The sequence below is a fragment of the Amaricoccus sp. W119 genome (assembly GCF_047275745.1).
GTDB lineage: Bacteria > Pseudomonadota > Alphaproteobacteria > Rhodobacterales > Rhodobacteraceae > Amaricoccus.
Genome location: NZ_JBKQWU010000032.1, coordinates 1 through 40,481, shown reverse-complemented (window position 1 = coordinate 40,481; position 40,481 = coordinate 1). Strand labels below are relative to the sequence as shown.

The 40,481-nt window shown below is 67.9% G+C and carries 33 protein-coding genes and 2 pseudogenes; 17 read left to right on the top strand and 18 right to left on the bottom strand.

The window, feature by feature from the left end; all coding sequences use genetic code 11:
* Positions 1–189 precede the first annotated feature (189 nt).
* The 3 genes and pseudogenes from ACLJK8_RS15075 to ACLJK8_RS15065 form a co-directional block, all read left to right on the top strand.
* Positions 190–1,150, top strand: a pseudogene (locus ACLJK8_RS15075) (transposase).
* 149 nt (positions 1,151–1,299) lie between these two features.
* Positions 1,300–1,719, top strand: coding sequence for a recombinase family protein (locus ACLJK8_RS15070; protein WP_413151154.1), 420 nt, complete (start codon positions 1,300–1,302; stop codon positions 1,717–1,719).
* Positions 1,720–1,938: 219 nt separating this feature from the next.
* A pseudogene (locus ACLJK8_RS15065) lies at positions 1,939–2,187 on the top strand (ATP-binding protein); the annotation flags it as partial.
* An 86-nt stretch (positions 2,188–2,273) separates the two neighbouring features.
* Here ACLJK8_RS15065 and ACLJK8_RS15060 read toward each other — a convergent pair.
* The 6 genes from ACLJK8_RS15060 to ACLJK8_RS15035 form a co-directional block, all read right to left on the bottom strand.
* Complete coding sequence (locus ACLJK8_RS15060) at positions 2,274–2,732, bottom strand: Gfo/Idh/MocA family protein (protein WP_413151153.1); 459 nt, start codon at positions 2,730–2,732, stop codon at positions 2,274–2,276.
* A 189-nt stretch (positions 2,733–2,921) separates the two neighbouring features.
* Complete coding sequence (gene iolE, locus ACLJK8_RS15055; RefSeq protein ID WP_413151152.1) at positions 2,922–3,833, bottom strand: myo-inosose-2 dehydratase; 912 nt, start codon at positions 3,831–3,833, stop codon at positions 2,922–2,924.
* Between the two features lie 67 nt (positions 3,834–3,900).
* On the bottom strand, positions 3,901–4,911 hold the full coding sequence (locus tag ACLJK8_RS15050; RefSeq protein ID WP_413151151.1) for a Gfo/Idh/MocA family protein: 1,011 nt from the start codon (positions 4,909–4,911) through the stop codon (positions 3,901–3,903).
* Positions 4,912–4,920: 9 nt separating this feature from the next.
* Positions 4,921–5,820 (bottom strand): sugar phosphate isomerase/epimerase family protein, encoded by a 900-nt coding sequence (locus tag ACLJK8_RS15045; protein WP_413151149.1) that lies wholly within the window; start codon positions 5,818–5,820, stop codon positions 4,921–4,923.
* Between the two features lie 357 nt (positions 5,821–6,177).
* The gene (locus tag ACLJK8_RS15040) at positions 6,178–7,206 is read right to left on the bottom strand and encodes a LacI family DNA-binding transcriptional regulator (protein WP_413151148.1); all 1,029 of its coding nucleotides are present in this window, start codon (positions 7,204–7,206) and stop codon (positions 6,178–6,180) included.
* Between the two features lie 112 nt (positions 7,207–7,318).
* A complete protein-coding gene (locus ACLJK8_RS15035; protein WP_413151147.1) occupies positions 7,319–7,957 on the bottom strand; it encodes a TetR/AcrR family transcriptional regulator in 639 nt (212 codons plus the stop codon).
* A 107-nt stretch (positions 7,958–8,064) separates the two neighbouring features.
* Between ACLJK8_RS15035 and ACLJK8_RS15030 the strand changes: the two genes are divergently transcribed.
* Together ACLJK8_RS15030 and ACLJK8_RS15025 are read left to right on the top strand one after the other, a co-directional pair.
* Positions 8,065–8,523 carry an ABA4-like family protein gene (locus ACLJK8_RS15030; protein ID WP_413151145.1) on the top strand — a complete coding sequence of 153 codons (459 nt, stop codon included), beginning with the start codon at positions 8,065–8,067 and terminating at the stop codon, positions 8,521–8,523.
* The gene (locus tag ACLJK8_RS15025) at positions 8,504–9,325 is read left to right on the top strand and encodes a hypothetical protein (protein ID WP_413151143.1); all 822 of its coding nucleotides are present in this window, start codon (positions 8,504–8,506) and stop codon (positions 9,323–9,325) included. The genes ACLJK8_RS15030 and ACLJK8_RS15025 overlap by 20 nt, the downstream gene beginning before the upstream one ends.
* 60 nt (positions 9,326–9,385) lie before the next feature.
* Here the strand turns inward: ACLJK8_RS15025 and ACLJK8_RS15020 are convergent, their stop codons facing one another.
* A complete protein-coding gene (locus tag ACLJK8_RS15020; RefSeq protein WP_413151141.1) occupies positions 9,386–11,107 on the bottom strand; it encodes a hypothetical protein in 1,722 nt (573 codons plus the stop codon).
* A 12-nt stretch (positions 11,108–11,119) separates the two neighbouring features.
* Positions 11,120–13,033, bottom strand: coding sequence for a hypothetical protein (locus ACLJK8_RS15015; protein WP_413151140.1), 1,914 nt, complete (start codon positions 13,031–13,033; stop codon positions 11,120–11,122).
* Between the two features lie 418 nt (positions 13,034–13,451).
* Between ACLJK8_RS15015 and ACLJK8_RS15010 the strand changes: the two genes are divergently transcribed.
* The 7 genes from ACLJK8_RS15010 (at position 13,452) to ACLJK8_RS14980 (ending at position 22,280) form a co-directional block, all read left to right on the top strand.
* Positions 13,452–14,105 carry a cysteine hydrolase family protein gene (locus ACLJK8_RS15010; protein WP_413151138.1) on the top strand — a complete coding sequence of 218 codons (654 nt, stop codon included), beginning with the start codon at positions 13,452–13,454 and terminating at the stop codon, positions 14,103–14,105.
* Positions 14,054–14,695 carry a MarC family protein gene (locus ACLJK8_RS15005; protein ID WP_413151136.1) on the top strand — a complete coding sequence of 214 codons (642 nt, stop codon included), beginning with the start codon at positions 14,054–14,056 and terminating at the stop codon, positions 14,693–14,695. Before ACLJK8_RS15010 ends, ACLJK8_RS15005 begins: the two co-directional genes overlap by 52 nt.
* A gap of 147 nt (positions 14,696–14,842) precedes the next feature.
* Positions 14,843–16,483, top strand: coding sequence for an acyl-CoA synthetase (locus ACLJK8_RS15000; protein WP_413151135.1), 1,641 nt, complete (start codon positions 14,843–14,845; stop codon positions 16,481–16,483).
* A 144-nt stretch (positions 16,484–16,627) separates the two neighbouring features.
* A complete protein-coding gene (locus ACLJK8_RS14995) occupies positions 16,628–18,388 on the top strand; it encodes an acyl-CoA dehydrogenase (protein WP_413151134.1) in 1,761 nt (586 codons plus the stop codon).
* A gap of 77 nt (positions 18,389–18,465) precedes the next feature.
* Complete coding sequence (locus tag ACLJK8_RS14990) at positions 18,466–18,915, top strand: MaoC family dehydratase (RefSeq protein ID WP_413151133.1); 450 nt, start codon at positions 18,466–18,468, stop codon at positions 18,913–18,915.
* 49 nt (positions 18,916–18,964) lie between these two features.
* Positions 18,965–20,716: a class I poly(R)-hydroxyalkanoic acid synthase gene (phaC, locus tag ACLJK8_RS14985; RefSeq protein ID WP_413151131.1), complete on the top strand. Its 1,752-nt coding sequence runs from the start codon at positions 18,965–18,967 to the stop codon at positions 20,714–20,716.
* A gap of 166 nt (positions 20,717–20,882) precedes the next feature.
* A complete protein-coding gene (locus ACLJK8_RS14980) occupies positions 20,883–22,280 on the top strand; it encodes a solute carrier family 23 protein (RefSeq protein WP_413151129.1) in 1,398 nt (465 codons plus the stop codon).
* A gap of 97 nt (positions 22,281–22,377) precedes the next feature.
* On the opposite strand, the gene ACLJK8_RS14975 is transcribed toward ACLJK8_RS14980, so the two are convergent.
* The 4 genes from ACLJK8_RS14975 to ACLJK8_RS14960 form a co-directional block, all read right to left on the bottom strand.
* Positions 22,378–23,316, bottom strand: coding sequence for a glycosyltransferase family 2 protein (locus ACLJK8_RS14975; RefSeq protein WP_413151127.1), 939 nt, complete (start codon positions 23,314–23,316; stop codon positions 22,378–22,380).
* 77 nt (positions 23,317–23,393) lie between these two features.
* The gene (locus ACLJK8_RS14970; protein WP_413151125.1) at positions 23,394–25,502 is read right to left on the bottom strand and encodes a GumC family protein; all 2,109 of its coding nucleotides are present in this window, start codon (positions 25,500–25,502) and stop codon (positions 23,394–23,396) included.
* A gap of 83 nt (positions 25,503–25,585) precedes the next feature.
* On the bottom strand, positions 25,586–26,677 hold the full coding sequence (locus ACLJK8_RS14965) for a glycosyltransferase (RefSeq protein WP_413151123.1): 1,092 nt from the start codon (positions 26,675–26,677) through the stop codon (positions 25,586–25,588).
* 146 nt (positions 26,678–26,823) lie between these two features.
* Positions 26,824–28,263, bottom strand: coding sequence for a mechanosensitive ion channel family protein (locus ACLJK8_RS14960; RefSeq protein ID WP_413151121.1), 1,440 nt, complete (start codon positions 28,261–28,263; stop codon positions 26,824–26,826).
* Positions 28,264–28,434: 171 nt separating this feature from the next.
* Here ACLJK8_RS14960 and ACLJK8_RS14955 point away from each other — a divergent pair, with 171 nt between their 5' ends.
* Positions 28,435–29,481 (top strand): TAXI family TRAP transporter solute-binding subunit, encoded by a 1,047-nt coding sequence (locus ACLJK8_RS14955; RefSeq protein ID WP_413151120.1) that lies wholly within the window; start codon positions 28,435–28,437, stop codon positions 29,479–29,481.
* 11 nt (positions 29,482–29,492) lie between these two features.
* On the opposite strand, the gene ACLJK8_RS14950 is transcribed toward ACLJK8_RS14955, so the two are convergent.
* From ACLJK8_RS14950 to ACLJK8_RS14930, 5 genes are read right to left on the bottom strand one after another with little or no spacing between them, the layout of a single operon-like run.
* Positions 29,493–30,215: an ABC transporter ATP-binding protein gene (locus ACLJK8_RS14950; RefSeq protein WP_413151118.1), complete on the bottom strand. Its 723-nt coding sequence runs from the start codon at positions 30,213–30,215 to the stop codon at positions 29,493–29,495.
* On the bottom strand, positions 30,212–31,090 hold the full coding sequence (locus tag ACLJK8_RS14945) for an ABC transporter ATP-binding protein (protein WP_413151116.1): 879 nt from the start codon (positions 31,088–31,090) through the stop codon (positions 30,212–30,214). The genes ACLJK8_RS14950 and ACLJK8_RS14945 overlap by 4 nt, the downstream gene beginning before the upstream one ends.
* A gap of 1 nt (position 31,091) precedes the next feature.
* Positions 31,092–32,924 (bottom strand): ABC transporter permease, encoded by a 1,833-nt coding sequence (locus ACLJK8_RS14940; protein WP_413151115.1) that lies wholly within the window; start codon positions 32,922–32,924, stop codon positions 31,092–31,094.
* A 49-nt stretch (positions 32,925–32,973) separates the two neighbouring features.
* A complete protein-coding gene (locus ACLJK8_RS14935) occupies positions 32,974–34,113 on the bottom strand; it encodes an ABC transporter substrate-binding protein (protein WP_413151114.1) in 1,140 nt (379 codons plus the stop codon).
* Positions 34,114–34,167: 54 nt separating this feature from the next.
* Positions 34,168–35,763 (bottom strand): NAD(P)-binding domain-containing protein, encoded by a 1,596-nt coding sequence (locus ACLJK8_RS14930; protein WP_413151113.1) that lies wholly within the window; start codon positions 35,761–35,763, stop codon positions 34,168–34,170.
* A gap of 271 nt (positions 35,764–36,034) precedes the next feature.
* On the opposite strand from ACLJK8_RS14930, the gene ACLJK8_RS14925 reads away from it, so the two are divergent.
* On the top strand, positions 36,035–36,994 hold the full coding sequence (locus ACLJK8_RS14925; RefSeq protein WP_413151112.1) for an aldo/keto reductase: 960 nt from the start codon (positions 36,035–36,037) through the stop codon (positions 36,992–36,994).
* 25 nt (positions 36,995–37,019) lie between these two features.
* Here ACLJK8_RS14925 and ACLJK8_RS14920 read toward each other — a convergent pair whose 3' ends face one another.
* Positions 37,020–37,493: an Lrp/AsnC family transcriptional regulator gene (locus ACLJK8_RS14920; protein WP_413151111.1), complete on the bottom strand. Its 474-nt coding sequence runs from the start codon at positions 37,491–37,493 to the stop codon at positions 37,020–37,022.
* A 122-nt stretch (positions 37,494–37,615) separates the two neighbouring features.
* Here ACLJK8_RS14920 and hppD point away from each other — a divergent pair, with 122 nt between their 5' ends.
* The 3 genes from hppD to ACLJK8_RS14905 all read left to right on the top strand — a co-directional run bounded on the left by hppD (position 37,616) and on the right by ACLJK8_RS14905 (position 40,281).
* Positions 37,616–38,728 carry a 4-hydroxyphenylpyruvate dioxygenase gene (gene hppD, locus ACLJK8_RS14915; protein WP_413151110.1) on the top strand — a complete coding sequence of 371 codons (1,113 nt, stop codon included), beginning with the start codon at positions 37,616–37,618 and terminating at the stop codon, positions 38,726–38,728.
* Between the two features lie 38 nt (positions 38,729–38,766).
* Positions 38,767–39,123 carry a Rieske (2Fe-2S) protein gene (locus ACLJK8_RS14910; protein WP_413151109.1) on the top strand — a complete coding sequence of 119 codons (357 nt, stop codon included), beginning with the start codon at positions 38,767–38,769 and terminating at the stop codon, positions 39,121–39,123.
* 183 nt (positions 39,124–39,306) lie between these two features.
* The gene (locus ACLJK8_RS14905; protein ID WP_413151108.1) at positions 39,307–40,281 is read left to right on the top strand and encodes an acyltransferase family protein; all 975 of its coding nucleotides are present in this window, start codon (positions 39,307–39,309) and stop codon (positions 40,279–40,281) included.
* Positions 40,282–40,481: the final 200 nt, after the last annotated feature.

Sequence of the window (40,481 nt, the reverse complement as noted above, 5' to 3'; positions counted from 1 at the left end):
CCCTGTCCCTCCTGCGTTCAATGCAGAAGGGAAATAGGTGGCCGGATTTTACTCCGCCCGCGGCCGGACTATCCCGCCGCTACCGTGGCCGGTTTTTGCACCGCCGCTCTCACGTACGGACGCCTCTAAAAACCTCGCGCCCTGAGCGGTTTGATGATTCACTGCTCCCCATGGGCAAGGGAGGCGTGGATGGCGGGGCAGCCGGGGCTTTTCGATCTTGATGAGCGGTACCGGGCGCTGTCGCGGAGCGGCGATCCGCTCGAGCGGCTGGGCGCGGTGGTGGACTTCGGTCTGACAGGGCGCGGGGTGGCCGCCCGCCGATGGACGCCGTGATGATGTTCAAGGTGCTGGTTCTTCAGGCCCTTTACGGCCTGGCGGACGAGCGCACGGAGTTCCAGATCCGCGACCGGCTCAGCTTCATGCGCTTTCGCGGTCTCGACCTGCATGGCCGGGTACCGGACGCGCGCAAGATCTGGCTGTTCCGGGAGCAGCTCACGAAGACCGGGGCGGTGGAGCGGCTGTTCGGACGCTTCGACGCGCATCTGCGTGAGGCCGGTTACCTCGCCATGGGCGGGCAAATGATCGACGTCGAGCCATTGGAACGCCATTGGTCCGAGAGACAATGGCGAGGGATCGTGGAGGCGCCGCGCCAGAGGAACACCGACGGCGAGAAGGACGATCTGAGGGCCGGGCGCATTCCCGAGGCCTGGGCCGCAAACCCGGCGAGGCTCCGCCAGAAGGATCGTGATGGGCGCTGGACGGTGAAGCGCGGCAGAAAGAAGCGTCGCCTCGACGGAAGTCTTTCGATGCAGATCGCGATAGCTGTCTACGGCTACAAATCCCACATCGGCGCGGATCGGCGGCACAGGCTGATCCGCACTTGGACCGTGACGGACGCGGCGCGACATCGAAGGTTCACTTCCGCCGCGCGCCGGGCAAGCCGCTGCCCGTGTCCCGCCAGAGCGCGAACGCAGCGCGATCGAAAGTCCGCTCGGCCGTCGAGCACGTCTTCGCCGACCAGAAGCACCGCATGGACCTGTTCATCAGGACCATCGGCATCGCGAGAGCGCGCACGAAGATCGGCATGGCCAACCTCGCCTACAACCTCAGACGGTTCGTCTGGCTCGAAGGGCAGGCAAGTTCGGCGTAGTGCGGGGCGACCAGGGACGCCCGTGGTCGAGCCCTGAGCAGATCGGAAGATGGACGGCCGACCCGGACCTCCCGCCAGAGCCCCCAACTCCCGCCCAGAACTGCCTCAGCCGGTGAAAATAGAAGCCTCCGCGTTCTTCGGAGAAATTTATGTACGGCATCAAGGTGCTGATGGCGAAAAACTACATCGACAACCTGTCGGAGGAAGCCCGCAAGGGCATGCAGGAGAAGGCCGAGCAAGGCATCTGGCCAACCGAGACGCCGCTCGGCTACCGCAACGTCTCCGGCCCGGACGGCAAGAAGATCATCGCCGTCGAACCGACGCTGGCGCCGATCGTCACCAAGCTTTTCGATTGGTATGCGCGGGGCGACTTCGCGCTGAAGGAAGCTACGCGGAAGGCGCATGCGGCGGGTCTCACCTATCCCAAGAGTGGCGCCAAGGTGCCCGTGAGCACGGTGCACACGATCCTCCGCAACCGGCTCTATACGGGCTGGTTCGAACGGAACGGCAAACTCATTCAGGGCAAGCATGTGTTTCGGCGTGCAATTGGTGCCCACCTGACCCTGTGATCGGCGCCTAATCGGGGACCACCCACCGGGTCATCTATGCTCGCCTGCGATCGGAGCTGGCGAAGAGGCGGAGGATGACGACGGTGGAAACGGTTGGGCGGATCAGGCGGGCGTATTTCGTGCAGAAGCAATCGGTGCGTGATATCGCGCGACGGCTTCATGTATCGCGGAAGACGGTCCGGAAGGCGATCGAAGCCCGAGGACGGCAAGTTCAGCTATGACCGCGCGGTCCTCGATGAACTCGGTTACCTGCCTTTTGCCCGTACCGGCGGCCAGCTCCTGTTCCATCTGATCAGTCGGCTCTACGAGCGCACCTCGGTCATTGTCACGACCAACCTTGCCTTCGGCGAATGGCCGGCCGCCTTCGGCGATGCCAAGATGACCACCGCGCTGCTCGACCGGCTGACCCATCACTGCGACATCATCGAAACCGGCAACGAGAGCTGGCGCTTCAAGCATCGCGGCTGAGCCCGGGTGGAGAGGGCGCTGATGGGGTGGTTCGGACGGTTCCGGGCTACGCCCTCCACCACCCGAACCACCCATCGAAATCCGCATCACCCCGGTCCCCCATTCCTCGCCGATCCCGGTCCCCGGTCCCGCGCCGATTGACAGACGCCCTTCGCGCGCGCGCGTTCGACCATCTCCGCCGCCTGCGCGCGGTTGAGGGCCATCGGCTTCTCGACCAGGACATGCTTGCCGGCGTCGAGCGCGAGCAGGACATGCTCGTGGTGCAGGTTGTGCGGCGTCGCGACATAGATCACGTCGAGATCCGGGTCGCTCACCAGCGCCTCGTAGCCGCCGTGCGCGGTCGCGATCTGCCACTCCCCGGCGAAGGCCTCCGCCTTCTCCCGCGAGCGCGAGCCCACGGCGGCGATCTCCTGCCGGGTGTGGGCGCGGACGGAGGCGATGAACTGCTCGGCGATCCAGCCCGGGCCGAGGATGCCCCAGCGAAGCGCCGGCGCCTCCATCGGGTCGGGGACGCGGGAGGCGGGGAGGGCGGTCGGAAAGGTCATGGAGGTCTCCTGCTGCCCGCGCGCGCTACGGGAGGTGCCACGGGGCGTCACGCGACCNGGTCGGGGACGCGGGAGGCGGGGAGGGCGGTCGGAAAGGTCATGGAGGTCTCCTGCTGCCCGCGCGCGCTACGGGAGGTGCCACGGGGCGTCACGCGACCCCGCGCGGCGGGTCGCGCGGGGCGGGTCCGGTCAGGCCGGGGCGGTCGCGGGGTCGAGGCCCTCGGCCCGCGCCATCGCCTTCAGCGCCCTGAGACCCATGTCCTGGTAGAAGAACGGCTCGCGCACCGCGCTGTCCTGCTCCGCCTCGATCACGAGCCAGCCCTGATAGCCACGCTCGGCCGCGATCCGGAGCACCGGCTCGAAGGCGACGCAGCCTTCCGGATCGCCGGGGACGGTGAAGACGCCGCGGCGTACGCCTTCGAGGAAGGAGAGGCTCTGTTCGCGGACATCGCGCATGATCTCCGGGCGGATGTTCTTCGCGTGGATATGCGTCACGCGGTCCATGTATTTCGCCGCCACCTCGGCCGGGTCGGCGCCGCCGAAGGTGCAATGGCCGGTGTCGAGCAGCAGCCGGGTCGCGGGGCCCGCCATCGCCATGAAGCGGTCGATGTCGGCGGCCGATTCGATGATCGTGCCCATGTGATGGTGGTAGCCCATCCTCACGCCCTGCTCGGCCGCGAAGCGCGAGAGTTCCTCGTAGCCGGTCGAGAACCGCTCCCAGTCGGCGTCGGTCATGATGGGGCGGTCATTGACCGCCACCTTGTCGTTGCCATGCACGGTGTTGGAGCATTCACAGGCGTTGATGTGATCGCCGCCCGCGGCCTTCGTCATGTCGATGAAGGACTGGAGCGCGGCCTTCTCGGTCGCGATGTCGTTGACGAGCAGGTTGGTCGAATGCCAGCCCGCCGCGTAGCGCAACCCGTACTCGGCGAGCGCGGCCCTGAGCGCGCCGCCCTCGCTCGGCATCTTGTGGCCCTTCTCGATACCGTCGAAGCCGATCTTCCGGCAATCGGTCAGGCAGTCGGCGAGGGTCAGGTGGGCACCGATCGTCGTGTCGTCGTCATTCGACCAGGCGATGGGATTGGTTCCGTAGAGGATCATGGTCGCCTCGTTCGTTTCGGGGGAGGCCGCCCCGGGGCGGGGCGGCTTTCGCATCGGGCCGGCAGGTTCAGGCGTAGAGCGCCGGGCGTTCGGGCAGGCTGATGGCGACGGGCTCGCCCGCGGTGTCCTGCGCGCTCACGCAGGCGTCCGAGGTGATCGCCGCGACATAGCCGTCCCAGGCGGTCGGGCCCGAGGCGGTGCCCTCGGCGGCGGCCTTCAGGAAGTCGTTCAACTCCACGTCGTAACTGGCGATGAACCGGTCCTTCCAGTCGGTCAGGATCGGGTTGCCCAGCGTGGCGCCGAGCCGGGTCTGGATCGCCATCGGCTCGGGCAGACGCGCGATGCCGTCCTCGCCGACCACCTCGCACTGGATGTCGTAGCCGTAGTGGCAGTTCACGAAGATCTCGGTCTCGATCACCGTGCCCTTCGCCGTCTCGAGGATGACGATCTGCGGGTCCCTGAGCCTGGCATGCGCGCGCGCCGCCGCCCGCGGGAAGATCACGCGGGCCGAGACATAATCGTCGTCGAGCAGCCAGCGGAACACGTCGATTTCGTGGATGAACGTGTCGTGGATCGCCATCGGCGTGCCGTACTGCTCCGGGACGGTCGGGTTGCGATGCGCGGCGTGGACGATGATCGGCGCGCCGATCCGGCTGTCCACCACCTGCTTCAGCGCGACATAGCCCGCGTCGTAGCGGCGCATGAAGCCGACCTGCACCAGCCGCTTGCCATGGGCGACCTCGGCGTCGACGATGCGTTTCGCGCCCTCGGCGGTCGCGGCGAGCGGCTTCTCGCAGAAGACCGGCTTGCCGGCGGCGATCGCAGCCAGCACGTATTGCTCGTGCGTCGTGCCCCAGGAGGTGACGAGCACCGCGTCCACGCCCTGGGAGGCGATGAGCTCCTCGCCGGTGGCGAAGACCTCCGCCGCCGGGGCGATGTCGGCCTTCAGGGACTCGGCGGAGGCGCGGTTGACATCGGAGAGCGCGACGATCTCGCCCCCCGCCAGAACCTGATTGATACGGCGGGCGTGATCGCGGCCGATCGCGCCGGTGCCGATGACACCGATACGGACTGTCATGTCAGAAGCTCACTTCCAGAATTTGTCGATGTAGCGCTGCATCTCGGAGCGCATGAACATGCCGGATTCGTCGGCCTTGTCTTCCCAGGCGAAGACGCAGGCGGTCATGATGCCGTCGAACTTCACCTCGGCGAGCGTGCCGAAGAAGTCGTCCCAGGGCACCTCGCCCTGGCCGATGTTGAGGTGCTGATGCACGCGGGCCTGGCTGCCCGGCGGGTTCACGATATAGCGCAGGCCGGAGGACGCCTTGTGGTTGAAGGTGTCGCCGACATGGACATGGGCGAGAATATCCGCGCTTTCGCGCAGCATCGCCACCGTGTCGTCGCCGAAGTAGAAGGTGTGCGGCGCGCAGTAGAGGAACTTCACCTTGGGCGAGTTCACCGTGCGGATGATGTCGAGCGCCGGCTGGATCGTCTCGCACCAGTCCTCGGGATGCGGTTCGACATTGAGCTGGATGCCTTCCTTCTCGAAGATCGGCACCAGTTCTTCCATCGAGCGCCACCAGGCATCCTCGCAGGCCTCGATCATGCTCCCGGTGTGGCAGCAGTAGCAGGAGCCCTTGTCCGGGTGCGGCCCGCGGCCGAATTCGGAGTTCATCGTATCGACTTCGAGCTCGACGGCGATCTCGATCGCGCGCTTCCAGTGCCGGACCGCCGCCTGCCGCTCGGTCTCGTCGTTGGAGGCCCAGCGGTACATTGGCAGGAGCGAGGCGATCCCGACATCCTCGGCCTTGAGCGCCTTCTTCAATGCCTTGATCCGGTCGGGGAAGACGCGGGGCGCCTTGAACCATTCGAGAAAGTCACCGCGCGGCGAAAGCTCGATCCAGTCGTATCCGAGCTCGCGCACCTTGCGCGGCAACTCCTCGAGCGACAGGTGGCGGTGCATGAAGGGGTCGATCGCGATGCGCATCGAAGGGTCCTCTCGTTCCATGGTTCGGTCGGCCGGGCGGGCGGCGTCGCCCGGACCCGGATCAGTCGCCGGATCAGGTCCGGTCAGTTCCGGGTCGTCGGCCCGGCGCGGCTTCGCGCCGGGACCGGACCCGCCGCGAGACGCGGGAGAGCTGTCGGGCTGAGCCGTCTCATCGGATCTGTCCTCCCGTGGCCGGGCGTTTCGCGCCTCTCGTCGGGCTGCCGGGGCGGTGCCTGCGCGCCGGCGCCGAGCGGGAAAATCCTCCGAATCCCGGCGTCCGTCAATCCGGAGTCCGGCCGAGATCCTATCAGGAGGGATGGAAAAATGCCTGTGTAGGGATAGGATTCTATCCGTTTCTCACAGGCTTTCCGGAACCCACAGCGCGGCGTCGATGAAGCGCTGGCCCGGGGTCTCCGAGGGCCCCCGATCCACCGCGCGGATCATCGCGGGGACGAGTTCGGCGCAGAGCGCGGGCAGCGGCGTCTGGAAGATCCCGACCAGCCGCCCCTCCATCAGTGCCTGGCGCGACTCGGGTGTCAACTCGTTCACGATACAGGCGACACGGCCTTCCGCATCGGCCTCGCGCAGCGCCGCGATCACCCCCTCCATGCCGCCGCCCGCGCAATAGACGCCGACCACGTCGCCGTGCCGCGCCAGCAGGCCGAGCAGCGCTTCCTCGGTCAGCTGCCGCGTCTCGAGCGTGACGATCGCGTCCATCACCTCGAAGTCGGGTGCGTATTCCCGGAGCGAAGCCCTGAAGCCCGCCTCGCGCAAGGCGTGGCCGTGGTAGCGGTGGCCGCCGATGAAGACCGCGACCTTGCCCGGCCGCCGCGCCGCCCGCGACATGAGCCAGGCGGCGGTGCGGCCGACCTTCATGTTGTTGAGCCCGATATAGGCCTCGCGCTGCCCCTGCGCGAAGTCGGAGAGCAGCGCGAAGGTCGGCACGCCCCGCGCGCGCAAGTTGGCGACCGCCGCCGTCACATCGTGATGATCGGCGCCGGCGGCCGCGATCGCCTGAACCCGTCCGCCAAGCCTGACGAGCCGCTCGGCGAGCTCGCCCGGCTCCGAGGAGGCCGTGAACTCGACGGTCAGGCGCAGGTTCACCTCCGGGACACGCCGCGCCGCCGCCTCGATCTCGCGCGCGAAATCGGCGTAGAAAGCGTGGCGTTCCTTCCTGAGGATGACGCCGAGCCGGACCGCGGGGCGGTTTTCGAGCACCCGCGACCGGATCGCATTGGCGCCGTGAAAGCCGATCGCCTCCGCCGCCGCCCAGACCTTGCGCGCCGTCTCCTCGCGAACGGGCCGCCGCCCGGTCAGCACACGGTCGACCGTCGCGACGCCGACGCCCGCGTGCCGGGCGAGGTCAGCCATGGTCGGGCGTTTCATCGCGTCTCACCCCGGTCAGGCGGACCACCGCGCGATCCGCCGCCCGAGCCTAGCACCGCCGGCGGTCAGGAGACAAAGGGGGCGAGGGCGGAGGAGCCGGGGTTGCCGCGTCTCAGGGCGCGGGCGAGGTCGGCGACGAAGACGGCGTGTCCGCCTTCGCCATCGCCCGGCCCAGAAGCAGGTCGGTCAGGTCGATGGCCCCCGGAGCCTCCGCGCCCGGTGGGATCTTTCCGTCGATCGCGAGATGCGCCCGCCCGTGGGCCGCCGACCAGACCAGCCGTTCCAGCGCCGCGCGACCCTCGGGGTCGCCGATCCCGAGATGCTCGGCCGCCGGCGCGCAGACCTCGGCGAGCTGCGCGTAGCTTGCATCGCCGGCGGCGATGAGCTCGGGATCGCTCCAGTCGATCCGCGTCGTGGTGAACATCAGCCGGAAGAGCGCGGGATTGGCCTCGGCGAAGGCGAGATAGCCCTGTCCGGCGGCGCGAAGCTGGCTGGCCGGGTCGTGGGCGGCCGCGTCGCGAGCGGCGCGCATCGCCGCGTCGAAGCGCTCGAAGCCGATGGTCGCGAGCGCGGTGAAGAGCGCGCGCAGGGTCGGGAAGTGGTGCGCCGGCGCCGCGTGCGACACCCCGACCCGCGCCGCGACCCGGCGGAGCGACAGTGTCTCCAGCCCCTCGGTCTCGAGCATGTCGAGCGCGGCGGCGAGCAGCGCGTTTCTGAGGTCGCCGTGATGATAGTTCGTTTTGTCGGCCATGATCCGCCAGCGCTAGCACGCCATCTAGGCGGCGTCAAAATCATCTTGACGGGTGTGCCGCGCGAGCGCATGCTTCATGTTGTCAGTGTCAAGATTGGAGAATGCCGATGGATTTCGACGCAGGCTTCGCCGTCGCCGGCCAGGCCGCGATGGCCGGCTGGCTCGCCCTGATCCTGTTGCCGCGCTGGCGATGGCTGGTCATGGCACTCCGCCACGGGCCGGTCGGCGCGCTGTCGCTCGCCTACGCGGCGCTCATCTTCGTCCATTTCTTCCGGGTCGAGGGCGGCGGATTCGACGGAGTGGCCCAGGTGCGGGCCCTGTTCCAGTCGGACCCGGTGCTGCTCGCGGGCTGGCTCCACTATCTCGCCTTCGATCTCTTCGTCGGGATCTGGATCGCCGGCCGCGCCGACGCGGTCGGGCTCAGCCGCGCGCTGCAGGCGCCGATCCTGCTCGCGACCTTCATGTTCGGGCCGGTCGGCCTGCTGCTGTTCTACGCCTGCCAGGCCGCTCCGGTCCTGTGCGGACATTCGCCGAGGGAGATGTCCCGTGTCGACGCTCACGCTTGATCCACCCCGCCGACTCGCCGACGCGGCGGGGGTGGCTCACCGGGCTCTGGCCTTCGGATTGGCGATCCAGTTCGCCCTGCTCGCGCCCAGTCTTCTCGCCCTCGGGCTCGACGACCGCCTGCTGAACGGAATCAACGTCTGGTCGAAGCCGATCAAGTTCCAGCTCTCGCTCGCGCTGCTCTTCGGAACGCTGATCCTGCTTGTCCCGCTCGCGGAACCGACGCGCGGCATCGCCCGCGCCTGCCATGTCATCGCCGCGTGCGCGACATTCGAGATCGGCTATATCACCCTGCAGGCCGCGCGCGGCCGGGCATCGCATTACAACGACACGACGCCCGTCGAGACGGCCATGTACGCGCTCATGGGCGCGGTGGTGGTCGTCCTGGTGATCGCGATCGGCTGGATCGGCTTCCGGATCTGGAGGAGCCCGCCGCGGCCGGGGGGTGAGGGACTGCGCCAGGGCGCGGCGTTCGGGCTGATGCTTGGCGCGTCGCTGACGCTGGTGACGGCGGGGGTGCTCGCGCAGGCGCCCGGCCACTGGGTGGGCGCCCTGGCGATGGAGGCGGCGACGGACGCGGGCGGGCTGCCGCTCTTCGGCTGGTCGCGGACGGGCGGCGACCTGCGCGTGCCGCATTTCTTCGCGACGCATATCATGCAGGCGCTCCCGCTCGCAGGCTTCGCCGCCGACCGCCTCGCCCCCGGCCGCGCCGTCGCGGCGGTCAGGTTCGGGGTCGCGCTCGCCCTCGTCACCATCGCCGCGACCTTCGCCCAGGCGATGGCGGGACGGCCGTTCATCGGCTGACGGGGTTTGCCTGGGCCCGCCGAGGCCTCCGACCCGGCGGCCCTCGTCGCAGCACGGCGATCAGATCACGTCGAAGGCGTGATCGAGGAGGAGGACCGTTACACATCCGGCGAGCTGCGCGGTCATCGGCGCGCTCATGATCCCCGCGATGTTCTGCGCGGCGGTGACCGGGTCCGTACGGGGGGGTGAGTTGTCGACCGTCTGGACGCTGACGATGATCCCCCAGCGGCCCGGGTCCTCTCGCAGGCCCAGATCGAGTTGGCCGGTGAAGCTGAAGATCCGGATCTGGTCGGGCACATCATCCGGAAACATGTCGGAAAACTTCGGCCGGTCCACGCAGAGGCCATGCAGCCATCCCTCGCCGCCGCCCCCGACGATTGTCAGTCGGGAGATCACCGTCCCTTCGAGTTCCAGCGTCTCGCGGTGGCCCTGGGTGGCTCCACTCGTCGCCTGGGTCACGACGCGCCCGATCGGATCGCGGGCAAGCACGGTGACGGGCAGGAAGGTGTGCGAGACATCGACGCGCACCCGCCGGGTCGGCAGGATCTCGACCCCGAGCCCGCCATCGAGCGGAATGCGGAGCGCCGCCGACGCGCCGGCCACGTTCGCAACCTCGATCGACCGCACGACCGGCTCGCCCGCGCCATCGAAACGAAAGACACCGAAGTGCAGTGGGAAGCTCAGCGCGTCGCTCAGCCACTGTCGGGGCATCGCATCGAAGCACTCCCAGCGGTCGGGGCGCTCGATTCCGCATGGACCCGGGCGCAGGACACGGGTCACGATCCGCTCGGGATGATCGAGTGGAAAGCAGCGCGCGACAACGAAGTGATCGCGTGCCCGGCGCGCCTGAAAGCCCAGAATGTCCGCGCAGATCCGCACGCGCTCACCGCCGGAATACTGCTGACGCTCGGTCACGACGTTCTTGACTGTCACATGGGCGTTCCGCCGGTCCTCCGCGATCGCCGCGGCGAGGTCCGCGGCCGATGTGACGCGCGTGTATTGCCAGTCGGTCGCGGTCACGTAGGGATGTCCCGGCATGGGGTTCGCCGGAACCTCCGCGCGCAGCCGGACCCGCTCCGCCTGGGTGACCGTTCCGCCATCGACGGCGGTCTCGTCCTGACCCCAGCGGCTGGGATCGGCGTCGTCGGCGGCGGCCGCGGCGGTCCAGGCACCGGCGGCGCCGGCGGCGAGAACGGCGGTCAAGCCGCTCGGCGGAGTAGTATCGGCGAGATAGGAGGTGATCGGCCCGCAGGACAGGAGCTTGATCACCCCCTCGACATATTCATCGACCGGCATCCAGGGCTGGATGACCTCGCGCGCGGTCTCCTCGCCCCAGACATGCGCGTTCGAGAGAGCCATCGCCCTTCCGGTCCCCGTGTCGAAACAGATGCCGCCAAGGGTCCCGTACCCGGTCGGGAACGGCAGGAAATCGCTGAGCACCGCCGTCGAGGTGCCGCCCAGGAGCGGATCCTCCTGACGGCCACCCCGCTCGCCCGTGGGCGCGGCATCCGGCTTCGCCATCGGCGCCGCTTCGACGCGGACCGGAAGACCTTCGTATTCATCAGGATAGCGGTCGATCCCAAGCTTCTCGCGTCCAGCCTCATCCTCCGGCATCACCCGAAGATCGATGATCAGGGCGGAGCCGCGGGGCCGTCCGTCGACCAGGTTGGCGCCGAAGCCGACACCGATCACGTTCGGATCGTCCCGCAGCGACCTTGCGAGCGCGAGGCGGATGGTTTCGATCTCCCGGGCGGAACGGCGCGGTTTGACAGGTTTGCTCATCTTCGCCTCCCCTCAGGCAAATCGAATGTCCATCGCGGCCATCACGTCCTCGATCCGGTTCGCGAAGGCGGTATTGTCGGGCCGGCTGCCGGCATGGTTCAGGCCGACGACCCGGAAGGTTTCCCAGTGCAGCCAGAGCGATCCGGAATCGCCGCTATCGCTGACGCCGTTGGGAAAATCGGGATCCTCGCCGATGACCAGCTGATCGATGAACTCTCGGTCGGCGACACCGTCTCGGTCGTCGTCCCGGGTGCTGTTTCGCACGATCAGCATTCGGCCGAAGGTCAGGCCGGTCCGGGCCCCCGACTTGAACACCCGGACGCCCGCCTTGGCAGCCTCGTCATCGGGGTTCTCGTTGAAGGCGTCGATCGCCTCCAGGATCTCGTCGTTGGTCATGATCGCCCCCGCCGTGTCGATGACCGAGCCGAGCGCATTGCGGGGCACCGTGTTGTCCTCGCCCGTTCTGGCGTCGAGATAGGAGAACATCGCCGCGGTGAGCGACCGGTTGCCATTCAGTTCGGCGACCGCCGCGTCCACCCGCTCGTTCAGCAGCGACCGCCTGACATTGCCGATGACGACATCGTCGCTCCCGTTCGCGAGGTCGGCGGCCGCGGAGGCCGCGGTGGCGAGCGACAGTATGATCGCAATGATGACGAGGAGCAGCTTCCACCATGGATCTTCAAAGGGCAACGGACCGAACTGACCATTGAAGTCGGGTGCGTAGTCGACCCGGTAGTCGACCAGGCTCGGGAACATCAGCACCTCCATCCCGGTGCCGCCCGATCCGCCCCATGTGCCGTCGTCCCCGCTCCCCCCGTCGCCGTCTCCGCCTCCGTGGGCGCAGCAGCATTGCAGCTCGCGGACCACCTGGCACAGGTCGATCCGCTCGCCTTTCAGGAAGGCGAGAAGCTGCTGGCGAATCCGTTCGATTTCGGCCGGATCGCAGCCGCCCGGACCCCCGTCGCCGCCGTGCCCGGGTGAACCTCCGGTCGATCCACCATCGCCGCGGAACAGTCGCCGCGCGCGAAAGACGGCGCGCTTCAGCGTGTTGTAGTCCACGACAAGCTCACCGATCGCCGCCGTCAGCCGCCCGACGTCGCATTCCGACACGAATGTCGATGTCTGGCTGTCGAATGTGGTGCGTGTGACCATCATGGGCGAGCGGGCCTCGCGGTTGATGTGGCTGATGGGTTCCGCGACCTCCACCTCGACCTGATGCTTCCTCGGGGCGGCCTCCGCGACATCGACCTTGAAATGGACCACGATCGTGTCCCAGGCAGGCAGTGCGCCGACGACGACGCGGCCATCCGCCGTGACCTCCTGATCGAAGATCCGCTGGTCCTCCGCGGACCATTGATCGACCACCCGGACGCCACCGGCGGCGAGCCAGGCCCGGGAGCGTTGGGTCAGTCCCACGCTCGCCCCGACCGGCCAGTCCCGCGTCCAGATGTTCCGCACGGTGACGGCCATGAAATGCCGCCCGAGGCTCGCCTCGAAGATGCCGTCCGGCATCATGGTCAGCGTGGACGGATGGATGGCGTGGGGACGGGCCGGTTGCGCGACCATGCCGATCTTCTGAAGCTCGATCCGAAGGTCGTCGAAGTCGCGATCGCTGTCCGGGGTCGTGATGTCCTCGGATTCGATGCGCCGGATGATCACGCCCGGCGGCAACGGCGTGGTCAGCCCCGGTGCCATGTCGCGGATCCAGTTGTCCTGCCAGCCGGAACCGTCATTGTGTTCGATCTTCAGCACCCAGGGAACCTGTCCGTCGCCATGGATGTCGGCGATCATGCCCGGGGTCCCGGCGAGCGCGCGGTCGCCATCCGCGGTCCCCAGCGCGCGCACGCGCTGCGCGAAACCGGCGTTGTTCTGCCGGACAATGACGCGCCAATCCCCGCGTATCTGCATCTGGGTGATATCCGCCATCGTGGGGCTCCTTTGGCTGACATGTGGAGTGACGCCACGACCGGTGTGGTGGCGGAGCTGAAAATGCTCAGTAGAATTCGGGTCCGTTGGGACCTTCATTATCTCACAATATTAGCACAGACGGCCAGGATTGCGAAGAACACCGACGGATCGCCCGACAAGAAGCCGCGATCCACGCGATAGTTCGAGGACCACGACGGGCCACGGTCCCAACGCAGGTCCGGCCCCGAAGATCGGTCTCCTTATATGACCCCCAGCCCGACCGACCCCTGATCTCGGCGTGTCGGATTGACCGTGATCGACTCGCCGGCGCTCTCCCCACCGGCCCCGAATGGCTCGCTTTCCGCGGCGATCGGCGGTAGCGATGGGATCGCGGTCACCCTCGAAGCCCCGCGGTCCAGCGGAAGGAGAACCACCCATGAGCAAGCGCGCCGTCGTCGTCGTCGATCTTCAGAACGAATACCTGCCGGGCGGAAAGCTCGCCCTCACCGGTATCGATCAGGCGGTCGCCAATGCCGCGAGGGTCATCGCCCATGCCCGCGAGACCGGCGACGCGGTGATCCATGTCCGTCATGAATTCCCCGATCCCGAGGTCCCGTTCTTCAATCCCGGCACCCCCGGCGTGGAGATCATGGACGCGGTCAGGCCGGGCAGCGGGGAGGAGGTCGTGACGAAGAACTTCCCCAATTCCTTCCTGAAGACGGGCCTCAGGGAGATGCTGGATGGCGGCGGCGTCACGGATGTCACGGTGGTCGGGGCGATGAGCCACATGTGCATCGATGCGACCGTGCGCGCGGCATCCGATCTCGGCTACAAGGTGACGGTGGTGCACGACGCCTGCGCGACCCTCGATCTGGAATTCGGCGGTGCCACGGTTCCCGCGGCGCAGGTGCACGCGGCCGAGATGGCGCGCTCGCGTTCGCCTATGCGACGCTCGCGACGACCGACGACTACACGGCCGGCTGACCTCAGGCGGCGGCCCGCGAGTCGGCGCCGCCGCGACGTGCGACAGGAACCGACATGGACCAGACCGATCTCGTCAAGGCGTTCGGTGCGTTCTTCGCGATCATGAACCCCTTCGTGAACCTGCCGATCTTTCTCGCGCTGACCTCGGGCTTCACGGTGGCGGAGCAGCGGGCGCTGGCGATCCGGATCGCGATCGCCTCGGCCATCATGTGCGCGATCATCCTCGTCGCGGGCCAGCGGATCATCGGCTTCTTCGGCATCACCATCGACGAGTTCCGGATCGCCGGCGGCGTGGTTCTCGCGCATATTGCCTGGTCGATGCTGAACGGCGGCCAGGTCGCCTCGCATCACGGGAGCGACGCGGAGAAGCAGGGGATGAAGGACATCGCCGGCATGGCCTTCTATCCGATCACCTTCCCGATGATCGTCGGGCCCGGCACCATCGCGACGATCATCATCTACGCGGGCCATGCCTCCTCCCTCGCGGGTCTCCTCGGCGTCGGCGCCGTGATGGGCGCGGTTCTGCTGATCCTCTTCGCCGTACTGTTCTTCGCGTCCGAATTCGGAAAGGTGATGAGCGACACGATGCGGGTGATCACGACCCGGCTCATGGGCATGATCCTGCTCGCGATCGCGGTCGAGATGATCGTCGCGGGCGCGACCGCCGTGCTGCCCGGCCTCGCCGGCGGCGGCTGACCCTCGGGTCCGCGCACCGTCCCGACCAGTCCCGGCTCCGGTGCTACAATTCAATACATTTGGCACAAACCCCGGCAACATGGCTAGGCTAGAACCGCCGCGAGACAGAGATGCGGTCGCCGCGGTGGCGCCAAAGGGGGAAACAGGATGGCCGAGAACACCAACATCTATGAACTGGGGCTGGATGCGACGCCCGCGAATTTCGTGCAGATGTCGCCGCTTTCCTTCATCGAACGCACGGCCTCGGTCTATCCCGATCTCGACGCCGTCTCCTACGGCGACCTGCGCCGCAGCTGGGGCGAGACCTACGCGCGCACCCGCCGCCTCGCCAGCGCGCTCGTCGCCCGCGGAATCGGCGAGGGTGACACCGTGTCGGTCGTCGCTGCCAACATCCCCGAAATGTTCGAGGCGCATTTCGGCGTGCCGATGTCGGGCGCCGTGCTCAACACGATCAACACGCGGCTCGACGCCGAGGCGATCGCCTTCATTCTCGACCATGCCGAGGCCAAGGTCCTGCTGGTCGATCCGGAATTCTCGGAAGTCGTCGCGCGGGCGATCAAGATCGCGCATCGCCCCGAGATGCTCGTCATCGACATCGAGGACCCGAGTTTCGAGGGTGGCGAGCGCGTCGGCGCGCTGACCTACGAGGAGCTGCTGGCCGAGGGTGATCCGGAATTCGCATGGTCGCTGCCCGACAGCGAATGGGACGCGATCAGCCTCAACTATACCTCCGGTACTACCGGCGATCCGAAGGGCGTGGTCTACCACCATCGCGGCGCGGCGCTGAACGCGCTCTCCAACATCGTCACCTGGGGAATGGCGCAGCATTCGCACTATCTCTGGACGCTGCCGATGTTCCATTGCAACGGCTGGTGCTTCCCCTGGACCATCGCGGCGAACGCCGGGCTCTGCGTCTGCCTGCGCGCGGTCCGGGCCGAACCGATCTTCGAGCTCATCCAGGCGGAGAAGGTCACGCATTTCTGCGGCGCGCCGATCGTGCTGCAGATGCTGGTCAACGCGCCGGACGGACTGAAAACCTTCACCCATGAGGTGAAGGTGATGACCGCGGGCGCTCCCCCCCCGGCCGCGGTCATCGCGAACATGGAGGCGATGGGAGTCGAGGTGACGCAGGTCTACGGCCTGACCGAAACCTACGGACCCTCCGTCGTCAGCGCCTGGCAGTCGAAGTGGGATGGCGTGGACGCCGAGACCCGCTCGCGGCTGAAGGCGCGGCAGGGGGTCAAGAACGTGGTCCTGTCGGAGATGATGATCGCCGATCCGGTCACGCTGGAACGCCTGCCGAGCGACGGCCAGACGATCGGCGAGATCTTCATGCGCGGCAACAACGTCATGAAGGGCTATCTCAAGAACCCCTCGGCGACCGAGAAGGCGTTCAACGGCGGCTGGTTCGCCTCCGGCGATCTCGGGGTCATGCATCCCGATGGCTATGTCGAGATCAAGGACCGTTCGAAGGACATCATCATCTCGGGCGGCGAGAACATCTCCTCCGTCGAGGTCGAGGACGTGCTCTACCGCCATCCCGACATCATGGAAGCGGCCGTGGTCGCCCGGCCCGACGAGAAATGGGGCGAGACCCCCTGCGCCTTCGTCGCGCTGAAGCCGGGACGGGATCTTTCCGAGGCGGATGTGATCGGCTTCTGCCGCCAGCACATGGCACGCTTCAAGACGCCGAAGACCGTCGTTTTCGGCGACCTGCCCAAGACCTCGACCGGCAAGATCCAGAAGTTCCTGCTCCGCGATCGCGCCAAGGCGCTCAGCACGGACTGACAACCAAAGCGCCGCGAGGGCGAGAACGGGGCCGCGCGCCGGCCCCGACGGCCCCCGCGCACCTCGATTGAACTCGCCGGGGACCGGCGGGCCCGTCGGATGGGCGCCGATCCCGACCGCGAAGCTTGAGCCAGGAAACAGTCAATGACCTACAACGCTCCCGTGCAGGACATGATCTTCGTTCTCGAGGATCTCTGCGATCTCGAAGGCGTCGCCGCGCTGCCCGGCCTCGAAGACGCCACGCCCGACATGGTCCGCGCCATTCTGGAGGAAGCCGCGAAATACGCGGGCCAGGTGCTCGCGCCGATGAACCGCGCCGGCGATCTCGCTGGCCTGAAGTTCGCCGATGGCGAGGTGACGACGCCCGCGGAATGGAAACCCGCCTATCAGACGCTGGTCGAGATGGGCTGGAACAGCCCCGCGGCCGATCCGGAACATGGCGGCATGGGCCTGCCGCAGGTGGTGAATGCCTGCGTCCAGGAGATGTTCCAGGGCGCCAACATGGCCTTCCAGCTCTGCCCGATGCTGACCCAGGGCGCCATCGAGGCGATCGAGGGCTATGCTTCGGACGACCTGAAACATGCCTATCTGCCGAAGCTCGTGACCGGTGAATGGACCGGCACGATGAACCTGACCGAGCCGCAGGCCGGCTCCGACCTCGCGGCGGTCCGGAGCAAGGCGGTGCCGGAAGGGGACCACTATCTGGTCTCCGGCCAGAAGATCTTCATCACCTATGGCGAACACGACCTCGCCGAGAACATCGTCCATCTGGTGCTCGCGCGCCTGCCCGACGCGCCTTCGGGCGTGAAGGGGATCTCGCTCTTCGTGGTGCCGAAGTTCCTCGTCAACGCCGACGGCTCGCTCGGCCAGCGCAACGACGTGCGCTGCGTCTCGATCGAGCACAAGCTCGGCATCCATGCGAGCCCGACCTGCACGCTCGCCTTCGGCGACGAGGGCGGCGCCACCGGCTATCTCGTCGGCGAGCCCAACCGCGGTCTCGAATACATGTTCGCGATGATGAACAACGCCCGGCTCAATGTCGGCATCCAGGGCATCGGCGTCTCCGAACACGCGACCCAGACCGCCGTCGCCTATGCGATGGAGCGCCGGCAGGGCAAGCCCGCGGACGGCGCCAATGGCGAGACGATCATCGGCCATCCGGACGTGCGCCGGATGCTCGCGGTGATGCGGGCGCGGACCGACGCAGCCCGCGGCGTGGCGCTGCGCGCCGCCCGCTCGCTCGATTTCGCGACGCGCTCCGAGGACGCCGCGCTCCGCGCCGCGCACCAGCGCCGGGTCGATCTCCTGATCCCGATCGTCAAGGGCTGGGCCACGGAGATGTCGGTCGAGACCGCTTCGCTCGGCGTGCAGGTCCATGGCGGCATGGGCTATGTCGAGGAGACCGGCGCCGCCCAGCATCTGCGCGACGCCCGGATCACCACGATCTACGAGGGGACGACCGGCATCCAGGCGCTGGACCTCGTCGGACGCAAGATCCTGCGCGACGGCGGCGCGGCGGCGGGCGAGTTGGTGGACGAGATGCGTGCGACGGCGAATGCCGGCGGCGAGAGCGCCGCGCTCGCGAGCGAGGCGGCCGATCTCATCGAGGAGACGGTCGCCTGGCTTCTCGCGCAGGAGCCGAAGACCGCCCTCGCCTCGGCGAGCAACGTGCTGGAGGTCTTCGGACTCTGCGCCGGCGCCTGGGTGATGGCCGACGCGGCGCGCGCGGCCTCGGCCCGGATCGAGGCCGGGCAGGACAGCGGACACCTCCGGGCCAAGCTCCGGCTCGCGCGGGTCTATGCCTCGCATGTCCTCCCGCGTGCCCGCGCCTGCCGCGACGTTGCGACGGCGGGCACCGAGGCGATCCTCGATCTCCCCGCCGCCGACCTGCTGGTCGAGGCCTGACTTCCTCGGGGCCCCCCGCGAGCACGCGCGCCCGGGTCCCGCCAGACACGAACCCATTCCCCAACGGAGGAAAGACCATGAACGAACTGAACGGATACGACGTCGAGGATCTTCAGCCGGGCATGTCCGCCGCCTTCTCCAAGACGATCACCGAGGCCGACATCATCCTCTTCGCCGGTGCCTCGGGCGACAACAACGCGATCCACATCAACGAGGAATTCGCGAAGACGACCCCCTTCGGCGGCCGAATCGCCCATGGCTTCCTGACCGCCAGCACGATCTCGGCCGCGATCGCGAACCGTTTGCCCGGGCCGGGAACGGTCTATATTTCACAAGGGATGAACTTTCTTGCCCCCGTGCGGCCCGGAGATACTGTGCAGGCGACCGTGACCGTGAAAGACATCGTACCGGAGCGCGCGCGTGTGACCTTGCGGACGGTCTGCACGGTCGGTGATACGGTCGTCGTGGAAGGCGAGGCGATCGTGAAGGTGACCTCGGCGGCCCGGCGCCTCGCGAAAGCAAGCTGATCGCCGACGCCGAGGGCCGAGGCGCCTGAGACAAGAGGGAGGAATTGAGATGGACCAGACACAGATCGCCGAACAGACGGCGGAGTTCGTCGACCTGATGACGCGGGCCCAGACCCTCGCGCAGCGCAGCGCGGCGAATGCCGTGGCCAAGGCGACGGGGCAGGAGTTCTCGGTCCTCGACGCGGGAACCATCGCGCAGGCCTATGCGCGCTCCGGCATGCAGCTGGCCCGCGACCCCTACGCGCTCGCGAAGTTCCAGATGGATCTCATGGTCGAGAGCACGCAGGCCTGGCTCAAGGCATGGTCGACCGACGGCGAGGACAGCAAGGACCGGCGCTTCCGCGACGAGCGCTGGACCAGCGATCCGCTCAGCCGCGGCCTGCGCGACGTGCATCTCGCGGTCGAGCGCGCCGCCGAACAGCTGATCCAGACCCTGCCGAACGGTGACAAGGACAGCCTCAGGGTGCGCTTCTACACGCGCCAGCTCATGAGCGCGCTCGCGCCCAGCAACTACCTCGCGCTCAATCCGGCCGCGCGCGAACGCTTCCTGGAGACCGAGGGCCGCAGCCTGCTCTCCGGCTTCCGCAACCTCGTCGAGGATCTCGAGCGCGGCGACGGACGGCTCGACATCAACATGACCGACCGCGCCGCCTTCGAGGTCGGCCGCGACCTCGCGACCACGCCGGGCGAGGTCGTCTACCAGAACGAGCTGATGCAGCTCATCCACTACAGGCCGCTGACCAAGACGCAGTACAAGCGGCCGCTGCTCTTCGTGCCGCCCTGGATCAACAAATACTATATCTTCGACATGAAGCCCGAGAACAGCATGGTGCGCTACATGCTCGAACAGGGGCACAGCGTCTTCCTGATCTCGTGGGTCAATCCGTCGAAGGAACACGCGGCCATGAGCTTCGAGGACTACATGCGCCTCGGGCCGCTCACCGCGCTCGACAAGATGGAGGAGCAGACCGGCGAGCAGGAATTCGACATCCTCGGCTTCTGCATCGGCGGCATTCTCGTCACCGCGACGCTCGCCTACATGGCGGCGAAGGAGGACAAGCGGGTCAAGACCGCGACGACCTTCGCGACCATGATCGACTTCACCGACGTGGGCGAGATCGGTGTCTTCATCGACCGCGACCGGCTCAAGGTGCTGCGCGATCACATGGCCGAGAAGGGCTATCTGGAGAACCACCACCTCCAGGACATGTTCTCGATGATCCGCGAGAACGACCTCATCTGGTCGTTCCATGTGATGAACTACCTGATGGGCCGCAAGCCGCCGGCCTTCGATCTGCTCTACTGGAACGGCGACAGCACGCGCCTGCCCGCGGCGATGCTGCTCTGGTATCTCGAGAAGATCTATATCGAGAACGGGTTGCGCAAGCCCGGGCATCTGACGATGGACGGCGTTCCGATCGATGTCGGCAAGATCGACATTCCCTTCTACGTGCTGGCGACGAAGGACGATCACATCGCGCCCTGGCCGTCGATCTATCCGACGACCCGGCTGCTCGGCGGCGACACGACCTTCGTTCTTGGCGGATCGGGCCATATCGCGGGCGTCATGAACCCTCCGGCCAAGCGGCCGAAATACGGCTTCTGGACCGGCTCCGACTACCCAGAGGACCCGCGGGAATGGATCGCCGGCGCCGAGAAGCACGAGGGATCGTGGTGGCCGCACTGGGCGAAATGGATCGCGAGCCACAGCCCGGGTCGCAAGGTGCCCGCCCACGACCCCGACAACGGCAAGCTCACCCCGATCGAGCCGGCGCCCGGCAGCTACGTCCGCGCCGCCTGATTTCCGGGGCTGAGATCCAAGCCTGAGACCTGATGGCCCGGCCGGACCGGGCCATCACCCCCGGGCCACAACCTGACGGCCCGGCCCGGTCGCATCCTGGTCCGACCGGGCCAGCCCAAACCCCGAGACATCACCGGAAGTTGTTGAACAGAGGAGGATTCCCTGAATGCAGATCTATGTCCGCGAGGAAGGGGCCGAACAGCCCTACTGGCCCGCCGGTCCGTTCAAGATCAGGCTCCCGCTCGTTCACTACCGGATCGAGGTTCCGGAGGCGGCGCAGGCACTCATCATGTTCGTCGTCTCGCTCGGGATGATCCCCCTGCTGCAGCAGTATCTCGGCATGCCCTATGAGGCGGCGCTCGCCGGCTGCTTCATCTGCGGCATCGGCTTCATGCTGCCCGCGCTGCTCGGCGTTCCGCTGGTCCCCGGCTGGATCACCCCGGCGATCCCGGTGACGCTGCTCTTCCTCGGCGGTTTCGCGCCGGGCCCCGAGGCGGTTCAGGCGATGATCGCCCTGCAGCTCATCGTCTGCTTCATCTTCGTCCTGTTCGGGGTCACCGGGCTCGGCGCGAAGCTGGTCGATCTCATCCCGAACTCGCTGAAATCCGGGATCATCATCGGCGCGGGCATCGCGGCGCTGATGGGCGAGTTGAAGGAAGGCGGCCGGATCGAGGCCACGCCGGTCTCGCTCATCATCGGCGCGCTGATCGCCTTCTACCTGCTGTTCTCGCTGTCGTTCAAGGATGTGATGGCGCGTCACCCGCTCGCCAAGCGGATCGGCGATTTCGGGATGGTGCCGGCCATGCTCGTCGCGATGGTCATCGGCTGGACGATCGGCGAATATCCGATCCCGGAGATCGAATGGGGCATCACCCAGCCCGATTTCGGCGCCCTGTCGCAGTTCAGCATGCTCTCCGTGGGACTGCCCGGGATCGACGTCTTCCTGCTCGCGATCCCCACCGCGCTCATCGCCTATGTCATCGCCTTCGGGGACATCATCGTCGGCAACACGCTGACCGAGCGCGTGGATCACATCCGCACCGACGAAAAGATCGACGACAGCGTTGGCCGTGTCCACCTCGTCACCGCGATCCGCAACGCGCTCCACGCCGTGCTCGCTCCCTGGCCCGGTCTCGCCGGTCCGCTCTGGACGCCGGTTCATGCGACGGTCGCCGAACGCTACGGTCGTGACCGGACGGCGATGCAGTCGATCTTCTCGGGCGGCGGCACCTTCTGGATCTTCGGCTTTCTCGCGCTCTTCATCCTGCCGCTCGTCACGATCTTCAAGCCGGTGCTGCCGATCGCGCTGTCGCTGACCCTGGTCCTGACCGGCTACATTTGCGTCATGGTCGGGATCGAGCAGCTCCGGACCTCGACCGAGCGCGGCGTGGCCGGGATCGTCGCGGTGGTGCTCGCCATGCCCGATCCGAAGTCGACGGTCTACGCGGTCGTCATCGGCGTGGTGCTCTACTTCCTCGTCGAGCGCCGGAGCAAGGCGGCCCGCTCGGAAGCGCCGGCGCCCGAGGACGTGCCCGGGGAGAGGCCCGCCGTTCCGGAGGCATGACCTCCGACATGACACCCCCGCGGCCTTCGGGTCGCGGTGCGGAAGGGGAACGAGACGGGGGCGGCGAGTGGATCTCGCCGCCCTCGGCGCGTCCGGATCAGAGTTCGAGAATGCGCCTCGGATCGGCGCGGCCGCGCAGCAGATCCCCGAAGGCGATCCAGTTGCCGGTCACACGGCCGCGGCGGTCGACCCAGGGCTCCGGCGAGAAGATCCTGACGTGATTGGCGAGCACGTTGCGAACGATCTGCCGGGCCGCGACCGACAGCGAGATGCTGCCTTTCCGCGCCATGTAGACCGGGTTGCAGATCTGGCTGTAGCCGAGGCGCTGACCGTTCCTCTCGCGTCCGCGTTTCTCGCCGCAATGCACGCCCTGGAACGCATCCGTGTGCACGAGCCTGCCCGCGATCCGGCCGCCGAAGTCGAGATCCTCCAGCCAGGCATAGAGCGGCAGGCCCTCGTCGAAGCGGATGCCCTGGATGCTGGCAGTGCGATAGGCCATGTTGCAGCCATAGAGGCCGGGAACCTCGCGCATGATCGTGAAACCGTCGAGTGGCCCGGCGGTGTCGGCCTCGTCCATGATCGCGCGGGCCTGGCCGGGCGCGATCCCCGGCCCGGTGACGCCATCCTCGATCACGAGGCCGTGGGCGCCGGCGACATCCGGATACCGCGCGAAGAAGGCGGCCATGCCGGCGAGCGCGTGGCGGGAGGGAACGAAATCATCGTCGTAGAAGACGACGACCTCCATATTCGGCGCCAGAAGATCGAGGCCGCGATTGCGCTGAACCGTCATGCCGCGCGGCCCGAAGACGCGTTCCAGCGGGAACGGCGTGTCGCGCGGGGCAGGGGCATCAGCCGCCGTCTCCATGGACAGGATGACCTGGCTCGGCCGGAGCGTCTGATGCGCGAGGCGGTCGAGCAGGGCCGCGATGTTCTCGGGCCGTCCCAGCGAGGCGATGACGACGGCGATGCGCGGTGTCGTCTCCCGGGACTTTGCGTGCTGGGGCGCTGTCGCCTGGGGCGCTGTGGCTTGGGTCATGGGGACTTGCTACTCAAACTTGGAATTCGACGGGAAGGTCCGGCGGCGGCGTTTTCCGCAGCCCCCGGATCGGGGCGTCAGCCGTAGGTGTGCGCCCCTTCGAGCGCGCGTTTGGAGACGCGGGTCAGGACGAAACCGGAGACCCGCGCGCCCATGGTGCGCAGGGCGTCGATGTTGTGCTCCACGATCTTGCGCGGCGTCCGTTCCCAGCGCACGGCGTAGAGCGTGGCATCGGCGGCGGCGGCGATCGACAGCGTTTCCGCGACCAGATGCGCCGGCGGCGTGTCGATCACGATGATCTCGTAGCGCCCCTTCAGGTCCGAAAGCAGCTCGGCGATCCGTTCGGGGGTCAGGAGCTTCGAGGCGAAGTGGTCGCCGTCGGGCTGGCTGGCGGCGCAGAGCACGTCGCAATTGAGCGTGGTATCGCGCTGGATCGCATCGGAGACCGAGCAGGTCCCGACGAGGACGCTCCTGAGATCGCGCCCCGGCTTCGCCTGCCAGAGCTTGCGCGGCGAGCTGTTGCGCAGGTCGCAATCGACCAGCACCACCGATCTGCCGAGATCAGCCTGGGTATGGGCCAGCGCCACGGCGAGCGTGCTCTTGCCCTCGTCGGCGAGCGACGAGGTGATCGCGATGCTGCGCGGTGCGGAGCCCGGCCGGTTCAGGAACTGGATGATCTTGCGCGACTGCTCCGCGAAACGCCCGTGCGGCGCCTTGCGAAGCTCGGCGAGGACCGCCTTGGGCGAGCGCCAGCGTTGCTCGGACAGGGCCTCGAACACCGGGAGCCCGGTTCCCGACTGCAGCTGGCCGGCGGTCCGGAAACCGGAGCGCGACAGTTCCGAGATCAAGACCAGCGCCAGCGCGAGGCTCGCCCCGAGCACGCCGCCGAGCGCCGTGAGCAGGGGCACGCGCGGGAAGGATGGCCGGTGCGGCGCGAGCGCGCTCGCGATGATCTTGCTGTCGGACTGCTGCACCGCGACCTGGGTCCGGGTTTCCTCGAGACGCGAGGCCAGTTCCTCGTAGGTGCCGCGCAGCACCTCCGCCTCGCGCTCCAGCTGGCGCAGCGTGATCGCCGACTGCGACATCTGGAGAATCCGCTGCTCGAGCGCCGTGAGGCTCTCGGCGGTCGCGCTTTCGCTCCGCCGCGCCACTTCCAGATCGTTGCGATAGGCGCTCAGCGTGTTGTTGACCTCCTGTTTCAGCTCGGAATCGATCTGCGCCAGTTCGACCTGGAGCCGGCGCAGGTCCGGATGGTCGCCGCTGTAACGGCTCTCGATCTCGGCGGCCTCGCGGCTGAGTTCGGAACGCTGGCCGCGCAGGTTCAGCACCAGCGGCGTCTGGATGATGTCGAGCGCGGCGGCGCGTCCGCCGTCCCGGATCACCGCGCTCAACTGATCGTAACGCGCCTCGGCGAGCCGGGTCGCGGCCCGCGCCTCGGCGAGCTGCGCGTTGAGATCGGTGAGCTGCTGGGAGGCCGCCTCGACGCTGCCGCCATCCTCGACCAGCCGTTCGCCCCGGTATTGCTCGACGTCGCGCTCGGCGGTCTCGACTTGGGCGCGGAGTCCCGCCGTGCGGTTTTCGAGCCAGCTGGCGGAGAGGCGCGCGGTCGAGACGCGGTCGGAGAGCTGCATCTCGGTATAGGCGCGCAGGACCGCGTTCACGATATCGGCGGAGAGCACCGGATCGGTGGTGACCGCGGCGATCGAGAGCACATAGGACTGGTCCTCCCGGCGCACCGACACGATGTTCGCGAGCGCGTCCGACAGACGCCGGGGCAGGTCGGCCCGGGTCGCGACCGCGAGCTCCTCGGGCGTGAGCAGCGGCGCCAGCCGCTGGAGGCCGAGGTCGGAGACCACCGCGTCGCGCACCACATTCGACTGGATGATGCTGAGTTCGCTGTTGATGACGAGGTCGTTCAGCTGGAGGTTCGGCACCACCTCGCCCTCGGTCACGACGCGCGTGTCCCGCGGATTCAGCATCACCTGTCCCGTCGCGGTATAGACCGGGGTGATCTGTCCGGCCGCCGCGAAGAGCAGGATGGCGCCGAGGACCATGCCGATCACGATCATCCAGACGCGGCGCCGGATCGCCCCGAAGAGGCTGGCCATCTGGACCCGGTCGTCGTCCTCGGCCGGGTTCATGGGCTTCGACCATTCATGGGAGGGCGGGGCCATCCGTGCGTTCATGTCTCGATCTCCATCAGGAGGCCAGCCGGAGGCCGTTGAAAAGCTCGCGGAGGGCGATCCGGAACGGGTGTCGGGCAGATCGTTCACCGGGCCTCCTCCATCATCCGGCCCACCGCGGCGGTGAACTGGTGACGGAAGTTCTCGGGCGAGAAGCCCTGGGCGTGCCGTGCGATCGGCTCGACCGGAAAATCCATCGCCTCGAAACGATCGATCGCCGTCCGCATTGCGGGGGCGCTCTGCTCGTCGAAGAAGAGGCCGGTCACGCCGTCGCGCACGCTGTCGCGCGCGCCGCCCGACCCATAGGCGATCACCGGCGTGCCGCAGGCCATCGCCTCGACGGGAACGATGCCGAAATCCTCCTCCCCGGGGAAGAGCAGGGCCTTCGCGGAGCCATAGATCTCGCGCATCCGGTCGGCTTCGACGCGGCCGAGGAACTCGACATTGGCCGGCGCGTTCCGGCGCAGCGCCTCCGCCGCCTCGCCATCGCCGACGACGCGGAGGACGCGGTTGGTGCCGCGAACCGCCTCGATGGCGAGATCGACCCGCTTGTAGCCGACGAGTTCCGACACGCAGAGGTAGTAGTCCCGTCCGGGCGCCGGGATGGGCGAATAGGTTTCGAGATCGACCGGCGGATGGATCACATCCGCGTCCCTGCCATAGACGCGGCGGATCCGCGCCCTGACGAAGCTCGAATTGGCGACGAACCGGTCGACCCGCGCCGCCGACACGAAATCCCACATCCTGAGCCGATGGGCGAGATGCGAGAAATAGGCCCGCTTCAGCCGCCCGAGCGGGGCGCTGTAGGCGGGGTAGTGATCGTAGATGTAGCGCATCGGGCTGTGGCAGTAGCACAGGTGCCGCGCCTCGGGTCCGGCGATGACGCCTTTCGCAGGGCCGGATTCCGAGGACAGGACCAGATCGTAGTCCGAGACATCGAGTTCCTCGAGCGCCCTCGGCATGAACTGGAGGTATTTCTGGTAGTGCTTTCTGGCACCGGGAAATTTGCCGATGAAGCTCTCCGTCACGCGCCGGTCGCGGATCAGCGGCGAGACCGCCGAGGGATCGAAGACATGCGTGAAGACATCGGCTTCGGGAAAGCAGGTCAGGATCTGTTCGAGGACGCGCTCCCCGCCACGCACGCCGACGAGCCAGTAGTGTACAACCGCTACTTTCAAAACTCGGTACTCCGAATCGTACGTGCCGGGGCGCGACACGAAAGCCCGGCAGGGGCGATTGTGCATGCGCGAAACGAGTATCGCAAGAGCGCAATACTCGCCGTTAGCGATGGCGCGGGTGGTGGCGGGTCTCCGCCGGCCGCCGCTCAGGCCATCCCCGGCTGTTCGCCCCCGGGCCGTTCGGCCACCTCGTCCTCCGGCCGTCCGGGTCCCTCTCCCTCCGACCGCGCGCCCTCCGGCCGTTCGCGCTCGAAGCGAACCCTGAGTTCCGAGGTCGGCTTGATCAGCAGATCGCGGTGCGCCAGCGGCGTGCGGATGCCGTTGGCGCGGAACTTCTCCCAGATCGCGAGCAGGACCGCGCTTCGCACATTGATCACGCCATTGGCCGGATCGTCGATCCAGAACCGCATCTCGAGATTGACCGTGCTGTCGCCGAAGCTCATCAGCCGGCAGACCGGCTGCGGATGCTTCATGACGCGCCTGGTCTCGAGCGCGGCCTCCTCGATGAGCCGCATCGCCAGCGGCACGTCGGAGTCGAAGCTGACCGAGATCGGGGTCAGCAGCCGCAGCCGGTTGTGGCTGTAGGACCAGTTGATGACGCGCCGGCTGATCAGGTCCTCGTTCGGCACCAGCCACTCGGTCCCGTCCCGCGTGGTGAGCGAGACATAGCGGGCGTTGAGCGCCGTGACCCAGCCGAAGAGGAGTTTCTGATGGTCGCCGGGGTCGGTGAGTTCGATCACGTCGCCCGGCTTGATGGACCGGTCGAAGAGCAGGATCAGGCCGCTGATGATGTTCGAGATCGGCTTCTGCAGCCCGAAGCCGATGCCGACGCCGAGCGCGCCGGTGAAGAGCGCGAAGGCGGTGAGGTCGATCCCCGTGCTCGTGAGCGCGACGACGAGGGCGAGACCGATCAGCGAGAAGCGGATGAGCTTCGCGGTCAGGACGCGGAGCGAGGGCGTCAGGTTCGGCGCGCGGGTCACCCGCGTCTCGAGCAGCCGCGCGACGACGACCGCGAGCCAGAGCAGGACCGCGAGTTCGAACGCGGCGCGAAGGAGGTCGAGCGCCGAGACGCTGGTGTCGCCGAGCCGGAAGTCGAGCTGGTCGAGCCAGACGATGGCGGGCCCGAGCAGCCCGAGGATGTTGAGCGTGGCGACCCCGAAGGCGAGAAGTGCGACGACCCGCGCCCAGAAGTCGTTCCGGATGAGCCCGGCGAGAAGCCGGATGACGATCCAGGCGCCGATCAGGTTCGTCGCCGTGCTGAGCAGAAGGTTCGGCCAGCCGAACCGCGCCGCCACCGCGTTGGCCATGGCGAGGAAGGCGAAGGCGACGACGGAGCGGATGATCGAATGCGCCGAGACCAGGAGCGCGCGCAGCGTCGGGGTCCCGTTCCCCCGCCGGTCTATGAAACCGGCGAGCCGCGCGCGCAGGGGCACCGCGGCGACATGGGCTGCGACGAGACAGACGGCGATGGCCGCGACCTGCCCGAGCGTCGACCAGACCAGAACCTCGGTCAGCAGCCAGAATTCGAGACGCATGCGCAGGTTCTGCAGCGCGATGACGTCCACAAGTCGTTGATAGCTTTCCATCGGTTCTTGGGAGTCCGTGCCTTGTGCCTGCCTCGACCGAGTATCCCCGGACGCGGGCGCCGAGATCAACATCGGAGGTGTTCTCGCGGCACGCCCGGCCGCGCTTGGCAGCGGCGCGCACGGCTGCTAGAGCAGGAGGCTCAGGAAGACGATCGGCGCCGGATTCCCCGCATGACCCACGGGAGAAGGAACTGCCGGTGGTGGAACGATCTCCGCCTCGGCCTCGCAAGCCTCGCCGTGGCGCTCGGCTCCGCGGGGCCGGTGGCCGCGATCGATCAGGTGCTGATCTCGATCGGCACGGGCGGCAAAACCGGCGTCTATTACGTCGCTGGCGGCGCGATCTGCGATCTGGTGAACGAGCGGCGCTGGGAGACCGGCATCCGTTGCCTCACCGAACCCTCGGACGGATCGATCGAGAACCTGCGCGATGTCCGGAGCGGCGTGAGAACCTTCGCGATCGTCCAGTCGGATTGGGAATCGCACGCCGTCAGGGGCACCGCCGTCTTCACGGAAACGGGGCCGGACTGGGAGCTGCGGTCGGTGCTTCGCCTGTTCCCCGAGCCCTTCACCATCGTCGCGCGGCCCGGCGCCGAGATCCTGTCCTTCGGCGGCATCCTCGGCAAGCGGGTGAGCTTCGGCCCGGCGGGATCGGGCGGGCGGGCGACCATGGGCGTGGTGATGGCCGCGATGGGATGGACCGAGGCGGATTTCGCCTATGTCGCCGATACGCCGATGTCCGACACGGCGCGCGCGCTCTGCGCCGGCGAGATCGACGCGGCGGTCTTCATCGTCGCGCATCCGAACCTGACCGTGGAGGAGATGGTCGCCGCCTGCGGCGCGACGCTCGTTCCCGTTTCCGAGGCGCGGACCGACCGGCTGGTCGCGGCGAACAGCTATTTCCGCCGCGTGGAGATCCCGTCCGGCACCTATGCCGGCGTCAGCACCGCGATCCCGACCTTCGCCACGACGGCGACGCTCGTCACATCGGCGCGCACGCGGCCCGACGTGGTCGCCACGCTGGCCGAGGCGACGGTGACGGGGCTCGCGGAACTACGCGACGCCCATCCCGCCCTGGCGCGGCTCGGCGAGGCCGAGATGCTGTCGATCGGCCAGAACGCGCCCCGGCACGAGAGCGTCGTGGGGATCTCGCGCCGGTTTCTTGACGCGGGCCGGCCCGGCGGACCTCGGTCCGACCCGCCTCGGCCCGACTCACCTTAGGCCGGTGTGCCTCAGGACACGGCCTCCCCGAGATAGGCGCTGCGAATCCGGGGATCGGCGAGAAGCTGCTTCGCCGGGCCTTCGAGCACGATGCGGCCGCTCTGGAGCACATAGCCGTAGTCCGCGATCCGGAGCGCCATCGAGGCGTTCTGCTCCACCATGAAGACCGAGACCCCGGTTCCGTTCACCGTCGCGATCAGTTCCAGCACCCGGTCGACGAAGAGCGGCGAGAGGCCCATCGTCGGCTCGTCCATGCAGATGAGCTTCGGCCGGCCCATCAGCGCGCGGGCCATCGCCACCATCTGCTGCTCGCCGCCCGACATGGTGCCGGCCTTCTGCCGGAGCCGCTCCCTCAGCCGAGGGAAGAGGCCGAGCACGCGGTCGTAATCCGCCTCGATCTCGCCCTTGTCGCTCCGGACATAGGCGCCCATCAGCAGGTTCTCCCGCACCGTCATCTCGCCGAAGAGGCGGCGGGCCTCCGGCACGGTGGAGATGCCCGCCCGAACGATCCGGGGGGTGGGCCAGCCGGTAATCTCCTCGTCCTCGAGATAGATATGACCCGATCTTGGCACCTGCAGCCCGAGGATCGCCTTCATCGTCGTGGACTTGCCCGAGGCATTGCCGCCGAGCAGGCAGACGATCGCACCCTCCGGCACGCTCATCGACACGTCGAAATGGACCTGTACGGGGCCGTAGAAGGAGTTGATCTTCTCGATCCGCAGCAAGGGCTTCATCGCGCGGCCTCCGCGGGTCCGGGCTCGGGCATCAGGCTTCCGGCCGCGGGCGCGTCCCCGCCGATGGTCGAATGGCCAAGATAGGCCTCGATCACCTTCGGGTCCTCGCGCACCTCGCGGGGCGTGCCCTCGGAGATGACCTTGCCATTGTCCATCGCCATCACCCGGTCGGAGAGCGCCATCACCATGTTGAGCTTGTGCTCGATCAAGAGGATCGTCCGGCCCTCAGCCTTCAACTCCCCGATGATCCCCTGCATCTCCGCCGTCTCGCTCTCGTTCATGCCCGCCGTCGGCTCGTCGAGGATCAGGATGCGCGGACGCAGCGCCAGCGCGCGGGCGATCTCGACCCGGCGGCGGTTCGCGTAGGAAAGCGAATAGGTCGGCTGGTCAAGCCGGGGTGTGAGCCGGTCGCCGAAGGTCGCGATGATCTCGCGCGCCTCGGCCCGCATCGCCGCCTCCTCCTCGCGGACCGCCGCCGGCCGGACGAGCGCGCGCAGGATCTCCAGCACCGGTGCCACGACCGGCGTCCGGGGCCGCGCCGCGCGCAGCCGCGTGTGGCAGCCGATGAGCACATTGTCCATGACCGTGAGGTTGCCGAAGACCCGGCCGTGCTGGAAGGTCCGTGCGACGCCGATCTCCGCCATCCGGTGCGGGCGGAAATTGGTGATGTCGCGGCCTTCGAGCGTGACGCGGCCCGCGTCCATCCGGTCCTGCCCGGAGATGAGGTTGAAGAGCGTGGTCTTCCCCGCGCCGTTCGGCCCGATAACCGAGAGGAACTCGCCCTCCCGGACATGAAGGTCCACGCCATCGACGGCGGTGATGCCGCCGAACCGCCGGGTGATGCCGGTGGCGCTGAGCAGTGCTTCCGCGCTCATCTCAGCCACTCCCCATGAGGCCCTGCGGCCGGAACCGGATCAGCAGGACCAGCGCCAGCCCGTAGAACAGCATCCGGTATTCGGCGAGCACGCGGAACATCTCCGGCAGCCCGGCGACGAGGACGGCGGCGATGACCGCACCCGTCACATTGCCGAGCCCGCCGAGGATGACGATGGTCAGGATCAGGACCGAGGTCAGCAGGTTGAACGTGTCGAAATTGATGTAGCTGAACTGATGCGCGGTGATCGCGCCCGCGAGCCCCGCCGTGAAGCCCGCGAAGCCGAAGGCGAGCCCCTTGTAGTAGTTCGAGGCGACGCCATAGGTCTCGGCGGCGATCGTATCCTCGCGGATCGCCCGCCATGTGCGGCCGAGATGCGAGGAGAGCAGCCGGGTCTGCATCAGGCAGAAGGCGATGACGAGGACCAGCACGAACCAGTACATCGCATTGGTGCCATAGAGCGGCAGCCCGAGGATTTCGAGCGGAGGAATGCCGAAGACACCGAGCGAGCCATTGGTCACAGAGGTCCAGTTCAGGATCACCAGCGCCACGATCTCGCCGATCGCAAGCGTGCCGATGGCGACGTAATGCCCGCGCAGCCGGAAGGCCGGATAGGCGAGCGCGGTGCCGATCAGCGCGGTCAGCGTCGCGCCGACGACGAGGCCGAGCGCGACCGGAAGCCCGGCGATGGTCAGGAGCCCCGAGGCATAGGCGCCGATCGCGAGCAGCGCCGCCTGACCGATGGAGATGAGCCCGACCGTGCCCGCGATCAGCGTGAGCGAGATGGCCGCGAGCGCGTAGAGCAGCGCGTTGGTCATGACCTGGGTGAAATAGGGCTGGCCCGCGAGCGGCACCAGCGCCGCGATCACCACCCCCGCCACGAGCGCCCAGCGGGGCAGGCGGATCGGTGTCGACTGGGTGACGAAGGAGCCGGTCATCGGCTCCGCCTGCCGTTCGCGTCCGCGCGCGAAGAGCCCGTTCGGCTTCACGAGCAGCATCAGGAGCAGGACCGAGAAGGCGAAGAGGTTGCGGTAGCTCGCCCCGAAGAGCGCGATGCCGTAGCTCTCGATCAGCCCGAGGATCAGCCCGCCGCCGATCGCGCCCGGCACATTGGTCATACCGCCGATCACGATCGCGACCATGCCCTTCAGCATGATCTGGAACGAGGTATTGGGGTCGATCGAATTGTAGTAGATCCCGACCAGCAGCCCCGCGATCGCGCCGAGCGCGCCCGCGATGCCGAAGACCGTCATGTTCACCGCGTGGATGTTGACGCCCATCTGCTTCGCCGCGTCGTCGTCCTGCGCGGTGGCGCGCACCGCCATGCCGAGCCTGGTGTGGAAGAGGAACGCGTAAAGCGCGGCGGCGGCGATCACGCCCGTGAGGAAGATCGTGATGTCGATCGGCCCGATCGAGCCCTGTCCGACGCTGATCCGCCAGTCGGGCAGCGGCACGGGCAGCGGACGCGGATTGGCGCCGAAGGTGATATGGACGATCTGATCGAGGATCAGCCCGACGCCGATCGTGGCGAGCAAGGGTGCGATCCGCGACTGCCGGTTGAGCGGCCGGATCGCCACCACCTCGATCAGCGCGCCGACCAGGGCGCCCGCGAGCGCGACGAGGAGCACCGTCGTCCAGAGCGGCAGGCCGAGCGCGACCGCGCAGGTCCAGCCGACATAGGCCCCGACCGTGAAGACCGCGCCATGGGCGAAGTTGATCAGATTGGCCACGCCGAAGATCAGCGCGAGGCCGACCGCCATCAGCGCGTAGATCGAGCCGAGAACCAGGCCCGAGACGGTGAAGTCGAACCAGGGAAGGGAGAGGACCGCGTCCATATGCGTCTCCGTCGGGCCGCCCGGGCCGTGCTCCGGGCGGGATCGGGGTTTATTCGTAGAGCTGGAAGGTGCCGTCCTTCACGATCAGGTCGGTCGCTTCGAGCCCCATGACCCGGCGTGTCTCCGGATCGAAGCTCACCTCGGGGAAGAGCACCGAGGGCAGATCGGCGATCTCGCCCAGCCCCGCCTTGATCTCCTCGCGCGTGGAGCCATAGCGGCGCATCACTTCCGCGAGGATATTTATCGTATCGAAGGCCATCGCATTGAAATTGTTTGGCTCCTGCCCGTACTGCTCCGCGAAGTCCTTGATGAAGGTCTGCACCTCGGGCCGGGGCGAGACCGGTGTGAAATAGGCCGCCGTATGCACGCCCTCGGCCGCGTCGCCCGCGAGATTGAGAAAGTCGGGCGAATAGACCGAGCCGGTCGCCACGATCGGCAGGTCGATGCCGAGTTCGCGGATCTGGCGCACGATCAGGGCGCCGTCCGAATAGTAGCTCTCGAGCATGAGCCCGTCGGGATTGGCCGCCTTGACCCGGGTGAGCGTGGCGCGGAAATCCTTCTCGTCGGGCAGATAGCCTTCGGCCGCCACCACCTCGGCGCCGCGTTCGCCCGCTTCCTCGATGAAGATGTTCTTCGCCGTGGTGCCCCAGTCGGTGTTGAGATGCAGCACGCCGATCTTTTTCAGCCCGAGCTTGCCGACCGCGTATTCGGCGAGCAGTTCCTGCTCCTGGCTCTGCGAGATCGAACTCGACCACATGTAGTCGCCGGTCTTGGTGAAATCGGGATGCGAATTGGTGAAGCCGAACTGCACCAGCCCGCCGCGCTGGTAGAGCGGCGAAGCGGCCATCGAGGCGGTGGAGGAGAAATCGCCGACCTCGACGACGATGTTCGGGTCCGAGATGAATTTCTGAGCGATGGCAACGGTCTGTCGCGGATCGTTCTGACTGTCCTCGAACTGGTAGGCGAGCGGGCGCCCGTTGATCCCGCCCTCGGCGTTGATCTTTTCCAGCGCGAGATCGAACCCCTGTTTCCAGAGTTCGCCATATTGCGCCTGGGGCCCGGTCAGCGGGCCGGAGACCCCGATCAGCACGGGCTCGCCATCCTGGGCGAGGGCCGGCGTCAGCGTTCCGAGCGCGGCCGCGAGCGCGAGGCCGGCGAAACCGCGGCGGGTGAGATGAGTGAGCGTCATGGGCGGGTCTCCCTCGGTGAATTAGCGGGCGGGTGAATTAGCGGGCGGGTGAAGTCAGCGGGCGGTCGAGTTCACGTGCTCGGGCGCGTAGAAGGCGGTGCCCTTGAGCTCGTGCTCTTCCTCCCAGGCACCGAGGCGGGCGAAGATCGGCTCGAAATCCTCGGCGAAGAGTCGCGCGGTCACGCCGGCGGCCACCCTGTCGGGGCCGATTTCGAGCGTCGGCACATCCGCGGCGAGCGTCCCGGCGCTGAGCCAGCTCGCCATGTTGAAGACATGGATGCGGGCCAGGTCTCCGGCCTCGCCCGCCTTCGGCAGCAGCTCGAAGGCCTCGCCGAGATAGGGGAAGCGCCCGAGATGCGGCCGCGCGAGTTCCGGCGGCGGGGTGTAGCGATCCTGCCAGAGCGCCACGCGGTCATGTACCGCCGCGAACAGCGGCTCATGCGCGAGATCGACGCGGAAGCCGGTGCCGAGGATCAGGAAGTCGTAGTCGCCCGAAGGTCCGTTCTCGACCTCGATCCGGACCCCGCCGTCGGCGCGAACCGCCGACCGAACTCCGCCGTCGGCGCGGATGACCGACCGGATGCGCGTCGAGAAATGGACCGAGACGCCGGGCCGGGCGAGGGCGCGGTGCACCGTCTCATGCGGCGGTGGCGACTGCATGTCGTCGAGATAGACGCCGAGCCGCCAGCGGTCGGCGTCGGGCAGGCTCTGCCAGCCCTCGAAATAGCCGATGCCGGTCGAGGCCCGGCCCTTGTTCAGCTGCGGCATCGCCTGGCGCCGGGCGAACATCACGACCTCGGTCGCGCCCGCCTCCATCGCCGTCGCCGCGTTGTCCCAGGCCGAGGCACCGACGCCGATCACCGCGATCCGCTTGCCCGCGAGCCGCGCGAAGTCGATCTCGTCCATCGTATGCGCCGCGAGATCGGGGAACAGATCCCCGGCGACGCCCGGCACCGGCACCCAGCCGCCGGTCCCGCCGCGTCCGGTCGCGACCACGACGCGTTTCGCTGCGAGGTGCGTCCCGTCGGCGAGCACGAGCTCGACCCGGTCGGCATGGGGAACGAGGCCGCGCACCTCTGTTCCGTTGCGCACCGGCAGGTCGAGCATGCGGCGGACCCAGAGGATGTAATCCTGCCAGGTGTCATTATGGACCTTGTAGAGCACCGCCCAGGCCCCGGCGCCGTAGGCGGCGCGGTACCAGGATTCGAAGGTCAGCGACGGGATGCCGAAGGAGAGCCCCGGCAGCGTTTTCGGCGAGCGCAGCGTCGGCATCCGGGCATAGGTGACCCAGGGGCCCTCCCGCCCTTCCGGCGCGCGGTCGAGCACCAGGAGGTTGGCGATCCCGCGCAGCTTCAGGGCCCCGGCGACGCCGATGCCGAACTGCCCGCCGCCGATCACCACCACATCGGGCATGGGCCGCCCGTCGAAGCTCCGCGGTTCGGTCCAGGCCCGCGCCGGCAGGCCGAGCCGCGCGAGATCCTCGCGCACCAGCGCCTCGTGACGCGCGAGCGCCTCGGCGTCGGCCACGCCGGGCCGCGGCGCCGCCGGGTCGGGCAACGGCGGGTCGGGCAACGGCGGGTCGGGCAGCGTTGGGTCCGGTAGCGCCGTGGCCTCGGGATCGAGGGCTTGCGCGGCGGCGGGCTGGTTCATCGGGTCCTCACATTCCGCCCCTCCCGGCCGCGCGGTCGGAAGGGTCGCAGTCGCTGACATTTCATCGCGCCAGTTCACCGACGAAGCCACCCTTGTGCAACCCCCGCGCGGTGCAACGCCGCTATGCGCCGCGCGATTTCGACCTCCGCGCGCAGCGGTACCACCCCCGCGAGCGCGACCCGCGCGGAGCCGGCCCGCCCGCGGCACGCGAGTCGCTTCGCCGCGCCGAACGCCGTAGGAAGGGAGGCACCCAACCGGCAGGAGCCCCGTGATGACCGAGACCCTTCCGACCCGCCGCCATCCGCGCGCGGATCTCGCCTTCACCGAACTCGCGCTCGGCACCTCGCGGTGGAGCGAGATGGACGGGCCCGAGGGCGATGCGCGGGCGCGCGCGGTGGCCGGGGCCGCCTGGGACGCGGGTGTGCGCCATTTCGACACCGCCCCCTATTACGGCAGCGGCCTCTGCGAGCGGCGGCTCGGCGCGGCGCTGGTCTGGAAGGATCGCGCCGACTACATCCTGTCGACCAAGGTCGGCGTCGATCTCGACCCGTTCGGCGGGCGCGAGGCGGTCACGCGGCATTATCCCTTCCACGCGGGTTTCGCGCCGATCTGCGACTATTCCGCCCCGGCGATCCGGCATTCCTTCGAGACCTCGCTGCACCGCATCGGCATCCCCTCGGCCGATGTCGCCTATATGCACGGACTCTCGATCTGCCCCGGCGGGCTCGAGGCCGCGCTCGCAACCGGTGGCGCGGAGCTCGTCCGTATGCGCGAGGAGGGTCTCGTCCGCTTGGTCGGCGTCGGTGCGAACACGCCGGCGATCGCCATGGCCTTCATCGAGCGTTTCGACATCGACATGCTGCTCTTCGCCGGCGGCTTCTCGCTCGGCGATCACGCGGGCGCGGCGCCGGTGCTCGAAGCCTGCGCGGCGCGGGGGATCGGGGTCCTCGCCGCCTCGCCCTTCGGCAACGGCGCCTGGTTCGGGGAAGCGAACGCGCCGTTTCGCGCCCGGCTCGCCGAGATCCGCGCGGAATTCGGCGTGAGCGAGACCGGGGCGCTGATCCGTTTCGGCCTGATGGTGCCCGCGACGCTCTCCGTCCTGTGGTCGACCCAGACACCGGAGAAGGTCGGCTCGACCCTCGCGGCTTACGAGGAGGAGATTCCGGCGGAGTTCTGGGAGACGTGCCGGGCCGAGGGCCTCCTCCACCCACTGCCGGGGTTCGGGGATTGAGGAGACGTCGAGCTTCGCTCCGGCCTCAGAGCGGGCCGATCCCGCGCTCGTCCTTCAATGTCTTCAGCACGATCTCCGAGCGGACCTGCGCGACCCTCGGATGCGGCAGCAGGTGGCGATGGACGAAATCCGCGAAGGCGTCGAGATCGCGCGCCCGGATGTCGAGGACGTAATCGGCGTCGCCCGAGACGGAGAAGGCGGAACGGATCTGCGGGTGCTTGGCGACGAAGCGGGCGAATTCGTCTTCGATTCCCTGGCCATGGCCGGACAGGTTCACCCGCATGATCGCGCGGAACCCGTAGCCGAGCTTCGTGGCGCTCAGCCGCGCGGCATAGCCTTCGATCACGCCCGCCTGTTCCAGCGCCGCCCGCCGGCGCGAGCATTGCGAGGCCGAGAGATTGACGATCCCCGCCAGCGCGGCGTTGGTGAGCGATCCGTCCCGCTGCAAGGCGGTGAGCAATGCGATATCGAAGCTGTCGAGGTCCATTTCGCGCGCCATATGCCAAAATCATGCGGGTTTCGTGCGAGATTGCCGGATCGGACACGCGTTTTGCAAGCCTCATGCGGGGATTGCCTGTCACGATGCCTCATCGCGACGGAAGAAGCATCAAGGAGGATCGCATGGGCCCGTTCCCGCACAACGCCCCCAAGGCCACGATCAGCAAGGCCAATCCCGCCGGAACCGACGGGTTCGAATTCGTGGAATACGCTCATCCCGAACCGGAGAAACTCGACCGGATCTTCCGCGAGATGGGCTTCACCCCGGTCGCGAAGCACAAGACGAAGAACATCACCCTCTACCGGCAGGGCGACATCAACTACCTCCTGAACGCGGAGCCGGGCAGCCACGGCGCCGGTTTCGTCGAGGAGCATGGGCCCTGCGCCCCGGCGATGGCCTGGCGCGTCGTCGATGCGAAAGCCGCGCTGCGGCGCGCGCTCGACCTCGGTGCGGAGGAGTACACGGGCGGTGGCAAGTCGATCGACGCGCCGGCGGTTTACGGGATCGGCGGGTCGCTGCTCTATTTCATCGATCGCTACGGCGACGCGGGAAGCTGCTACGAGGCCGATTACGACTGGCTGGGCGAGGCCAACCCGAGGCCCGAGGGTTTCGGCTTCTACTACCTCGACCACCTGACCCATAACGTGATCCGCGGCAACATGGATACGTGGTACCGGTTCTACCACGACACGTTCAATTTCCGCGAGATCAAGTACTTCGACATCAAGGGCAAGCAGACCGGCCTCGTCAGCCGCGCGCTGACCTCGCCGGATGGCAAGATCCGCATCCCGATCAACGAATCGACCGATGACCACAGCCAGATCGAGGAATACCTCAAGGAATACAAGGGCGAAGGCATCCAGCATATCGCGATCGCGAGCGAGGACATCTACGCCGGCACCGACCGGATCGCTGAGGCGGGCATGGAATTCATGCCCGGACCGCCCGACATCTACTACGAGATGTCGCATCGCCGCGTGAAAGGCCACGAGGAGCCGATCGAGCGCATGAAGAAGCACGGCATCCTGATCGACGGCGAAGGCGTGGTCGGCGGCGGCGAGACGCGGATCCTGCTGCAGATCTTCTCGAAGACCGTCATCGGCCCGATCTTCTTCGAGTTCATCCAGCGCAAGGGCGACGACGGCTTCGGTGAGGGCAATTTCAAGGCGCTCTTCGAATCGATCGAAGAAGACCAGATCCGCCGCGGCGTGCTCAGCGCCGAAGCGGCCGAGTGAGGGATCGGCCCCGCTTCGCGGCGGGGCCGGCGTTACCGATGAGCTGGACCGATTACAGCACCGCCCCCGCGCCCGGCACGCCGATCTGCCGCGAAGATGAGGTGACGGGCGTTCGCGCCCTGACCGTCGAGACCGGGAAGGGCGCCTTCCCGCTGCTCGTCCTGCGCGCGGGCGAGACCTGGCGCGCCTATGTGAACGTCTGCCCGCACCAGTACCTGCCGCTCAACTACCGGGGCGAGCGGCTCCTGTCGGCGGACGGCGCGAAGCTGATGTGCACCGCGCATGGCGCCCGTTTCGACATCCATACCGGCGCCGCGATCGAGGGCGTCGATTGCGGTCTCGAGCCGGTTCCGGTCGAATCCGTGCAAGGCATTCTGCGGATCGGCGCGCACTGAAGGGCGCGCCGGGGGCCCGGCGTCAGCAAATCACGGCTGGCCTGTCGGCGTGGTGATTGTGGCCGGCGGGCTCCTCGACTATGCTGCATCTGCGTTGTCGTTCGCGGATGCGAAATGATCGTCTTTCGATCGCCCTTTGTCCGCCGGCCGCGCGAGAGAGCCCTTCGCGCGGAGTTCCGCCGCTTGATCTATTCCATCCAGCAGATCCGGGCCTTCGCGGCCATTCTCGTCGTCATGACGCATGTGGTGAACGCCCTGCCGCCGGTCCCGGGCAGCCCGTTCCCGGTCAATCTGGACGAGGTGAACATCGTCTTCACCTTCGCCGCCGGTTTCCTGTTCCGGCACCTGTCGCTGCGCGAGCCCTATCGCGCCTTCATGGCCCGCCGGGTGGTCAATGTCCTGGTGCCCTACGCGCTGATCTCGATACCGGCGCTGCTGATCTACGTGGTGGGGGACAAGCAGCACGGGCACGTCGATCTGAGCGGCGTTCCGGATCTCCTGCTCCCCGTCTACCTGCTGCTGACCGGGCTGCACCTCGGGGCGCTGTGGTTCGTTCCGATGATCTTCGTCATCTACGCGGCGACCCCGGTCATCCGCGGGATCGACGGCGCCGGATGGCGCTACGCCGTCGCGATCCCGATGAGCCTGCTGCTCGGCGTGACGATCCTCACCCGGCCGGAAGTCAATGCCAACCCGCCGCTCGCCGCCGCGCATTACCTGCCGGTGTTCCTGATCGGGATGTGCTGCGCGCGCTACAACACAGCGATCGGCGCGCTCAGCCAGCGAGCCTCCGTCTGGGCGCCCGCGCTCGCGATCCTGGTCGTCCTGGTCCCGGTCTCGGTGGCGGCGCCGGACGCGGCGCAGTATCCGCTCAAGCTCGTCATGCTGCTCTGCCTCTTCGTCGTGGCCTCGCGAACGGCGGGGTTCCGCGCCCCGGCGATCGACCTCCTGGCGAAATACTCCTTCGGCATCTTCTTCCTGCACGGCTATTTCATCGCAACGCTGCGGATCTTCGCGGCGCGCGGCGATCTCACCCTTCAGGCCAGCGTGGCCAATGTGCTCGCTCTGACCGCGCTCATCTGCCTCGCCTGTGTCCTCGTCATCCGCGGCGTGAAGCTGGTCGGCGGCAGGCACAGCCGCCTGCTCGTCGGCGCCTGACGCCCCGACTCCGGTCACGCCGCGCAGGCGAAGGGCCCGATCTCGACGATCGGGCCCTGGCTCATGGCGATCCGCCGGATCGGGATCACACGCCGACGCGCTGTTTTTCGCGGATTCTGACCTGGGCTTCTCTGGCCTGGTTGACGGTTTCGCGGCTGGAGACCTCAGGGACCCCGACGTCCCAGTCGGCGTCGCCTGGG

Coding starts and splice junctions, on each gene's coding strand:
- ACLJK8_RS15015 (WP_413151140.1), bottom strand. CDS start 13,033: ATGGCGGATATCACCCAGATGCAGATACGCGGGGATTGGCGCGTCATT.
- ACLJK8_RS15030 (WP_413151145.1), top strand. CDS start 8,065: ATGGATTTCGACGCAGGCTTCGCCGTCGCCGGCCAGGCCGCGATGGCC.
- ACLJK8_RS14990 (WP_413151133.1), top strand. CDS start 18,466: ATGAACGAACTGAACGGATACGACGTCGAGGATCTTCAGCCGGGCATG.
- ACLJK8_RS15000 (WP_413151135.1), top strand. CDS start 14,843: ATGGCCGAGAACACCAACATCTATGAACTGGGGCTGGATGCGACGCCC.
- ACLJK8_RS15040 (WP_413151148.1), bottom strand. CDS start 7,206: ATGAAACGCCCGACCATGGCTGACCTCGCCCGGCACGCGGGCGTCGGC.
- hppD (WP_413151110.1), top strand. CDS start 37,616: ATGGGCCCGTTCCCGCACAACGCCCCCAAGGCCACGATCAGCAAGGCC.
- ACLJK8_RS15035 (WP_413151147.1), bottom strand. CDS start 7,957: ATGGCCGACAAAACGAACTATCATCACGGCGACCTCAGAAACGCGCTG.
- phaC (WP_413151131.1), top strand. CDS start 18,965: ATGGACCAGACACAGATCGCCGAACAGACGGCGGAGTTCGTCGACCTG.
- ACLJK8_RS14935 (WP_413151114.1), bottom strand. CDS start 34,113: ATGACGCTCACTCATCTCACCCGCCGCGGTTTCGCCGGCCTCGCGCTC.
- ACLJK8_RS15045 (WP_413151149.1), bottom strand. CDS start 5,820: ATGCGCATCGCGATCGACCCCTTCATGCACCGCCACCTGTCGCTCGAG.
- ACLJK8_RS14950 (WP_413151118.1), bottom strand. CDS start 30,215: ATGAAGCCCTTGCTGCGGATCGAGAAGATCAACTCCTTCTACGGCCCC.
- ACLJK8_RS14975 (WP_413151127.1), bottom strand. CDS start 23,316: ATGACCCAAGCCACAGCGCCCCAGGCGACAGCGCCCCAGCACGCAAAG.
- ACLJK8_RS14930 (WP_413151113.1), bottom strand. CDS start 35,763: ATGAACCAGCCCGCCGCCGCGCAAGCCCTCGATCCCGAGGCCACGGCG.
- ACLJK8_RS15010 (WP_413151138.1), top strand. CDS start 13,452: ATGAGCAAGCGCGCCGTCGTCGTCGTCGATCTTCAGAACGAATACCTG.
- ACLJK8_RS14960 (WP_413151121.1), bottom strand. CDS start 28,263: ATGGAAAGCTATCAACGACTTGTGGACGTCATCGCGCTGCAGAACCTG.
- ACLJK8_RS14945 (WP_413151116.1), bottom strand. CDS start 31,090: ATGAGCGCGGAAGCACTGCTCAGCGCCACCGGCATCACCCGGCGGTTC.
- ACLJK8_RS15070 (WP_413151154.1), top strand. CDS start 1,300: ATGTACGGCATCAAGGTGCTGATGGCGAAAAACTACATCGACAACCTG.
- ACLJK8_RS14910 (WP_413151109.1), top strand. CDS start 38,767: ATGAGCTGGACCGATTACAGCACCGCCCCCGCGCCCGGCACGCCGATC.
- ACLJK8_RS15050 (WP_413151151.1), bottom strand. CDS start 4,911: ATGACAGTCCGTATCGGTGTCATCGGCACCGGCGCGATCGGCCGCGAT.
- ACLJK8_RS14925 (WP_413151112.1), top strand. CDS start 36,035: ATGACCGAGACCCTTCCGACCCGCCGCCATCCGCGCGCGGATCTCGCC.
- iolE (WP_413151152.1), bottom strand. CDS start 3,833: ATGATCCTCTACGGAACCAATCCCATCGCCTGGTCGAATGACGACGAC.
- ACLJK8_RS15005 (WP_413151136.1), top strand. CDS start 14,054: ATGGACCAGACCGATCTCGTCAAGGCGTTCGGTGCGTTCTTCGCGATC.
- ACLJK8_RS14970 (WP_413151125.1), bottom strand. CDS start 25,502: ATGAACGCACGGATGGCCCCGCCCTCCCATGAATGGTCGAAGCCCATG.
- ACLJK8_RS14955 (WP_413151120.1), top strand. CDS start 28,435: ATGACCCACGGGAGAAGGAACTGCCGGTGGTGGAACGATCTCCGCCTC.
- ACLJK8_RS14920 (WP_413151111.1), bottom strand. CDS start 37,493: ATGGCGCGCGAAATGGACCTCGACAGCTTCGATATCGCATTGCTCACC.
- ACLJK8_RS14980 (WP_413151129.1), top strand. CDS start 20,883: ATGCAGATCTATGTCCGCGAGGAAGGGGCCGAACAGCCCTACTGGCCC.
- ACLJK8_RS15020 (WP_413151141.1), bottom strand. CDS start 11,107: ATGAGCAAACCTGTCAAACCGCGCCGTTCCGCCCGGGAGATCGAAACC.
- ACLJK8_RS15060 (WP_413151153.1), bottom strand. CDS start 2,732: ATGACCTTTCCGACCGCCCTCCCCGCCTCCCGCGTCCCCGACCCGATG.
- ACLJK8_RS14940 (WP_413151115.1), bottom strand. CDS start 32,924: ATGGACGCGGTCCTCTCCCTTCCCTGGTTCGACTTCACCGTCTCGGGC.
- ACLJK8_RS14995 (WP_413151134.1), top strand. CDS start 16,628: ATGACCTACAACGCTCCCGTGCAGGACATGATCTTCGTTCTCGAGGAT.